Below are 53,704 nucleotides of genomic sequence, written 5' to 3'. Positions count from 1 at the left end.
GAAGAAGCACGGCGAGTTCGTCGAGCGCATGCGCGCCCGCGGCTACACGGAGCGGCAGGTCCGCCGTCTCGTGGAATGGTACATGCGGGTGAAGCAGGCGGGCTGACGCGCCGGCGGTGTCGCGGGTGATGCCGGATGCCGCCCGGTAGGGTAGGATGGGCGTGATCGGAAACGTGGTCTGATGCACATTATCGACCGACGCCTCAATCCGGGCGGCAAGAGCTTGGCGAACCGGCAGCGCTTCCTGCGGCGCGTGCGCGACGTGGCGCAGCGCGCCGTGCGGGAGGCGGCGCGCGACCGGGACATCCGCAACATCGACAAGGAAGCGAGCGTCACCGTCCCGGCGGACGGCGTGCGCGAGCCGAAATTCGTGCGCTCCCCCGGCAGCGGGGTGCAGAACCACATCCTGCCGGGCAACAAGACCTACGTGGAGGGCGACACGATCGAACGCCCGCCGCGCGGTCAGTCGGGCGGCGGCGGCGGCCAGGCCGGGGAGGGCGGCCAGGACAGCGAGGATTCCTTCCAGTTCGTGCTCACCCGGGAGGAGTTCCTCGAACTCTTCCTCGAAGACCTCGAACTGCCGGACCTCGCCAAGCGGCGCCTCGCCGTGGTCGAGACGGAGGCGCTGCGCCGGGCCGGCTACATGGTGTCGGGCTCGCCCGCCAACCTCGCGCTCACGCGCACGCTGCGCAACTCGCTGTCGCGGCGCATCGCCCTCAAGCGGCCGAAGGCCGACGACCTCGCCGCCCTGGAGGCGCAGGTCCGGGAGATCGAGGCCCGCGACCCCGACGCGCCCGAACTCGCCGACCTCCTGGCGGAGCTGGAGCGGGTGCGCACCCGCTCGCAGCGCATCCCCTACATCGACCCGATCGACCTGCGCTACCGGCGCTTCGAGGCCTATCCGCGCCCCGTGGCCCAGGCGGTGATGTTCTGCCTCATGGACGTCTCGGGCTCGATGACCGAGCACATGAAGGACCTCGCCAAGCGGTTCTACATCCTGCTGCACATCTTCCTGGTGCGACGCTACAAGCACGTCGAGATCGTCTTCATCCGCCACACCGACCAAGCCAAGGAGGTGGACGAGGAGACGTTCTTCGGCTCGCGCGAGACCGGCGGCACGCTGGTCTCCTCGGCCCTCGTCGAGATGAAGCGGATCGTCGCCGAGCGCTACAACCCCGAGGACTGGAACATCTACGCCGCCCAGGCCTCGGACGGCGACAACGTGTCGAGCGACTCGACCACCTCGCAGGACCTGCTGCGCTCGGCCATCCTGCCGGCCTGCCAGCATTTCGCCTACCTGGAGGTCGGCGACGAGACCGGGCCGCGGGCGGGCTTCGTCGAGCACCGCACCACCCTGTGGCGGACCTACGAGCCGGTGTCCAAGACCAATCCCGTGCTCGCCATGCGCAAGGTCAACCACCGGCGCGACATCTACCCGGTCTTCCGCGAGCTGTTCGCCCGCAAGGCCGGGCAGGAGACGGCGGCGCCCTGAACACCCCTGACGGGGCGGGCCGGGGAGAGCGGTCCGCCGGAGGATACGAGAGGTCCAGGCTCCGATGAGTTCAGCCCCGAGCGGGACGACCCGGCTCGCCAGCCCCGCCCTGATCCGGACGGGCGAGCCCCTGTTCACCGGAAACGACTGGGACTTCGACACCATCCGGCGCATCCACGACGCCTGCGAGGCGGTGGCCGGGCCGGAACTGGGGCTCTCCTGGTACCCGAACCAGATCGAGATCATCACCGCCGAGCAGATGCTCGACGCCTACGCGTCGATCGGCATGCCGCTCTTCTACAAGCACTGGTCGTTCGGCAAGCACTTCGCCCAGCACGAGGCCGGCTACCGGCGCGGCCTGATGGGGCTGGCCTACGAGATCGTCATCAACTCGAATCCGTGCATCTCCTACATCATGGAGGAGAACACGGCGACGATGCAGACGCTGGTGATCGCGCACGCCGCCTTCGGGCACAACCACTTCTTCAAGAACAACTATCTGTTCCGGCAGTGGACGGATGCCGAGGGCATCCTCGACTATCTCGACTTCGCCAAGCGCTACATCTCGCGCTGCGAGGAGCGCTACGGCCACGGCGCCGTCGAGGCGGTGCTGGACGCCGCCCACGCGCTGATGAACCAGGGCGTCCACCGCTATCCGCGCAAGAAGCGTCCCGACCTCTCCTCCGAGCAGCGCCGCGAGCGCGAGCGCAAGGAGCACCAGGAGAGGATGTACAACGACCTCTGGCGCACGCTTCCCGCCAAGGCCAAGACCGACAAGCCGGACCTGTCGGTGGAGCGCCGCCGGGCGCTGCTCGAACTGCCCCAGGAGAACATCCTCTACTTCCTAGAGAAGGCCGCGCCCCGGCTGCGGCCCTGGCAGCGCGAGATCCTGCGCATCGTCCGCCATGTGGCGCAGTACTTCTACCCGCAGCGCCAGACCAAGGTGATGAACGAGGGCTGCGCCACCTACTCGCACTACCGGATCATGACCCGGCTCTCCGAGACCGGGCGGATCAGCGAGGCGGCCTACCTCGAGTTCCTGCAATCGCACACCAACGTCATCCGCCAGCCGACCTACGAGGACCGGCATTACGGCGGCCACAATCCCTACGCGATCGGCTTCGCCATGATGACGGACATCGCCCGCATCTGCACCGAGCCGACCGAGGAGGACCGGGCGTGGTTCCCGGACATCGCCGGCTCCGGCGACGCGATGGGGGTGCTGCGCGACGTCTGGGAGAACTATCGCGACGAGAGCTTCATCGCGCAGTTCCTCTCGCCCCGCCTGATGCGCCAGCTGCGGCTCTTCCACGTGGTGGACGATCCCGACCAGCCGGAATTGCGGGTCGAGGCGATCCACGACGAGCGCGGCTACCGGCGCCTGCGCCGGGCCTTCGCGCGCCAATACGACGTGGCGTGGCTCGACCCCGACATCGAGGTGATCGACGTCGACCTGGAAGGGGACCGCAAGCTGATCCTGCATCACCGGGTGCTCAACCGCGTCCTGCTGCAGAAGGACGAGGCGCACCGCGTGCTCCAGCACCTCGCCGACCTCTGGGGCTACGACGTGGTGCTCAAGGAAGTCGACCCCGCCACCGGCACCGTGCTGAAGGAGCACACTGCGAGCGCGCGGCCGACCTTCTTCTGAGACCGGCAGTCATTGGACATGACCGCCGGTTCGGTGCTCGATTGGTCGCCAGATCTCTGATTTGACGTCGAACCATCGAGATGCCTCAACGGCCCCCTCGATCCCGGGCTTGCCCGGGATCGGGATCGATGCGTCGGCTTCCCGGGCTTGCCCGGGATCGAGATCGACGCGTCGGCATCCTGGGCCGTTGGTGTGAGACCCTTCAGGCCGCCCTGACCTCCCGGGCCGCTTCGGCGGCGCAGCGCGCGACGAGGCCGGGCAGGTCGCGCACCTCGACGCCGCGGGCGTCGAGATCGGCGCGCAGCCTTGCCACCAGGGCCTCGTCGGTGAGCGGGATCGCCACGGTTTCGACGAGGCGGCGCGTGTACTCCTCGGCCTCCGCCTCGCTCAGCCCGATCCGCCGGGCGATCCAGGTCCCGATCATCCGGTTGCGTCGCACCAGGGCGAGAAACCGCAACTCCTCCTCGTGCGCGAACAGCCTCTCGAAGGCCCGCTCGCGCTCCTCGAACAGCGTCGTCATGGCCAGCTCCGCTCCGGTCCGGATCCAGCCATGCTACGCCGATCCGGCGCACGCGCCAGGGTGCGGGCGCCGGCGGGCCATCACTCGATCGCGAGGCAGAACGGCTCCCCCTCGAAGGCGTCGGCGCCGCGCCCGATCGCCGCGATCGCCGCGACCATCCGGCCGTCGCGGCCCAGAACCTCGTCCGCCACCGCGACGAGGCGGCGGTTCGGGGTGGCGGAGGGCGACAGCCGGCGCAGGCGCTGCGCCAGCTCTGCCTCGTCCCGGTCCGGATGGAGCGCGCAGGCCGCGATGTAGGCCGCCGCCGTCGAGCGGCTGATCCCGGCATAGCAGTGCAGGACCAGCGGCCGCGCCCGGTCCCAGGCGCGCAGGAAGGCCAGGAATTCCTCCACATGCGGCCGCTCGGGAAGGACGTGGTCCAGCGTCGGCGCCGAGATGTCGCTGATCCCGAGGATCAGGTGGTCGTCCGCCCGCACGGTGGCGGGGCGCCGGACCACCGTGCCGCGGGTGACGAGGGTGACGACGTGGCTGGCGCCGACCGCGGCCACGGTCTCGGGCAGGCGCGAGAGGGAGCAGACGTGGAGGGTCGGCACGGCGGTCAGGCCTCTGTGCAGGCGGGCGGGCGCACGGGAGATGCCGCGAGCGCGTGGAAACGGGCAAGGAAGCGGTCCTGCGCCTCGGCGGTGGGCCAGGGGACGAGGAGCGCATCGAGTGCGGCGGGCAGGGGCTCGGGCCGGCCGAACACCTTCAGGGCCTCCGCGCGCGAGAAGCCGGCGAGCCGCGTGGCTTCGAGGAAGGCGGCGAGCCGGTCGGCCCGCTTGATCAGCCGCTGCATCGCGGCGGCCGGCTGGGCGCTGAGACCGAAGCGCAGCCGGATCGCCGCGAGCAGCCGCAGTTCCACCGCCTTGTAGGAGTCGCCGATCGCCGCCTTGAAGGGCGAGATCATGTCGCCGATCACGTATTCGGGCGCGTCGTGCAGCAGGAGGTCGAGCCGCTCGGGCGCGCTCGCCTCCGGGCAGAAGCCCGCGCCGATCGCCTCGACCAGGAGCGCGTGCTGGGCCACCGAGAAGACGTGCGGCCCCAAAGTCTGGCCGTTCCAGCGCGCGACCCGGGCCAGCCCGTGGGCGATGTCGCCGATCTCGACATCGAGCGGGGAGGGGTCGAGGAGGTCGAGGCGGCGGCCCGAGAGCATGCGCTGCCATGCGCGCGGCGGCCGGCTCATGCGGCGGGGCCGGAGCGCGCGGCATGTCCCCTGGGGCCGGGCAGGGCCGCGCAGGGTGCGTGGCGGCAGCAGCCGACGAGGTGGTCGTTGACCATGCCCACCGCCTGCATGAAGGCGTACACGATGGTGGGGCCGCAGAAGCCGAAGCCCTCGGCCTTGAGCGCCTTCGAGAGGCGGCGCGACACCTCGGTCTCGGTGGCGATGTCCGCCCGGTCGCGGGCGGATCCCTGCAGCGGCCGCCCGTCCACGAAGTCCCACAGGAAGGCCGAGAAGCCCGGGCCGCGCTCCTGGATGGCGAGGTAGGCGCGGGCGCTCCGCACCGTACCGACGATCTTGGCGCGGTTGCGGATGATGCCGGAATCGGCCATCAGCGCCTCGACCTCGGCCTCGCCGAACCGGGCGATGATCTCGGGCTCGAAGCCCCGGAAGGCGCGCCGGAATCCGTCGCGGCGGCGCAGGATGGTGATCCAGGACAGGCCGGCCTGGAACCCGTCGAGGATCAGCTTCTCGAACAGGGCCCTGTCGTCGAGCTCCGGCACGCCCCATTCGGTGTCGTGATAGGCGACGTAGAGCGGGTCGAGGCCCGGCCACCAGCAGCGGTCGTGCCCGTCGGGATGGGAGATCAGTCCGGTCGCCATGATGCGCAGGGTGCGGGAGCGGGGCGAACGACGACGGCCGCGGCTCAGGCCACGAACTCGGCCGCGGCGAAGCCCTGGAGGTAGAGAAGGGCCGTGAGGTCCCCGTGCTGCACGCGGGCCTGCGCCGCCGCGGCCACGGCGGGCTTGGCGCGGAAGGCGACGCCGAGCCCGGCCTCCTCCAGCATGGCGAGGTCGTTGGCCCCGTCGCCCACCGCGAGCGTCTCGGCGGGGGCGAGCCCGAGGCGGTCGCGCAGCTCGATCAGGGTGGCGCGCTTGGCATCGCGCCCGACGATCGGCTCCTCGACCCGGCCCGCGAGGCGCCCGTCCGCCACCACGAGGCGGTTCGCCCGGTGCTCGTCGAACCCGATCCGGGCCGCCACCGGCCCGGTGAACAGCGTGAACCCACCCGAGACGAGACACGCATAGGCGCCGTGCGCCCGCATGGTCTGCACCAGCGTGCGGCCGCCCGGCGTCGGCGTGATGCGCTCGGCGATCACCTCGTCGATGGCGCCGACCGGCAGCCCGTCGAGAAGGGCGACCCGCTCGCGCAGGGCCGGCTCGAAGGCGATCTCGCCGCGCATCGCCCGCTCGGTGATCGCCGCGACGTGGTCCTTGAGCCCGACCCTGTCGGCGAGTTCGTCGATGCATTCCTGCTCGATCATGGTGGAGTCCATGTCGGCCAGAAACAGGCGCTTGCGCCGGTGGGCGTCGGCCGGGCGCACGGCCACGTCGATCGGCTCGTCGCCGAGGGCGTGGCGCAGCCGCTCCGCCAGGGCCGGCGCGGATTCGGGCGCGCCCGGGACCAGCACCTCGGCGGCGACCTCGCCGTGCAGGATGCGGGGCTGGTGCTCGGTCGCCAGCACCCGGCGGGTCTCGGCCAGGACCGCGTCGGTGATGGCGGGGCGCGCGGGGTTTGCTATCAGGGTCGCCACAAGGGTCATCACGGCACTCGTCTGGCCCGGCACGGCGTCGGGAGCGACAATGGTGGGGCGTCAGGCGATCCTCATCGCAGGGCCGACCGCCTCGGGCAAGTCGGCGCTGGCGCTGGCGCTCGCCCGCGCGCGGAACGGGGTGGTCATCAACGCCGACTCGATGCAGGTCTACGGCGACCTGCGCCGGCTCACCGCCCGGCCGAGCGAGGCCGAGGAGGCGCAGGCGCCCCACCGCCTCTACGGGCAGGTGGACGGGGCGGTGAACTACTCGGTCGGCCACTACCTCGCGGATGTCGAGGCGGTGCTGGACGAGACCTGGGCGGCGGGGCGCCTGCCGGTGCTGGTCGGCGGCACCGGGCTCTACTTCAAGGCGATGCTGGAGGGCCTGTCCGCGATCCCGCCCGTGCCCGAGGCGGTGCGGGCCGCCGTCCGGGCGCAGGCCGAGGCCCGCGGGACCGCCGCGCTCCACGCGGACCTCGCCCGGCGCGACCCGGATGGGGCGGCGCGGATCGCGCCTGGCGATCGCCTGCGGGTGCTGCGCGGCCTGGAGGTCCTGGCCGCCACCGGCCGCCCGCTCGCGGCCTTCCAGGGCACCCGCCGGCCGGGGCCGCTGGCCGGGTTCGCGTGCGAAAAAATCTTCCTGGTGCCGGACCGCGCGGCCCTGCGCGCGCGCATCGACGCGCGCTTCCTCGCCATGATGGAGGAGGGCGCCCTCGACGAGGTGCGGGCGCTGCGGGAGCGGCGCCTCGACCCGATGCTGCCGGTGATGCGCGCCCACGGGGTGCCGGGGCTGATCGCCTTCCTCGACGGCGCGCTCCCGCGCGAGGAGGCCGTGGCGCGGGGCCAAGCGGATACCCGCCGCTACGCCAAGCGGCAGGTGACGTGGTTCCGGCACCAAGTGGGCGAGGGGTGGCGCTGGCTGGCGCCGGAGGACGCAGCCAGGCTGGCGGGCGGCTGAGACCGCGCCGGCCCGACGGCCGATGGGGCGCGCCCTATTGCCGGCTCATCAGCCCGTCGACCGTTCCGATGCCGGTGACGATCAGCATGCAGACGAACCCGGCGGCGACCACGTAGGTGATGAGCTTGGTGAAGGCCATCGTTGCTCCTGACTGACGTGCGGCGACCAGACTCCTCGAGGACAGAACCCTCAAGGACGACGAACCGGACCTTGCGGAGCGGTCACCGCTCACCTGGGTAACGTGCGCCGCAGCATTCGGTTCGCCGGGGCGCACACTCGCCGACATCAGGGGCAGGGAGCGGGCCGCGTGCTACTTCTCCAGGCGCGCGATCAGGCTCGACGTGTCCCAGCGCCCGCCGCCGAGCGTCTGCACCTCGGCGTAGAACTGGTCGACGAGGGCCGTCACCGGCAGCAGCGCCTTGTTGTGGCGGGCCTCGGCCAGCACGATCGCGAGGTCCTTGCGCATCCAGTCGACCGCGAAGCCGAAGTCGAACCTGTTCTGGTTCATGGTGCGGCCGCGGTTCTCCATCTGCCAGGAGCCGGCCGCGCCCTTGGCGATCACGTCGAGCACGGCCTCGATGTCGAGCCCGGCGCGCTTGCCGAAGTGGATCCCCTCCGCGAGGCCCTGCACCAGCCCGGCGATGCAGATCTGGTTCACCATCTTGGTGAGCTGGCCCGAGCCCGCCGGCCCCATCAGCCGGCACGAGCGGGCGAAGGCCATGATGACCGGCTCGACCCGGGCGTAGATCTCGGGATCGCCGCCGCACATCACCGTGAGCACGCCGTTCTCGGCGCCGGCCTGCCCGCCGGAGACCGGCGCGTCCACGAAATCGAAGCCGCGCTCGGACGAGGCCGCCGCGAGTTCGCGCGCCACGTCCGCGGAGGCGGTGGTGTGGTCCACGAAGACCGCGCCCGCGCGCATGGCCGGGAAGGCGCCGTCCGGACCGAGCGCGACCTGGCGCAGATCGTCGTCGTTGCCCACGCAGGCGAAGACGATCTCCTGGCCGGCGGCGGCCTCGGCGGGGGTGGCGGCGCTGCGGCCGCCATGCGCGGCGACCCAGGCCTGCGCCTTCTCGGCCGTGCGGTTGTAGACCGTGACCTCGTGGCCCTTGGCGGCGAGATGGCGCGCCATCGGCGCCCCCATCACGCCGAGACCGAGAAACGCGACCTTCGCCATGCTGATTCCTCCCTGCCCGCCCGGTACGCCGGGCGGCCCCGTGTAGTGAGGGCATGGCGTGGCCGTCAAACGGCCAAGCCTGCGGCCATCGAACGGCAAAGCCTGCGGCCGTCGAACGGCCGCTCACGCGCGGCCGCGCCGGTCGCGCTACTTCGTGTCGAAGGGCAGGTACTTGGCGCGGATGCGGTCGTAGGTGCCGTCCGCGACGATCGCCGCGAGCGCCCGATCGAAGGCATCGCGCAGGTCGGTGTCGGACTTGCGGAAGGCGGCGCCGATGCCTTCGCCCAGCAGCGGGTCCCCCGGGGGAGCGTCCCCCACGAGCCGGCAACAGGCGGCCCCATCCGGCAGTTCGAGGATGCGCCACAACGCGAGCTTGTCGCCGAACACGAGGTCGAGGCGGCCGAGCCGCAGGTCGTAGCCGGCATCCCGCAGGGTGTCGAAGCTGCGGATGTCCGCCTCGGGCGCGCGCGCCTCCAGGTAGGCGAGCTGGGGCGAATGCGCGGCGGTGCCCACCGCGCGGCCCTTCAGCGAGGCCGGATCGAGCCGGTCCGCCACGGCGTCGCGCCGCGCCATGAAGGCGGAGGGGATGCGGTAATAGGGCCGCGAGAAGGCCACCCGCGCGCGCCGCTTCGGCGTGATCGCGAGCGAGGCCATGATGGCGTCGTACGCACCGGCCTCCAGGCCCTTGATGATGCCGTCCCACTGGTGGAGCACGATGGTGCAGGTGAGCTTGGCCGCGGTGCAGAGCGCCTGCGCAAGCTCGACCTCGAACCCTGCCGGCTTGCCGTCCTCGACGTAGTTGAAGGGCGGCTTGCCCCCTTCCGTGGCGATGCGCACCGGCGAGGGCAGCGGATCGGCGCGGGCCGGGATCGCCGCGGCGGCGAGGACGACGAGGAGGCCGCCGAGCCGGGAGGCGCTCCGCCGGGGCGGCCTGCCGGCCCGGAGGGACCGGACCGCCCCGTCGATCCGCAGGGTGGCGCAGGTTCTGGTCGGCAGACCGTGGGGCACGGCGGGGGACCCTCGCCACTCGGGGCTGGCCGTTCCTTGCCACGCTTGGCCGCACCGGTGCAACACCGCGCGCGGCGCGGCGCCGTCATCCCGGCCGGGCCGGCCGCAGGGTTAAGCCGGCCTTAAGGGGGTGTGGCGCCCAATCGCGCCATGCGCCGGATCGACCGCTCCCGCATTGCCCCGGGCCATCACAGCCCCGCCGACGCCTCCGCGGCGCGCGCCGATCCGGTCCGTGCGGGCCGGGACGCGATCGCGCTGGTGGAAGCGGAGGTCGCGCGGGCCGCCGGCGCGGCGCGACCGGCCGCGGCGGCCGGCGCCGTGGCGGATCTCGCGCGGGCGGCCGACCGCGTCGCCGAGGGCTGCGGCAGCCTGTCGGGCGAGGGCGCGGGCGCCGGCGAGGTGCTGGCGCAGGCCGGACGCCATCTCGGCCTCGCGCGCCTGCACTGCGGCGAGGCCGCCCGGTCCGCCCTGCCGCTCGCGGAGGCGGCGGGCGAGATCGACGCGCTCGCGGCGGCGTTCGCCGGCGTGGCGCGGCGCGCCCATCTGGCGGCCCTCCAGGCCACCGTCGAGGCGGCCCGGCTCGGCGAGGCCGGCGAGGGGATCGTGCAGCTCGCGCAGGCGGTGCGGGCCCTGTCCGCCGAGGGCAGCCGCACGGCCGCCTCCCTGCGCGGCCTCGGCGACCGGGCGGGCTGCGCCGCGGCCGCGATCGAGGCGGCGCGTGCCGCCGAGGCCCTGGTCGGCGGCCTGGGGCCGGTGCTCGACACGCTCAACGCCGCGAGCCGCGGGCAGGCGCAGACCGCCGCCCATCTGGCCGCCGAGGCCGCCGCGATGGCCGGCACCCTCGGCACGCTCGCGGAGGCCGGGGCGACGGGGGAGACGGACGGGCTGGGATCACGGGTCGTGGCCGCCCTGCGCCAAGCCGAGATCGGCGACCGCCGGATCCACGACCGCTACCCCGTGGACCTGCCGGCCCGGGTGGGCACCTTCGGCGTCGGGCGGATCCTCGACCTCGGCCGCGGCGGGCTCCTGCTCGCCCCGCCGGAGGGCCTGCGGCCCGCCGCGGGCACGCCGCTCGCCCTGGCGGTGCGGCCCCTCGGCCCGGTGCGGGTGAGGGTGGCGGGAGCGAGCGCGCGCGGGCTGCACTGCGCCTTCGCGGAGCCGGTCCCCGAGGCGGTGCGGCAGGCGATGGCGCGGATCGAGGCGGAGCATCGGCCGCTGGTCGCGGCGGCGCAGGCCGGTGCCGCGCAGGTCGGTGCGGCGCTGGAGGCCGCCATCGCCGCCGGGCTCCTCGGCCGCGATGCGCTGTTCGACGAGGCCTACCGGCCGCTGCCCGGCACCGACCCGCCACGCTACCTCACGGCGGCGCTGCCGGCCCTGGAGGAGATCCTGCCGCCGGTCCTGGAGCCGCTGCTGATCGGGGACGAGCGCCTCGCCCATTGCTTCGCGGTCGACCGCAACGGCTACGCGCCGGTGCACAACCGCCGCTTCTCGCAGCCGCCGCGCCCGGACGACCCGGCCTGGAACGACCGCCATTCCCGCCACCGCCGCTTCCACGACGATCCCGCGGGCCTCACCGCGGCCCGCTCGAACCGGCCCTTCGTGGTGCAGATGTGCCGCCCCGAGGGCCGCAGCCGCCCTCTGATGCTGCGCGAGATCGCGGCACCGATCCGCGTCCACGGCCGCCACTGGGGAGGCTTGCGGATGGGCTACCGGCTGTAGCCGGGACCAAGACCGGGGCCGGCGCGGCCGGGTCTCAGCGCGGCATCCGGGCCGGGCTCGCGGACATCACCGAGCGGATCAGCGCGTCCCCGTCGAGATCCTGGCCGGTATAGCCGAGCTGGGCGGCGAGCTGCGTGCGGGCGCGCGAGACCCGGCTCTTGATGGTGCCGATCGCCACGCCCATGATCTGCGCCGCCTGCTCGTAGCTCACCTCCTGCACGCCCACGAGGATCAGCACCTCGCGCATGTCGGGGCGCAGCCGCCCCAGTGCCGTCTGCACCTCGGCGAGGCTGATCCCGTGGTCCTGGCGGGGCGCCACGGCGAGCGTCGCCGCGTACTGGCCGTCGTCGTCCTCGACCTCCCGCGACCGCTTGCGGCGCAGGGAGTAGAAGATGTTGCGCATGATCGTGAACAGCCACGCGTCGAGGTTGCTGCCGGGCTGGAAGCGATGCTGGTTCTGCCAGCCGCGCAGCACCGTCTCCTGCACGAGATCGTCCGCCTCGGCGGAGCGGCCCGCGAGGCTGAGCGCGAAGGCGCGCAGGGAAGGCAGCGCCCGCATCAGCCCGGCATGGAAGGCCCGCGCATCCGCGTCGGACTGCTCGGCGAGGGCCTGGGTCAGCCGGCCCAGCAGGGCGGCGAGCGGTGCGGACAGCTCCTCGCTCTGGTGCGCGGCGTAGAGGTCGCGCAGCAGATGGCCGAGGTGATCGCGCACGGGCTCGGCCAGCGACACGGGGGCGGCGGCTTCGTCGAAGGAGCGGAGCAAGGAACCTCCCACCATACTATACAGGAGTACTGATCCCGGCAGGTATGGCGGGCCCGCTTGACGTCAAGGAGGGCGAGTTCCGTCCCCGGCATCGGCAGGGCTGGGCCACCCTGTCGCAGTCCTCGCGGGAGACGGACGGGCGGCGGGGCGGCGGCCGTCGTCGCGGGTGCCGTGCGCGGCCCGGCATGGGAGGAGTTCACGCGGCCCGGGCGGTCTCCAGGAAGCGGTCGATGTCGGCGCGCAGCCGGGCGAGTTGCGTCCCGAGCGTCGCCCGCGCGGCGACCACGCCCTGCGCCGCCGACGCGGCCGAGGCGGTCGAGCCCCGCAGGGTCTCGATGGTGCCCGCCACCTCCTGCGTGTTCGTCGCGGTCCGCTGCACGGTCAGGGCGATGTCCGAGGTGACGGCCGTCTGCTCCTCCACGGCCGCCGCGATGGCGGTCGCGATGGCGCTGACGTCGCCGATCACCCGCACGATCTCCTGGATGTCGGCCGCGCTGCGCAGGGTCGCGTCCTGGATCGCGCCGATGCGCGCGCCGATCTCCGTGGTGGCCTTCGCGGTCTGGCCGGCCAATTCCTTGACCTCGGTGGCGACCACGGCGAAGCCGCGGCCCGCCTCGCCGGCCCGCGCCGCCTCGATCGTCGCGTTGAGGGCGAGGAGGTTGGTCTGCCCGGCGATCTGGTTGATGAGATCGACCACCTGGCCGATCCCGCGCGCCTGCTCGGCCAGCCCGCTCACCGTGCGCTCGGTGCGCTGCGCGCTCTCGACCGCCTGCCGGGCGACCTCGGCGGAGCGGCCGGCCTGCGTGCCGATCTCGCGCACCGAGACGGCGAGTTCCTCGGCGGCGGCGGCGCCCGCCTGCATGTTGGAGGAGGTCTGTCCGGCCGCGCTCGCGACGGTGTCGGCGATGCCGCCGGCCTCGGCGGTGGCGGCGTCCAGCGTCGCGGCACTCCGCGCCAAGTCGTCGCCGGCCGCGCCCGACACCGAGAGGCTGGCCTGCACCGCCTCCGAGAAGGTCGCGATCGCCCCCGACAGCACCTGTCCCTTGCGCTGGCGCTCCTCGACCAGCATGTCCTGGTAGACCGAGATGGCGAAGTCCATGTCGAGCATCACCACCTTGTTGAGGGCCGCGACCTGCCGGGCGAGCCTCCGGCGCCCGCCCAACCCCGCCCGCTCCGACAGGAGCCGCACCAGCTCGTTCAGCACGAAGGCGTAGCCGCCGATGTACCAGCGCGGCTCCAGCCCGATCGTGTGGTGGACGCGGCCGATGCGCCGAATGCCGGCGACGTAGTCGGCGTCGAACCGCCCGCTGAACAGACGCTCCCAATGCGAGGATTGCGCCGTCACGAGCCGGTCCTGCTGCCGGCCGATCATCGCCGCGAGATGCGGCACCGCCGTCATCTTGGTGTAGAACCGGGCCAGCACCTGCGGCAGGGCAGGCCCGATGACGGCCCACAGCTGTGGCAGTTCCGACACCGTGGTTCGATCAATTTCGAGGAACGCCAAACGTTCCGACACTGAATCATCGCTCATTTTCACAGGCCATTGGACGGTATTCGCCTGATAATTACTGCATAAATTGTGTTAATGATGTATTTTAACTTGATAGCTGTGTGCCTATTTCGTGATCGGCCGATCGGACTAAGCCGCCAGAACGAGCCCGCCGCGGCCGCCGCCCCACGGCCGGACCATGCAATCATCCCGACACACTCGGCGGCTAAGCATCATTCGCCGAGGCGGTCATCGATTCGGCGAAAATGGTTCAACATCAAAAGCTTAAGCAGAATTGTCGCGTGCCTTTCCGCTGACGGCCGGGGCCGTGCCGGATTCCGGTCGGTGCCATCGCGCACCGCACGGGCAACGACGCCCGTGCCCCTTTCGCCGCCGACAGGGCGGGCGCATCCAGGCGAGGTCAGAATGAGCACTGTCGTCACCCGGCGCGTCGCGCTGGCGATCCAGGCCCAGGACAGCCTCCGCGAGGTCCCGCTCGGCATCGACGAGGCCGCGGCCGAGGACCTCGCCCGGGCGGCGATCGCCGCGTACGGCGATGCCCTGGCGGAGGCCGGGCTGGCGATCGTGCCGCTCGCCACCGTCAAGGCGTTGCAGGCGCGGGCCGGCCGGAGCCTGGAGCGCACCGGCCACGACGGCGCGGGCCGCGAAGTGGTCCGGGCGCGGCTCAGCCTCTACCGCTCGCTGGGGGGCCGCAAGCCGTGAACGGCCGCGCCACCGCCAACGGCGGCGCGGGCCTCCCGGGCCGGCGCGCCGGCCCGGAGCGCGTTCAGCTGACCAGTGACGACAGAATGACCGCTACCGCACCCCCGGCGGCGGCGAGGCCGAGCAGCACGACGCTGCTGAGCTGATCCACCGTGTCGACGCTGGGGCCCTGCCTGTGCTGGGAATCGTTGCCGGCCATGATCTCTCCTCCCGTGCCGCGCCCCTGCGGGCGCCGCAGAATCAAGGCGACCCGGGCCGATCGGTTGCACGGTGGTGCCATTGACTTTTCGGGCCGCGGAGGTAAACGCCACCGCACCACGGGCGGTGCTGCGCGTCGCCCGACCCCGGCGTTCGGCCCGAAAAGGCCGACGATGGCCGGCCGTTCCGTTCAACCCCGCCAGGCGCCGGCCGGAGCCGGCCGAGACCCGCGAGACCGTAGTCCCATGAAGATCCGCAATTCGCTGAAGTCGCTGCGCGGCCGGCATCGCGACAACCAGATCGTGCGCCGCAAGGGCCGCGTCTACGTCATCAACAAGACGCAGAAGCGCTACAAGGCCCGCCAGGGCTGAGGGCAGGGGGATGCGTCCCCCTTTCGGCCGCGGCAAGCCATCGCGTTGACCGCATCGCGGCTGCATCCGACGATGAGGCCATGCGCCGCCTCACCGTCGCCCTGACCCTCATCGCCGGGCTCGCCTTCGCCGCACCGCCGGCCGGGGCCGCCGGCCCGGAGCAGGGTGCCGCTCCCCAGGGCGCCGCTCCCAAGGAGGCGCCCAAACCGCCTCCCACGCTCGACGACCTCTTCGCCCGGCTCAAGGCCGCGAAGGACGACCCGGAGGCCCGCGGCGTGGCGCAGCTCATCGAGCGCCGCCTCGACCGCTCCGGGAGCGACACGGTCGACCTCCTGGCCAGCCGCGCCGGACAGGCCCTCAAGGACAAGGACACCGCGCTCGCCGTCGAATTGCTCGACCGGGTCGTGACCCTGGAGCCCGGCTGGGCCGAGGGCTGGAGCCGCCGCGCCACCGCCTTCTACCTCCTCGACGATCAGGCGAGCGCGCTCGCCGACCTCAACCGCGCGCTGCGGCTGGAGCCGCGGCACTTCGAGGCCTGGGCCGCGCTGGCCCACATCTACATGGCGAGCGACGACAAGGTCCGGGCGCTCGCCGCCTTCCGCAAGGCGCAGGACCTCTACCCCCGCATGGGCAAGCTGCGCGAGGCGATCGAGCGCCTCGCCCCCGACGTCGACGGCCGCGACCTGTGATCCGGGCCGGGCGTGCCCCGCACGATGCCGGGCGATGAGCGGCGCGGGCTGCGGCGGGCCGCGCGCGTGCTGACGCTCCTGGCGGCCGCCACGCTCGGCCTCGTCGCCACCCTGATCGCGTTGGCCGCCCTCGCCACCTGGATCATCACGCTCCAGGTCGAGGCGCGCTATCCCCCGGCCGGGCGGCGCGTGCCGGTGGTGGGCGGTCACCTCGCGGTGCTGGAGGCCGGCCCCGGCGAGGGGCAGCAGAGCCGCGGCACGGTGGTGCTGCTCCACGGCGCCTCGGCGAACGGCATGGATCCCATGCAGGCCTTCGGCCGCCGGCTCGCCGGCCGGGGCTTCCGGGTGCTCGCCCTCGACCGGCCGGGCTTCGGCTGGAGCGACCGCCTCGCCGGGGCCGAGGCCGCCTCGCCCGCCGTGCAGGCGCGGCTGATCGCCGAGGCGCTGGAGCGGCTCGGCGCCGGGCCGGCCCTGGTGGTCGGCCATTCCTGGGGCGGGGCGCTCGCGGCCAGCCTCGCGCTCGACACGCCGCAGCGGGTCTCGGGCCTCGTGCTCCTCGCCCCCGCCCTCTATCCGTGGCCGGGCGGCACGGTGTCGGGCTATGCGGGCTGGTACCGCTCCCCGGTCGGGCGGGTCCTGATGTGGCTCGCCGCGCGCACGATCGCGGCCCCGCTCGGCCTGCGCTATCTCGACCGTTTCGCCGAGGTGGTGTTTCGCCCGCAGACCCTGCCGCCCGACTATCTCGACGGTGCGCGGGTGCCCCTGGTGCTGCGCCCCGCCACCTTCCTGGCGAACCTGCAGGACCTCGACGGTCTCCACGCCTTCCTGGAGCGGCAGAGCCCGCGCTATCCGGAGATCGCCGTCCCGACCGCGATCGTGGCGGGCGACATCGACCCGATCGTGCGTACCGAGGTTCACGCCGCCGCGATGGCGCGCGCGGTTCCGGGCGCGACGCTGACGGTGCTGCCGGGCATCGGCCACATGCTGCACTACACGGCGACGGACGCGGTGGTGGCGGCGGTGGAGGAGGTGGCGGCGCGCCGGCGGGTGGAGGCCGAGTGAGTCCGATCCCCCGCGAGGCCGGGTCCCGCCCCCTCGCGCTCCGGTCGCCGCCGGCGTAGGCTCGGGCCGTCACGTCGACGCCCAGCAGCCGGAGGATGATCCTATGGCTTACTTCGTGGTGTCCCAGACCATCTTCGAAGAGGGCAGAGCCGCGAAAGCCGCCGGCAGGCCCCATACGGATGATCCCTACCGCGCCGGATCGCAGGACAGCGCCGACTGGCTTGCCGGCTACACCGCCGACGAGGCGGGTGCGGACGGCGAGGAGACCGGCCCGGCCGGGACGGTGACGGGCTCCGGCGCCCGCCGGCACTGACGGCCGGAGGCGCGCGGCACGGATCGGCCCCGGGGCCGGCGCGGGTGCGTCACGCCTTGGCGGCGTGCTCGCGGGTCACCTGGGCGATGCGGATCAGGTTGGTCGCGCCCGGCGTGCCGAAGGGCAGGCCCGCCACCACGATCACCCGGTCGCCGACCTGGGCGAAGCGCTCGCGCACCGCGAACTTGCAGGCGCGGAACGACATGTCGTCGATGTCGCTGGCGTCGTTGGTGACGATCGGGTGGGTGCCCCAGGCCAGCGCGAGGCGCCGCGCCGTCTCGCGCTTGGGCGTCAGCGCAATCACCGAGGCGTTCGGGCGGGCGCGGGCGAGGCGCAAGGCCGTGGAGCCCGAGGCGGTCCAGGCCATGATCGCGTCGAGGTTGAGCGTGTCCACGATCTGGTGGGCGGAGGCCGCGATCGCGTCCGAGGCGGTGGCCTCGGGGGCGGAGCGCTGCGCGGCGATGATCGACCAGTAGATCGCGTCGCGCTCCACCTGCTCGGCGATCCGGTTCATGGTCGCGACCGCCTCCACCGGGAAGGCGCCGGAGGCGCTCTCGGCCGAGAGCATCACGGCGTCGGCCCCCTCGTAGACCGCGGTCGCCACGTCCGAGACCTCGGCCCGGGTCGGGACCGGCGCGGTGATCATCGATTCGAGCATCTGGGTCGCCACCACCACGGGCCTGCCGAGACGGCGCGCTCCGCGGGTGATGCGCTTCTGCACGCCGGGCACCTGTTCGAGCGGCATCTCGACCCCGAGATCGCCGCGCGCGACCATCAGCCCGTCCGACGCCTCCATGATGGCATCGAGCCGGGCGAGCGCCTGCGGCTTCTCGATCTTGGCCATCACCAGGGCGCGGCCTCCAGCGATGGCCTTGACCTCCGCCACGTCCTCCGGGCGCTGCACGAAGGAGACGGCGATCCAGTCGACGTTGGCGGCGAGACCCGCTTCGAGGTCGAGGCGGTCCTTTTCGGTCATGGCGGCGACCGGGATGGTGGTGTCGGGCAGCGACACGCCCTTGCGGTTCGAGATCCGCCCGCCGACGAGGACGCGGGTGACGACGCGGTCGGGCGAGGCCTCGGTCACTGACAGGCGCAGCTTGCCGTCGTCGATCAGCACCGTGTGGCCCGGCTCCAGGGAGGAGAGGATCTCCGGATGGGGCAGGTGGACCCGCGTGGCGTCGCCCGGCGCCGCGTCGCCGTCGAGCACGAAGGTCTGGCCGCTCTCCAGCAGCGCGGCGTCCTGCGCGAAGCGGCCGACCCGCAGCTTCGGCCCCTGCAGGTCGAGCAGGATGGCGATCGGGCGGCGCAGCCGCTGCTCGATCGCCCGGATCACGCCGACGCGCTCGATCAGGCGCTCGCGCGGCAGGTGGCTCATGTTGAGGCGGAAGACGTCGGCCCCGGCCTCGAACAGCTTCTCGATCACCTCCGGATCCTCGGAGGCCGGCCCGAGGGTGGCGACGATCTTGGTGCGGCGGGCGCGCTTCATGGGGGCGATTCCGGCGGCGGGGCTCCGTGCCTAGTTTCGTTCGCGCCCGGTTGCAACGGACGGACGGGGCTGCAGCCCGCGGTTTGGCCTAAAGACCTCTGCACCCGCGCGCCCCGTCCCCGGAATCCGGCACGGGAGGCGCGGGCGGCCGGCGTCACGGCGTCGGCCGCCCCGGATCGGTGAGCTGGATGGTCCAGCTCTTCTGCTCGCCGGTATCGACCTCGAAGAAGCCGTTGCGGTCGTAGCCGCGGGCGAGGCAATCCTCGACGCCGCGGATGGTGAACTCGCGGTCGCGGGTGCACATCAGCGAACGCCCGCTCCACTCGCCGCCGCGGTCGTAATCCACCGCGAAGACGTAGTAGTAGCGCGCCGCGAGCGCGCCCTTGAGCAGGGTCTCGCAGGCCTTGGCGGAGAGGTTCCACCAGCCCTCCGTCACCCAGCCGCCGGGGTCGCGGTAGCCCAGCGCGACGCCGATGCGGCTCCCCGTCATGTTGCACATGCGCAGGTCCGCCCGCGCGGGCGAGGCCGCCAGCACGCCGCCCGCGAGGGCGAGACCGAGGAATGCGGCGCGCCGGCGCTCAGCCGACCAGGATGATCCGGCAATCATTGACGTTGGTGCGGGTGGGGCCGGGCCGGACGAGGTCGCCGATCCGCTCGAAGAAGGGGGTGGAATCGTTCCCGGCCAGGCTCACGCGCGGGTCGAGCCCCGCCGCGGCGGCACGCGCCAGCGTGGTCTCGTCCACCAGTGCGCCGGCCGGGTCGGTGGCCTCGCCGCGCCCGCCATCGGTGCCGTCGGTGTCGGCCGAGAGGCCGGCGATGCCCGCCGCGCCGTCGAGGGCGACGGCGAGGGCCAGGGCGTATTCCTGGTTCGGCCCGCCCTGGCCCTCGCCGCGGATCGTCACCGTGAGTTCGCCCCCCGAGATCAGTGCGACCTTGCGGCCCTCGGCGGCCATCTGGCGGGCGATCGCGGCGTGTTCGGCGGCGACCTCGCGCGCCTCGCCTTCGAGGTCGGCGCCGAGCATCACGGGCTCGTAGCCGGCGGCCGCGGCCGCGGCGGCCGCCGCGTTCAGGGCGTCGACAGGCCGGGCGATGATGCGGAACGCGGTATGGGCGAACAGCGGGTCGCCGGGCTTGGGGCTCTCGTTGGCCGGGTCGTTCAGCAGCGCCTCCGCGGCCGGGGGCAGGGGAATGCCGCGCTTGGCGCAGATGGCGCGGGCATCCGACAGGGTCGTGGGGTCCGGCACGGTCGGCCCGGAGGCGATCACCGCCGGGTCGTCGCGGGGCACGTCCGAGATCGCGAGCGTCAGGAGCCGGCCGGCATTGCGGGCGGCGAGGGCGAGCCGCCCGCCCTTGATGCGCGAGAGGTGCTTGCGCACGCAGTTGATCTCGTCGATCGCCGCGCCCGAGCGGAGCAGCGCCTTGGTGATCCCCTGCTTCTCGGCCAGCGTGAGCGCGCCCGCGGGCGCGATCCAGTTCGCCGAGCCGCCTCCCGAGAGGAGCACCAGCACGAGATCGTCCGGCCCGGCCCCCGCCGCGAGGTCGAGGCTGCGGCGCGTGGCGTCGATGCCGGCTTGGTCCGGCACCGGATGGCCGGCCTCCACCACCTCGATCGCGCCCGCGGGCTCGCCGTAGCCGTGCCGGACCACCGCTTGGCCAAGGAGGCGGTCGGGGGTCAGGCCGTGCGCCTCGCGGTAGTGCCGCTCGGCCACCGCCGCCATGCTGGCGCCCGCCTTGCCGGCGCCCAGGATCACCAGCCGGCCGGCGGGCGGCGGCGGCAGTTCGGGCACGAGGCAGCCGCGCGGATGGGCGGCGGTGACGGCGGCGTCGAGGAGGCGCAGCAGGAGCGCGCGGCGCTCGTCGGCGGCCGGGGAGGGGGTGGCGGTCACGGGCGGATCCTCGCTTGTCGTCCGTCTGGGGGTGTGGTCAGCGGCGGCGCGGGCGGGCGACCGCGATGCCGAGGAAGATCAGGGCGCCGCCGAGCGCCTGGGGCAGGCTCAGCGCCTCGCCGAGCACGAGCCAGCCGAGGGCGGCCGCCGCCACCGCTTCGAGGAAGATCACGAGCGACGAGAAGGCGGCGGGCAGGCGCCCGAGCGCCACCGAGAGCAGCCCCTGGCCGCCTGCGTGGCTGAGCAGCGCCAGCGCCACCAGGCCGGCGAGCCCGGTGGCGGTCTGCGGCAGGACCGACCGCGTCTCGGCGGCGAGCACGATGCCGAGCAGCGCCAGCGCGGTGACGCAGGAGGCCACGAAGGTGACGCGGGCCGCTCCGAGGCCGCGCGCCCGGGCGCGCTCGACGGCCAGGAAGTAGAGGGCGAAGAACACCGCCGTGACGACGCCGTCGCGGTCGCCCGCGAGCCGGGCCGGATCGACCTGGACCGACTGGCCGATCAGCGCCGCCCCGCCCGCGAGGCAGAGGCCGAGGCCCGCGAGCGTGCGCGCGGCGGGACGCCGCCCGAGCCCGACCCAGGCGAACAGCACCACGAAGACCGGCGCCGTGGTGGCGAAGAAGGTGGCGTTGGCGACCGTGGTGCCGAGGATGGCCCGGTGCCAGAAGACGAGGTCCCCCGCGAAGGCGAGGCCCGCCAGGAGGGCGGCGGGCGCGAAGGCGGCGCGCACCAGATGCGGCCGGGCCGCCTCCTCGATCCGCATCCAGGCGTAGAGGGCCGGCAGCGCCAGGACGACGCGCCAGAAGGCGCTGGCGAAGGGGCCGACCTCCGGGCTCACCACGCGCACGAGCACGGGCGAGACGCCCATCGCCACGGCGCCGAGAAACAGGGCCGCGAAGGCGAGGCCCATCCCCTCCGCCGCGGCGGGTCCGGCTCCCTGGGGAGCCGCCCGCGAGCCGGGGGCGGCCAGGTCGGGCAGGGAGGGTCGGGACATGGCGGCGCAGCGATCCTCTCGGCACGGGACAGGAGCGTCCCGGCGAAGCACTAGGGCATGGCGCGCCCGGCGTCACCCGTCCGCCGGGACGCGGCCCGGTGGATGCCGCTCGCCCATTCGGGGTAAGGGACGCGGTCTCCCCTCTCGCCCCGGTCGCCCATGCCCGATTCCGCCCCGTGCCAGCCCGTCGAGCGGATCCCGGGCGATCCGGCCTGCGGGCTGCTGCTCCTGTGCGATCACGCCTCGAACGCCGTGCCGGAGGATCTCGGCACGCTCGGGCTCGATCCGCCGCATTTCGCGCGCCACATCGCCTACGACATCGGCGCGGCGGCGGTGACGCGCTCGCTCAGCCGGCGGCTCGGGGCGCCGGCCCTGCTGACCACCTTCTCGCGGCTGGTGATCGACCCGAACCGCGGCCGCGACGACCCGACGCTGGTGATGCGGCTCTCCGACGGCACGATCGTGCCGGGCAACGCCCGCATCGACGCGGCGGGCATCGCCGAGCGGATCCGGCGCTTCTACGACCCCTACGACCGCGCGATCGAGGCGGCGCTGGCGGAGGCGGCGGCCACGGGCCGCCCGCCCGCGATCGTGGCGATCCACAGCTTCACCCCGGCCTGGCGCGGGGTGCCGCGGCCGTGGCAGGTCGGCATCCTGTGGGACCCGCGCGACGGGCGCCTCGCCGCCCCGCTCATCGACGGCCTGCGGGACGACCCGGCCGGGTTCACGGTGGGCGACAACGAGCCCTATCTCGGCGGCTTGGCCGGCGACACGCTCGACCGCCACGCCACCGCGCGGGGCCTGCCGAACGCGCTCGTCGAGATCCGCCAGGACCTGATCGCCGACGAGGCCGGCGCGGAGGCGTGGGCGGCCCGCTTCGCGGGGCTGCTGGCGCCGCTGATGGCCCTGCAGGACCTCCCGTGACCAGCGATCCGCCTCCCGAACGCCCCGAGCCGAGCGTGGTCGGGATCGAGCGCACGAAACTCTCCGCAACCTTCCTCGACACCGTGGCCGTCGTGATCACCGGAACCGGGCTCGTCGCACCGTTCTTCGCCTTCCTGTACGGCTTGAGCAATCTGAGCGCGGATCAGATCCGATTCTTCGCTCTTGCCGCACCGGGTTGGGTCATCCCGGGCGTGGGCCTACATCTCGTCGCGAGAGCCGTGCTCGGAGGGCTCGGGGAACGACGTGGTTCGAGATCGACGCACGGATCGGGGGACCGCTCTTGATCTTCGCCTTCGGCGGCTGGCTCTGGTACGACGCGCGGCGCGGCCGGGCGGGCGCCGGGTTGCGGTGAGCCGGGCGGCCATCCGCTCTCCGTTGCCGCTCAGCAGGCTTGCCGAGGATCCGTCTTGCCCAGGACCCTTCTTGCCGAGGACCCTTCTTGCCGAGGACCCGTCTCATGGACCGCATCGACGACACCACCCGCACCGAACTCGAAGCCGCCGTCTTCCGGCGGCTGGTGGCGCACCTGCAGGGGCGCACCGACGTGCAGAACATCGACCTGATGAACCTCGCGGGCTTCTGCCGCAACTGCCTGTCGAACTGGCTCAAGGAGGCGGCCGATGCGCGCGGCCTGCCGCTCAGCAAGGACGAGAGCCGCGAGCACGTCTACGGCATGCCCTATGAGACCTGGAAGGCGCAGCACCAGCGCGAGGCGAGCCCGGAACAGGCGGCCGCCTTCGCGGCCCGGGCCGAGTCGCACTGACGCCGGGCGACCTCAGCCGGATGCCGCGCGGTAGGCGTTCCAGACCTCCACCGCCTCCGCCCGCATGAGCTGGCGCGCGGGGATGCGGTGCGCGGAGGCCGGCCGGCACAGGGCCTCGGCCACCCAGGCGGCGTCGAACCCGGCCGCGGCCGCGTCCGCGTTGGTCGAGGCATAGACGATGCGGGCGATGCCGGCCCAGCAGGCGGCGGCGAGGCACATCGCGCAGGGCTCGGCGCTGGTGTAGAGCGTCGCCTCGTCCAGCTTCGGTTTCCCGGCGGCCCGGCAGGCGTTGCGGATCGCCTCCATCTCGGCGTGCCACGTCGGGTCGTTCTCCGCCGCCACGCGGTTCGCGCCCTCGGCCAGGATCCGGCCGTCCTGCACGATGACGCAGCCGAAGGGGCCGCCCGCCCTCTCCACCAGCGCCGTCGTCTCGGACAGCGCGATGGCGCGCGCCATGAACCTGCGGTCGTCCTCGGTCATCCGGTCCTCCGGGCGGGTTGTCCGGGCAGCAGCCCGGAGCGGGTTGGGCGCGGCGTCACCCCGAGGCGGGCGGCAGGGTCGCAGGGCCCGGCAAGGTCTCGGTAAGGTTGAGAGACTATCAACGCCGGGAAGGACGCCCCTGCGAAGGCGCGTCGGCCCGCCCGAGAGGGCTGCCAAGAGGTCACAAGAGGGATTCGAGGATCATGGCTGCATCCCCCGCGCTCGCCGTCGACAACTCGTCGGTTGCCGCCGACCAGCTCAAGAGCATCATCGAGCGCATCGAACGCCTGGAGGAGGAGAAGGCCGGCCTCGCGGGCGACATCAAGGATGTCTACGCCGAGGCCAAGGCCAACGGCTTCGACACCAAGGTCCTGCGCAAGATCATCTCCCTGCGCAAGAAGGACCACGAGGAGCGCCAGGAAGAGGAGGCGATCCTCGAACTCTACATGCAGGCCCTCGGGATGGCGTAGACCCCGCGCCTGTACGTGGAAAGGACCGGGCGCCGGCCCGGTCCTCCCATCTCTCCCGAGAGAGACCCTGCCTCAGCGGCTGGTCGGCACCGTGCCGCTGCTGGTGTTCGAGCCGCCGCTGTGGCCGCTGGTGCTCGGCGCATCCGCCGTCGCGCCGGCGGGCGGGGCCGTGACCGTGCCGGTGGCGGCCGGCATGTCGCGCTGCGGCATGCCCTTCTGGGCATTGCTCTTCACGCTGCCGGGATTGTTCATGTTCTGCTCGGCGCTGCCCGGGGCGGTGGTCTGGGCGAGGGCGGCACCCGTGAGGGCGACGGAGGCCGCGAGGGCGAGAAGCGTGGACCGCATGGTGTCGTCTCCGAGGTTGTGGCGACCAACGCCCAGACGCCACAACGGTTCGCCCGCTGATTCACCCATCCGCCGCGCGGTATCGCCCGCACCGGGGCATGCGCGGCAGAGTTGCTCAGCCTCTCGTTCAGCGGCGCGGCCGCAGGAGCGAACCGCACCGGGCCGCAAGCCGGTGCCTGCACGGTAGCGAAATCGAAACGCCGACGGGTTCAGCCTCTTCCGCATGGCTTGCATCCGCTTGGTGATCTGCGAACGGCGCGATGATGCGCGTCTCGGGCCTCCCCGCACCTGGCCGGGGCTGGCGCTCAAGGTGACGAACCGGACGGGCCTCGCGGGCTACCTGGCAGGCTGCGACTGGCCGGCGGGCGACACGGCGGAGACCTTCCTCGACTGGTGCGCCGCGACGCTGCCGGAGGCCTGGATCCAGATCCGCAAGCCCGCCCCGCCCTCCGCCGCCGAGGCGATCAGCATCACCATGATGGTGGGCATGAGGGGCGCGAAGCCGGATCCGCACGGCGAGATGAAGACCCGGGTGCGGTGGCCCTTCCCGTGCGCGGGCTGGTAGGGTCACGGCGTCGGCGGCCCGGTGCGATCCCGTGCGCGCGGCGGCGTCCCGTCGGCGCACCCGCTCCCACCGATGCCGGAATTCGGCCGGCTTGGGGCGGCGCACCGCCCGGATGGGGTGCCTCAGGGGGGCTCTGTCGCCGGAGAGGCGGGCCCTGAGGAGAGATCACGGCCGGCGTCACGCAGCCCCGGGGAGCACCCGTGCCCGTCAGCGACCACCACCTCCCCGCCACGGCGCCGAGCCTCTGGGCCGTCCTGGGCCTCGCCGCGGTGTTCGCGGGCCTGGGCGGCCTCTTCATCACGGCGCCCGCCCTTGGGGCCGCGATCTTCGGCATCCCGGCGCCCGGCGGCCTCGGGGACGCCTACCTGCGCGCCATCGGCCTGCGGGACGCCGCCCTCGCCCTCTACCTCGCGGGCCTTGCCTGGGCCGCGACGCGCCGCGCGGTCTGCCTCGTGCTCGGCGCGAGCACCGTCATTCCGTTCGGCGACATCGCCCTGGTGCTGGCGGCCGGCACGGCCGCATGGTGGCAGATCGCGCTTCACGGCCTGAGCGCGGCCGTCCTGATCGGGGTGATGGGCTGGGTCGGGTTTGGACAGGACGCCGCCGTGCGGTGGCCCCATCGTCGCCCAAGCCCGTGATGGCGCTGGTGCCGGCGGAGGGGATCGAACCCCCGACCTTCGGTTTACAAAACCGCTGCACTACCGCTGTGCTACACCGGCCAACGCCCTCGAACTCTTGCGATTCTCGGCCGATTCCTGGCGATCCGGGGGCGTTCGGCGCGACTTAAACGATGCCGGGGGGCGCTTCGTCAAGGCACAAAACCGTGCAGCCTCGCGGTCGGGCGCCCACTCACCGGCCGACGATCCGCGGCGCCACCGAGCGGGCCAGCGTCTCGGCGTTGCGCCGCGCGATCGCGCCATCGCTCGCGAGTGAGCGGATGGTCAGCATGTCCCCGTCGCGCAGGATGATGGCGGTCGACCCGGCGGTCTTGCCGATGGCGTAGGTGGTGATCCAGCCGACCGCCGGGGCCACCGGCAGTCCGGACAGGCGGCAATCCGGGCTGCGGGCCTGACAGAGGGCCTCCAGCTGGGCCATCGACGTCCGGCCGGAGCGCACGCGCTCCTCGGTGCCGTCGGTCTGCCGGCCGATCAGCAGGTCGATCATCGGCCCGCCAGCGCAATCGGGACAGGTGAGGGTGAGACGCCCGGGTTCGGCCCTCGACGCGATGCGCCCGCCGAGACTTGCCTCAAGACTTGCGGTCGCCTCGCCGGCGACCGTCCGCAGGTCGCGCTGGGCGAAGCCCTCCGCCTGCGCACCGGCCGCGATGAGGCAGGCGAGAACCGCGATGAGGCTGCGCATGAGGGCTGTCCCGCCGTGTTGCCGTCAGCCCGGGATGGGCGCCGGGCCGCCGACCCTCGCGGATCGTCGCGCCCGGATCAAGGCCGCGCGCAGGGCGGCCCGCCCGCAGCGGGCCTCACCTCGTCCCGGAGCCGCGCGCGACGGGCCGTCCGCGTCAGCGCGAGGGGCGCAGGAGCCAGCCGGCCGCGAAGGCCGCGGCGGCCACGCCGAGCAGGGTCGTGGTCGGGTGCGTCTCGGCGTAGCGCGCCGCATCGCGGCCGTAGGACGCGCCGTGGCGGCGGGCCTCCCGGGCCAGGATCGCGCCCTCCTCGGCGAGGTCCTCGGCCCTGTCGCGGGCGCGGCCGTAGGCGTATTGCGCACCGCCGGCCACTTGGTTGACGCCGCCCCGGATCTGACGGGCGGCGTCGCCCGTGAGGGCGCCGAGGGTGGTCTGCGCACGGCCCTTGAGGTGGCGGGCGCCGCCGTGGACTTGGTCGCGGTTCATGAGTCTGTCCTTTCGGATGGCAAGAGGGGAGCGGGCCGCGGGGCGCGCGGCCCGCCGGCATCAGGCGCGGTGCAGGGCGGGACCCTGCGGGGCGACGGCGCCGAGCCGGCCGCCCAGGAAGGCCGCGAGCGCCCCGAGAACCAGCGCGAGGGCCGCGTAGAAGGCGCCCTGGGTGGCGGCCGACTTCGCCGTGGCGGCAGCGGCCTCCGCCTTCTGCTTGGCGCTGGCCAGCGCCTGCTCGTACTGGCGCTGGTAGTCCTGGATCTGCTGGCGGGCCTGATCCGCCGGGATGTTCTGCGCCTTGGCGAGAGCCTCGGCCGCGCGGGTCTCGGCCTGCTGGCGCTGCGCCGGGTCGCCGGTCAGGTAGGCCCGCATCGCCGCCGCCGCCGCGTCGCGCAGGGCGGCCGGGTCCTGGCCGCTCGCCGCTTCGCGCACGCGCTGCTCGATGCCGTCCAGGGGGTTCGCGACGCGGCCGAGCGCGGGCGCCGCCGTCTGGGCGGCGGTCTGAAGGCCGCCGCCCAACGCCGAACCGGCGCCGCCGACGGCACCCGTCACGGCGTTGAACGCCCCGCCGAGGATGCCGCCCGCCGTCGCTGTCAGCAGGTAGACCACCACCAGCGTCGTCACCGCCCAGGAGACGAGGCCGTGGAAGCCCGAGGTGCTGCCGTCCGGCTTGCCCGAGAGGCGGCCGGCGAGCGCGCCGCCCGTCAGCGAGGCCAGGATCCCCGAGACCACCCACCAGAGTCCGGCCCCGAGCGACAGGGTCGCGGCGCCCGGGTTGCCGGCCCCATCGGTGCCGATGCTGGCGAGGCCGACCCCGACCCCGACGATGTTGAGGACGAGTTGCGTCACCAGCGCCATGACGGCGCCGGCGAGGATCGCGCCCCACGACACTTGGTGCCGCAGGACGGCGCGCATGTCGGCCGCGGCGGCCAGCGCGGGCGGATTGGCGGGAAGGGAATTCACGCGTCGACTCCGAGTCTGGAGAGGGAGAACCGGCGCTCTCAGCGGCGGCCGTGGATGAGGACGGCGAGCCCGTATCCGACCAGCCCGGCGATCAGCAGCGAGGCGAGGGGCGCCTCCTCGACCTGGCGGCTCACGGCGTTGCGGCCCTGGCGCACGGAGTCGCCCGCCTGGGCGTAGACGTTCTCGGCGAGGTCCGCGACCTCGCCGGTCGCGTGACGCACCGCGTCCTTGGCCTGGCCGTAGAGCGCCTCGCCGCGCCCCTGCGCCTCGCGCATGCGGCCTTCCAGGGAATCCCGGTCGGAGCCGACGAAGTCGCCGATGCCGCCCTGCACCTTGCCGCCAAGCTCCCGCGCGGCACCCGTGATGCGATCCGTATCAATCATGTCGATCTCTCCTGTGTGGTCATCCGATCCGGTCGCCGCCGGCCTCGTCATCCAGACGAAGCGAAGCAGTATCGCCCGGGCCGCAGCGTCATCGCGCTCTGCGCCTCACGCGAATGCGGCCCTTTACTTGTTCGGCGCCCGGCTCCGGCCGGTTTCCATTGCGGAAGTCGCGGCCTGCTTGCTGTCAGATGTGACCGCCGACTAGGCCTTCAATAGTACATAAGGACTAATCCGCTGAATTTTTCGCACCAGGCGGCGGGGAGAGGAAACCCTTGTCGCGCCCCCACAGCATCACCTCGGTGCGCTTGTGGATGCCGAGCTTGCGGTAGAGGGCGGCCGTGTGGTTGCGCACGGTGTTGCGCGACAGGCCGAGCCGCTGGGCGATGGCTTGGTCGCTCAGGCCGGCGCAGATCAGGCTGAGGATCTGGCGCTCGCGCAGCGTCAGGCTGAGGGCGACGTCGCCCGCGCCGTTCCGTCCCGGGTGGCGCAGGTTGGCGAGCTTGTCGATCAGGCCGCGGCTGAACCACGAGGTGTCGGCCATCACGGTCTCGATCGCGGCGAACAGCTCGCGCTCCGAGCGCTTGCGCTCGGTGATGTCCTGCAGCACGGCCAGGATGAAGTCCTCGTCGTTGATGACGACGCGCTCGGCCGAGACGATGCTGTCGCGCTCCGCCCCGTCCTCGTGGCGCAGGCAGACCTCCAGGCCGAGCACGTAGCCGGTGCGGCCGAGCGCGGCCTCGAAGGCCTGGCGGGACTCCTCCTTGACCCAGAGCCCGATCTCGCCGGGGCTGCGCCCCACGACCCGGTCCTCCCCGTAGCCGAACACCCGGGTGAAGGCTTCGTTGATGCCCGTGACGACGAAGTCCTCGGCCCGCGCGAGCAGGGTCGGGACCGGGGTGAGCCGGAAGGCCTTGGCGAAGCGCTCCTCGCTCTGGCGCAGGGCCGTCTCGGCCTTCCGGCGCAGTTCGAGATCCGCGAAGGTGAAGAGCATGCAGGGCTCCTCGCCCATCTCGATCGGCTGGCCGGCCACGATGACGAAGCGGGTGCCGCCGTCCGGCAGGTTCAGGCAGGCCTCCATCTGCGGGATGGTGCCCCCCTCGTGCAGCCGGGTGATCGCGAGGTCGCGGTTGCGCGCGCCCGCCAGCACGTCGATCTCGTAGACGCTGCGCCCGATCACGGCGTCGCGGGTGTGGCCAGTCATCTCCAGGAAGCCCGCATTGACCTTGACGTGACGCAGGTCCGAGAGGCGGCAGATCACCGCCGGGGCCGGATTGGCGTTGAAGGTGCGCTCGAAGCGCTCCTCGGCCTCGAACTGCGCCGTCACGTTCTGAAGGATCAGGGCGTGGCAGGTCGGCCGGCCGGCCGCGTCGGTGACGATCAGGCTGCGCAGGGCATGCACGAAGGCGACGTCGGGCTGGTCGGTGCGCGTCACGTCGACGATCACGTCCGCGAAGGCTTCCCCCGCCGCGACCCGTTCGAGCGGATAGGCCTCGGGCGCACGGTTGTTGCGGTAGCGCAGGGAAAAGCGGCCGCGGTAATCCGCAACCGTCTCGCCGAGGTCGGCGAGGCTCGACGTGCCGTGCATGGCGAGCGCCGCCCGGTTCGCCCAGGCGAGGCGCCGGTCGGGCTCGACCAGGATGACGCCCTCGGCGAGGCCGGCGACGATCTGCCGGAGTTCTGACCTGTCGGCGTCGAGGGTCACTGCCGTAATATCCGGAACGCGGTTGACGATGGGTTCGAAAATCCCGTTGCGGCCGGTTTGTTCCGTCGCTGCGCCTCAAGCACTAGTCAATTGATGCCATTGACGTGGTTAAGGCACTCGGGCAGATCACCCCTCCCTGCGGAAGCGCCGTGATCGCCGCCGCGCCCTGTTTCGCTCCGGCCGGAGCGAGCGAGAGTCGTGCCGCCGCTCATTCCCCCGGGTGCGTCGGCACGGCCGAGCGGCCGGACCGGCGCCCGCACGCTGCCGGGCCGGCCGCTGCGCTCCGCCGGCCGCGGCCGCATGCATTTCACTCTCGCCGCTCGCCGGGACTGTGGTACTGCCGGGGCGTACTCCCGCCTGCAGACGGAAGCGGACCGGCCTCGACACACGGATGTACCATCCCGGCACGCACGACACGTTCCTCGTCGCCCTCTCGGTCCTGATCGCGGCGAGTGCCGCCTACACGGCTCTCGACCTCGCCGCGCGCATGCGCGCCGCCTCCGGCTGGCCCCGCGTCGCGTGGCTCGCCACCGCGGCGCTGGCGATGGGGGGCGGGATCTGGGCGATGCACTTCGTCGGCATGCTGGCCTTCAGCCTGCCGGGGGTGAGCGTGCGCTACGACCTCGCGCTGACGCTGGTCTCGCTGGCGCTGCCGGTGGCCGTGACGGCCCTCGGCTTCCTGATCGCCGCCCGGAAGGATCCCGGCCGCCTCGCGCTGGGCGCGGGCGGGGTGGTGATGGGATGCGGCATCGCGGCGATGCACTACACCGGCATGGCCGCCCTGCGCCTGCCGCTCGATCTCTCGCACGAGCCGGCCTGGGTCGCCGTCTCGCTCGCGATCGCCATCGGGGCGGCGACGATCGCGCTCCGGCTCGCGTCCCGGACCGTCGGCTTCGCCCGGCGCCTCGGCGCGGCGCTCGTGATGGGCTTGGCCATCGCCGGGATGCACTACGCGGCGATGCAGGGGGCGGTGTTCACCACCGCCGCGCCGGTGGAGGGCGCCGGGGGCGTCGGGAAGGTCCAGCAGGTCCACCTCGCGCTCTGGGTGGCGGGCACCACCTTCCTGATCCTCGTGCTGGCGCTGATCGCCGCCCTGTTCGACCGGCACGTCGCCGACCGGGCGGAGCGCGAGGCGATGGCCCTGCGCGCGAGCGAGGACCGTTTCCGGCTCCTCCTGCAGAGCGTGACCGACTACGCCATCTTCATGCTCGACGTGGACGGGCGGGTGGCGAACTGGAATGCGGGCGCCGAGCGCATCAAGGGCTACAGCGAGCAGGAGGTGCTGGGCACGCATCTCTCGCACTTCTACACGCCCGAGGACCGTGCGGCGGGCCTGCCGGAACGGGCGCTGCGCACGGCCGCCCAGCAGAACACCTTCGAGCACGAGGGCTGGCGCGTTCGCAAGGACGGGAGCCGGTTCTGGGCCAGCGTGGTGATCGACCCGGTGCGGGACCGCGAGGGCCGGCTCGTCGGCTACGCCAAGGTCACGCGCGACATCACCGAGCGCAAGCAGGCCCAGGAGGCCCTGGAGCAGGCCCGCACGGCCCTGTTCCAGGCCCAGAAGATGGAGGCGATCGGCCAGCTCACCGGCGGGGTCGCGCACGACTTCAACAACCTGCTGATGGCCGTGCTCGGCAGCCTGGAGCTGCTGCGCAAGCGGCTCCCCGACGATCCCCGCCTGCTGCGTCTCCTCGACAACGCGGTCCAGGGCGCGCAGCGCGGCGCCGCGCTGACCCAGCGCATGCTGGCCTTCGCCCGGCGCCAGGACCTCAAGCCCGAGGCCGTGGACCTGTCCGGGCTGGTGAGCGGGATGTCGGACCTGCTGCAGCGCTCGATCGGGCCGACGGTGCGGATCGAGACGCGCTTCCCGGCCGGGCTGCCGGCCGCGCAGGTGGATGCCAACCAGCTCGAACTCGCCCTCCTCAACCTCGCGGTCAACGCCCGCGACGCGATGCCGGAGGGGGGCACCATCACCATCGCGGCCCGGGAGGGCGGGGCGCCGGCCGACCTGCCGGAGGGCCGCTACGTCTGCCTGTCGGTCGCCGATACCGGCCTCGGCATGGACGCCGAGACCCTGGCGCGGGCGCAGGAGCCGTTCTTCACCACCAAGGGCGTCGGCAAGGGCACGGGCCTCGGTCTCTCGATGGTGCACGGCCTCGCCGAGCAGTCGCACGGCCGCCTGATGCTCCGCAGCCGCCCGGGCGCGGGCACGCAGGCGGAGATCTGGCTGCCGGTCGCCACGGCCGAGACCGGAGAGCCGCGGCCGGGCGCGGCCGCAATCGTGCCGCAGACGGTGCCCCGCCGGCTGACGGTGCTGGTGGTGGACGACGACCCGCTGGTGCTGGAGAACACCGCCGCGATGCTGGAGGATCTCGGCCACCGGGTGATCGAGGCGCGCTCGGGCCAGGAGGCCCTCGCCCTCCTCGGCCGGGCCGGCGCCCTCGACCTCGTCATCACGGACCAGGCCATGCCGGCGATGACGGGCACGCAGCTCCTGCGCGCCATCGCCGCCGCGCGGCCGGAGCTGCGGGCGATCCTGGCCTCCGGCTACGCGGAGATCCCCGCCGAGGAGGGCCCGGCCGTGCCGCGCCTGAACAAGCCGTTCGACCAGGACGGGCTGGCGCGCGCCATCGAGGCGGCCCTGCGCGGCGCGGCCGGTCCGGAGAGCACGGCGCTGCGGCGCCCGCGCAGCAGCAGCCTCAGCAGCTGAGGCCGCTCCCCGCCCGGATCATTCGGCGCCGCGCCGGATCGCCACCCCGACCAGCAGGGTGGCGAGGGCGGCCGCGCCCGCCCCGTCCTGCAGCGCCCGCGCCGGCTCGTCCGGCATCACGAGCAGCCACACCGCGAGGGTGGCGGCGGCGCAGAGGATGAGCGCGCCGAGCAATCCGTTCCGTGTCACGTCAGCAGCCTTGTCCGATCCCGGGCCACATGCCCCGCTGCGGTCCCTGGTCCGGCGGCGGCGAGGTTGCAAGAGCAAACCTGCCCGGCAGATCTGCCCTGCGCCCCGCGGCCGATGGTGCCGCGTCGTCCGCGCCGAACCGGCCCCTTCGCCGGATCCTGCTCTAGCAGCCGCGGCAGATGCTCTTGTCGATCGCATCGTCGCGCTTCTCCATCCCGGTGCGCTCGTCGATGCGCCGCTCCATCTCGCGGTCGGCGCGGCCGGAGGGCACCGTCTGCCCGCTGGAGCGCGTGTGGGGCGCCGTGATGGTGGAATCCGGGCCGCCGCCGGTCCCGGTCCGGTCCGCCTGGGCGAGGACCGGGGCCGCCGCCAGGACGGCGGCGCCGGTCATCAGGGTCGCGACGATGGCTCGCATGCCGGTCTCTCCTCTCGACCGTGTCCCGCCGGCCCACTCTGCCGCCGGAACCGGCCTCGCCGCAAGCGGGACCGGAGCGGGAGGAGGGGGCTCAGGCGGGGTAGCCGGCCTCGCGCGCCCGGATGAGCGCGACCACGGTCTCGTTGACGGGGGTCGGCACGCCACAGGTCCGGCCGAGGCGCGGAATCGACCCGTTGATGGCCTCGACCTCGCCGCGGCGGCCGGCCAAGTGGTCGAGCAGCATCGAGGGCCGCGCCTCCGGGATCTTGCCGCCGAGCCGCCGGATATGCGCGACCGGGTCGCCGACCTCCATCCGCACTCCGGTCGCCTCGGCCACCGCGATCGCCTCCCGGGCGCAGCCGAGCGCCACGCTCCAGGCGTCGGGATCGGCCATCACGCCGCCGATCGTGAGCCCGGTGAGGCAGCTCGTGCCCGAGAAGGTCACGTTCATGATCAGCTTCTCCCAGACCATGCGCCGCACGTCGTCGAAGAGGCTGACCGTGAAGCCGGCGGATTCCCAGATCGCCGCCGCGGCCCGCAGGCGCTCCGCCGGCAGGCCCGCATGGGCGCCGAAGCGGATCATCTCCAGGCCGTTGTGGTGGGCGTGGCCGGGGCCGCGCATCGAGGCGCCGAAGCCGCCCACCACCCCGACCGCGATCGCGTCCGGATCCAGCACGGTGGCGGCGACCTCGGGCGAGCCGAGGCCGTTCTGGATGGTCTGGACCACGGTCTGCGGCCCGATCAGCGGCCGGCTCGCCCGCGCCGCCGCCTCCACGTCGAACGCCTTGGTGGCGATGATGACGAGATCGCAGATCCCGATCCCCTCGGGCGTCGTGCCGGCGCTGGCGAGCCGCACCGTGCGGTCCCCGCTCGCGCCCTCCACCCGCAGGCCGTGCTCGCGCATCGCCGCCGCGTGGTCCGGCCAGAGCGTGACCGCATGCACCGCGTGGCCGGCCGAGGCCATCAGCGCGGCATAGACCGAGCCCATCGCACCACAGCCGACGATCGCGACCTTCGCCATCCCGCTTCTCCTTCCTCACGCCGCCAGCGCCGGCGCCGCCAGCGCGGCCCGGATCGCCCGGGTGACCTCCTCGGTGCCGGCCGTGCCGCCGAGGTCGCGGGTCCGGGGACCGGCGGCGAGCACCGCCCCGGTCGCCGCGCGGATCGCCGCCGCCGCCGCGTCGCAGCGCTCATCGCCGTGCTGCTGGCCGAGCCAGTCGAGCAGCATCGCCGCCGACAGGATCGCCGCCACCGGGTTGGCGATGCCGCGGCCCGCGATGTCGGGGGCGGTGCCGTGGCTCGGCTGGAACAGGCCGCGGCTCTCGCTCACGTCGCCGGAGGGCGCGACGCCCAGCCCGCCCACCACCCCGGCGGCGATCTCCGAGGCGATGTCGCCGAACATGTTCTCGGTGACGACGACGTCGAAGCGCTCGGGGTCGGTCACCAGCATCATCGCGCCCGCGTCGATGTAGAGGCGCTCGCTGGCGATGTCGGGATGGCGCGCGGCCGCCTCGTCGAACAGGCGGCGCAGGAAGGCGTTGCTGCGCAGCACGTTGGCCTTGTCGAGGAGGGTGACGCGGCCGGGTGCGCCCTGCCGGCGCCGCAGCCGCGCCTGCGCGAAGGCGAGGTCGAAGAGCTTCTCGCTGGTCGCGCGCGTGATGGTGAGGCGGTCGCTCGCGCGCTCGTCGCTCGGCTCCGCCGGGTCGTGGCGACCGGCGAACAGGCCCTCGGTGAGTTCGCGCACGATCAGCATGTCGACGCGCTCGGCCCTCACGCGGCTCGGCACGCCGGGAAAGAGGCGGCAGGGGCGCAGGCTGGCAAACAGGCCGAACTGCTCGCGCAGGTCGATCTGGGGCGCGATCTCGGTGCCGTCCGGGTAGCGCACCGCCGGCAGGCCCATCGCGCCGAGCAGGATGGCGTCGGCCTCGCCGACCGCCCGCACGGTCTCGGCGGAGATCGCCTCGCCGGTCTGCCGGTAGGTGCCCGCACCGGCCTCGTAGGGCGTGAAGGCGAGCGCGAGCCCGTGGCGCGCCGCGGCATCGGCCAGGATGGCGGCGGCGGCCTGCGTCACCTCCGGTCCGATCCCGTCGCCGGGCAGGAGCGCGATCGCGTAGCTGTCCTTTGTCATCGCTTCCTCCCGGATGGGGTCGGAACCGTAACGCCCTCGCTGGATGCATGCAACGCTAGCACGCATCGTCCCGCAACCCCGGGCCGAGGCGCGGGCGGCCCGCCAGGGTGTCGAGGATCGGCAGCAGCACCGCCATGCCGCGGCGGCGGTGCGCCTCCAGGGCGGCCTTGGCGGCGGGCGGGTCGCGGCGGGTGATCGCCGCCAGGATCTCCCGGTGGTCGCGGTTGGAGGAATCCGGCGGCGGCCGCAGGCGCAGGGTCAGGAGCCGGGCGCGGTGCGAGCGCTCCATCACGGTCCGGGCGAGGCCCGCCAGGATCGGGTTGCCGCAGCTCTCCACGAGGAGCGCGTGGAAGCGGTCGTCCCCTTCCGCCCAGCCGGCGAGGTCGCCCCGCGCCAGGGCCGCTTCGGCGGCCTCGGCCGCCGCCCGGATCGCCGCCTCGCCCGGATCGCCCGCGGGCCGCGCGGCGAGGCGCTCCACCGCCATCCCCTCCAGGCCCATCAGCACCTCGTAGACGTCGCGCATCTCCGGCGCGGTCAGGGTGGCGATGACGAGGCCGCGCTTCGGCTGCAGCCGCAGCCAGCCCTCGTTCTCCAGGCGCACCACCGCCTCGTGGACCGGGGTGCGGCTGACCTCCAGTTCCGCGGCGATCTGCTGCTCGGTGATCTGCGAGCCCGGGGGCAGGTCGCCCCGGATGACCGCGCGCTTGATCCTGAGATAGACCGTGTCGGCCAGCGGCGCCTCGGCGGCGGCGCGTGGCTCCGCGGCGGAGCGTGGCTCCGCGGCGGAGCGGGGCTCCGCGGCGGAGCGTGGCTCCGCGGGGCGTGCCCTGCCGGTTCCGGGCGGAGCGGGGGCCAGCGGCATGGGACTCAACCGTGCGGGCCGGGCGCGCCGCGCGCCGGCATCCGGAGAGTGGCGGGCGGCGCCCTTGCATGCGCAGGATGCACGCAGGCGCCGGCCCGTCAACGATCCCGGCCGGCACCGCCCCCAGGAGGATACCCCGCTCATGGCCCATCCCGTCTCCGCCCCGGCCGCGCCGCCGGCCCGCAGCAACCTGCCGCTCGATCCAGGGCTCGTGCGGCGGATGCGGGTGGATCTCGCCGCCTGCTTCCGCATGGCCGCCCGCCACGGGATGCACGAGGGGATCTGCAACCACTTCTCCGCGGTGCTGCCGGACCGCCCCGACCTGTTTCTCGTGAACCCCTACGGCCTCGCCTTCGCGGAGGTCACCGCGTCGAGCCTGCTCCTGTGCGACCTCGACGGCAACGTGGTCGAGGGGGAGGGAAGCCCGGAGGCCACCGCCTTCCACATCCACGCCCGCCTGCACCGGGCCAAGCCCCGCGCCCGGGTCGCCTTCCACACCCACATGCCCTACGCCACGGCGCTCGCCATGCTGGAGGGACCGCCGCTCCTGTTCGCCGGCCAGACGGCCCTGCGCTTCCACGGCCGCATCGCGGTCGACGAGGCCTATAACGGGCTCGCCCTCGACGCGCGCGAGGGCGACCGGATCGCCGCGAGCGCGGGCGAGGCCGACATCGTGTTCATGAAGAACCACGGCGTGATGGTGCTGGCCGAGACCATCGCGGAGGCCTGGGACGACCTCTACTATCTTGAGCGCGCCGCCCAGGCGCAGGTGCTGGCCCTCGCCACGGGCCGCCCCCTGAAGATCGTGCCGGAGGAGATCTGCCGGCGCGTGGCGGCGCAGGAGGCGGCCGGGCGGGCCGAGAGCGCGCGGCTGCACCTGGAGAGCGCCCAGCGCATCCTGGCCCGCGAGGAGCCGGCCTACCTGGCCTGAGGCGCGCCGCTACGGCCCGGCCGGCCGGTGCGCCTGGACCCGGCGCGCGACCTCCGGCCAGTCGTGCAGCCGGCTCAGCGGGATCCGCACCTCGATCAGCAGGTCGTCGTCGAGGAGGCCCGGCGCCACATCGAGCCTCGCCTCCGGGATGGCGTCGAGGATCGCCGCCACCGCGGCGTCGATCCGCGCCTCGCGGTCGGGACCGTACTCGACCAGCACATGCGTCAGGAGGCGGATCATCGGCGCGTGGTGGCATGGCCGGGCCGGGCGGGCCAGTGCAGCCGGAACACGGTCCGGGCGGTGAGGGAGGTTCGGCGCCTCAGCCCGCCGCGTCCGGCGCGTCCGCCCAGGCGACGGGATCGCTCGTGAGCCTCAGGCGGTGGACGTCGCGGTCGGGCGCCACCTCCTCGACGCGGATCTCCACCACCAGCCGGTCGGGGAGCCGGCGGCGCCAGAAGCCGCCCGGGCGCGGCGTGACGAAGAAGTACACGCGCCCCTCGCCGGGATGGTCGGTGCCGCCGACGCCGGGCTCGTAGATCTTGCGGTCGGTGATCTCGTGGTTGAGCGAGAGCACGCGCTTGAAGCTGAGGTGCCGGTAGCCGCCCCGGCCCGACGCATCGAGGGGCCGGAACTCCACCGCCGAGGCGCCGGCGCCCGCGGGCTGGCGCACCGTGAGGCTGCCGATCCGGAACCGGTTCCGCTTCGGATCGGCCAGCCGGAGGTAGAACAGCCTGCCGCGGGCATCCGGCGCGGCGTTCGTGCCGGCGTGCAGCGACCACATGCTCTGTGTCGCCTTGCGGGCGGCCCGCCGCAGGTGCCGCAGCGTCCGCCAGGCGATCACGGCGCTCGCGGTCGCCATCAGGAGGGAGGCGACGAGGAGCAGTATAACCGCAGTGTCGGAGGGCATGTGGGCGCTTCCGTATGGGCATTCGCGCCCCGGATCCTAGCGCCTGCTGCTGTCCGATGCAGCATTCTCGGCCGGCCTGACGGCGATCTCTGCCGCACTGTGCCTTTCAGGACTGATTCACCCTCAAGGCAGCAGCGGGTTGACGACCGGCGCCAGGACGAGGCCGAGGGCGAAGGCCGCGGCGATCAGGCGGCGGATCTGGAGGGGGCTGACCATCGGGGATCTCTCTTGCGTGTCTGGGGATCCCTGTGCCGGAGCGCGCGGCCGGCCGGTGTGCGCCGCCGCACGTGGAGGACGCCCCGGCTCACGCTTGCTCACACTTGCTCATGGGCGAAGAGCAGCGACACCACCGCCAGCGCGACCAGGGCGACGATGAAGGTGACGTCGGCGATCCATTCCAGGCGCTCGCTGCGCCGGGCGGCGGCGGTGGCGCGGATCGAGCCGTACGAGCACAGGGCGCTCACGACGAACAGCACCGTGATGTAGCCGAGCATCTCGTCGGCCCGCCGCGTCATGGCGTCCGTCTCGCCGAGCTTCACGAGGCCGATCAGCGTGGAGCACAGGCCCGCCATCGTGGCGGCGTTCGGCAGGATGTGATGCGACAGCCCGCGGCCGAGGCGGGAAGCGGGGTTGTCCGGACCGGGCGGGCCGCGTCGCATCGCGCCACGGTAGGCGGCGCACGCCTCGTCGGCAACGCACGGCGCGCATTCGCCAGTCGTCCGGCGCTCGAGTGTCGGTTCGGCGCCCATCGACGTGGCAGAATGACAACACAGAATTGGGTTCGACTGCGCCGGAGCGGATCCGGACCGCACGGGACGCTCCCCTCGTCGCCACGAAATGTTGACGCAACACGCCGCGGCTAGGCCGGCGCCGGTCGAAAGCGGGGCCGGGCTGCGGAAGCGGGCCGAGGCTCCGCGCGAGAACGCGGAGTGTGGGGGATGAGAAGCGGTGTTCGGAACCTGACGCGCGGCCTGCGCCGCCTCGGCCTCGCGGCCCTGGCCGGCTTCGGGCTGTCGGTCGCCCTGGTGAGCGGAACGGACGCGGCGACGGGCGAGCGCCGGGTCGCCCTGGTGATCGGCAACGGCGCCTACCGGAACGTGCCCGCCCTCGACAACCCGCTCTCCGATTCCAAGGCGGTGGCGGCGGCCCTCAAGCGCATCGGGTTCGAGGTGGTCGAGGGCTACGACCTCACGCTCGACGCGATGCGCGGCCTCGTCGGCGACTACGCCGCCAAGCTCGACGGCGCGAAGGTCGCGGCCGTGTACTATGCCGGCCACGGCGTGGCGGTGGCGGGCGAGAACTACCTCCTGCCCACCGACACGGTGCTCAAGAGCGAGGCCGACCTCGACTTCCGCACCATGAACATCAATCTCGTGATGCGGCAGATGCAGCGCGAGGACCGGGTCAACCTCGTGATCCTCGACGCCTGCCGGGACAATCCCTTCGCCAAGGAACTCGCGCGCTCGATCAAGTCGCGCTCGGTCGCGGTCCGGAGCGGGCTGAGCGAGATCGCGGTCAATTCCGCGGCCGGCACGCTGATCGCCTTCGCCACCGACCCGGAGAAGACCGCCCTCGACGGCACGGGCGGCCGCAACAGCCCGTTCACCGCGGCCCTCCTCAAGCACCTGGAGACGCCCGGCGTCTCGATCAGCACGGTCATGGACCGGGTGCGCGAGGAGGTGTGGCGCTCCACCGGCGAGAAGCAGCGCCCCTGGGTCAACACCTCGATCATCGGCGAGTTCTACCTCAACCCGGTCGCCGCGCCGGTCCAGGTGGCGGCCGCCACGCCCGAGGGGCTCGGCAGCGCGCTGCCGGCGGCTCCCGCGGCGCTGGCCGCCCCGCAGGCCTTCGCCGCCCCGCAGGCGCTGGAGATCAAGCTGTGGGAGGCCGCCGAGCGGTCGAACACCACCGAGGATTACAAGGCCTACCTGGAGGCGCATCCGAACGGCTACTTCGCCCAGATCGCCCGGAACCGAATCGCGCGGGCGGGGGGCGCCGGCCGGCAGGCGGTTGCGGAGACCGACCTCAAGGAGCCCGGCACGGCGAAGAGCGAGGGCGACCTGAAGCTCTCGCCCAGGGAGCGCACCGAGACGCAGATGCGGCTGCGCGCCCTCGGCTTCGATCCGGGCGGCGCCTCGGGGACTTTCGGCCCGGGCACCCGCCGCGCCCTCACCAACTGGCAGAAGACCCGCCAGCTGCCCGAGTCCGGCTACCTGACGAAGGCGCAGCAGACCGCCCTGTGGGAGCAGAGCGAGGCCGACTACCAGAAGCTCCTCGCCGCCCGTCCGCCGGTGGAGCGCACCGCCAAGCCCGCCGCTCCGCGGCCCGCCCGCCCGGCGCCCAGCGCCGAGGCGGCCGCCGCCCCCGCTGCGCCCCCCGCGGCGAGGCCCGCGCCGCAACAGCAGCAGGGCGGGGGCGCCTCGCTCGGGGAGGTCGGCAACTTCCTCGGCGGGGTCGGCAATCTCGTGGGCGGCATCGGCAGCCTGCGCCGCTGAGCGGCGGACCACCCGGCGGCGCGACCATCGGCACAACTGGACCCGTGGCCTGCGCCATGACAGTATTGGTTGTGACGCCTGAACCGGCCGGTTGTCCCGGATGTCTCAGCGAGACCTGCGCAGCCCACCGGCCCGGTCACCTCTCGCAGGACGAGGCGTTCAACACTCAGTCGAGCCGAGACGAGCCGGGGCCGCCCCGCCGCGGGGAACCTCCCGATCTCCTGGTCCAGAGACGGAAGGATCTCGATGAAGCGCCGTCCAGCCGCCATCCTCGTCGCGGACGTGGTCGGGTATACGCGCCTCAGCGAGCTGGCGGAGGAGGACACCCACCGCCGGTTGATGGCGTTGCGCGCGGGCGTGATCGATCCGGCGGTGGTCCAGGCCGCGGGCCAGGTGGTCAAGAACACGGGCGACGGCTTCATCGCGACCTTCGCGGACGCCGCCCCGGCGGCCCGGTGCGCCGTGGCGCTGCAGCGCGCGCTCGCCGAGGCGACCGCCGCCGAGCCGGAGGCGCTGCGCCTCTCCTTCCGGATGAGCGTCCACTTCGCGGACGTCATCGAGGATCACGGCGACATCTTCGGCGACGGGGTGAACGTGGCGGCCCGGCTCCAGGCCTACGCGGAGGCCGGCGACGTGGTCGTGTCGGAGGCCGTCTTCGCCACGCTCGATCCGGCCGAGAGGGAGCGCGCGACCGATCTCGGCGAGTTGCACCTGCGCAACCACACGCGGCCGGTGCGGGTCTTCGCGCTGCGGGCCGACCCGGCCGCGGGGCCGGCCCGCCGGGTCGGCGAGAGCCTCGCCGCGCTCGAAGCGCGGGCCTCCATCGCGGTGCTGCCCTTTCGCCTCACCAGCGACCGGCCTGGCCAAAGCTACGTGGCGGACGGGCTCGTCGACTGGATGGTCCGCTCCCTGTCGGGCTTCAAGGACCTGTTCGTGATCTCGCGCGGCTCGACGCTGGCCTATCGCCGCGGGCGCACCGACCCGATCTCGTTCGGCCGCAAGCTGGGCGTGCGCTACGTCATGGACGGCAGCGTGTGGCAGCATGCCGGACGGCTGCGGGTCGGGTCCGAGCTGATCGACAGCGAGACCGGCGCGGTGGTCATCGCCGACCATTACGAGGGCGCCCTCGACGAGATGTTCGAGCTGCAGGACCGCATCGCCCTCAAGCTCATCCGGACCATCGCCCCCCACGTGCGCGAGCGCGAGCTGCGGCGCGCCCTGCGCAAGCACCCGGAGAGCCTGACGGGCTACGACCTGCTGCTGCAGGCCGTCGACCTCCTCTACAAGATGGATGCGGACAGCTTCGCCCGCGCCCGGACCCTGCTGCAGCAGGCGATGGCGCTCGACCCGACCTACGCGCCCCCCTTCGCCTACGCGGCGTGGTGGCACGTCCTGCGGGTCGGCGAACTCGGCTCGCCCGACCCGGCCTCGGATGCGCGGGCGGCGGAGGACCGCGCCCGCACGGCGGTGGAACTCGACGGCAACGACCCGCTCGGGCTGGCGATCTACGGCCACGTCCAGGCCTACCTGCTGCGCGACCCGGAGACCGCCCGCCGCTTCCTCGACCGGGCGATCGCCGCCGGCCCGAGCGTCGCCACCGCCTGGTCCATGAGCAGCGCCGCGTACGGCTTCGCCGGCTCCGCGCGCCTCGCGGTGCAGCACGGCGAGACCGGGCAGCGGCTGGCGCCCGCCGACCCCTACACCTTCTGGCACGAGGGGATCCTGGCCCAGGCGCATTACCTCGACGACAGCTACGACCAGGCGGTGGCCTGGGCGCGCAGCGCGGTCGCCCACAACCCGTCCATCCGCTTCAACCTGCGCACGCTCGCGGCGAGCCTCGCGGCGGCGGGCTATGGGCGCGAGGCCGCGGCCGCGGCGGCCCACCTGCTGCGGGTCCAGCCGACCTTCCGGCTGAACGTCTACGCCCCCCGATGCCCCTTTCCCCCGCCGTTCCTGGAGCGCTGGCTCGGGCATCTGCGGTCGGCCGGACTTCCAGAATGAGTCTGCCGAATGGGCCCGCCCCATGAACTCATCGAGCGAGCCCGCCACCTGATCCCGAGGGCCGCGGGCATGACCCTCGGTCCGGTTCTTGAGCTTTCGCCGAACCGCCGGTTCGGCGTCGAACGATCGGGAGGCGGCCCGGCGAGGCGTCGGCCGCCCGGACAGGCGATGAAGGCGAGGGGGCGGCGATGACCGGCAACACGGGCAATACCGGGAACACGGGCAACACGGGCAACACGGGGAATACCGGCAATGCCGGGATCAGCGGCGATTCCGGCGGCGGCTGGATCCTCGCCGACCGGGCCGATTTCCCCTTCTCGCTCGAAGTCACCGGCGCCGGGGCGCAGATCGGCACGCTGCGCCGCGCGGTCCACATCCGCGACGAGACCCCCGGCGGATCCGCCCGAAAGGTGGTGGCGTTCCGCAACGCCGACGCGGCCGGCGCCGCCTCCGTCAGGTTCGACGACCGCAACTGGGCCGGCCGCTGGTACGCGTTCCGGGTGCTCAAGCAGTTCGCCGGCCAGACCTGGAACACCCCGGCGCTGCACAACCAGCTCGCCGACATCCTGCTCGCCCTCGCGACCCCCAGCGGCGGGACGACCGGGCAGGCCGTCGAACTCGATACGCTGGTCGCGCTGGCCCGCGACGAGCGCGCCGCGGCGATGGGCGAGATCCTGAACCAGGACGTCGAGTTCATCACCGCGTTCATGGAGGCCCTGGCGATGACCCCGGGCTCGCATCCGCGCACCTTCCGGCTGATCCACATCGCGAGCCTGATCGGCTCCTACGCGGCCCTGGTGTTCAAGGACGTCTTCGAGCGGCCGCGGCCGTCCTGGGAATGCCCGGCGCTCCTGCCGCCGGTGCCGGTGCCGGGGCACTCCGCCTTCCCGAGCGGCCACGCCACCCAGGCCCACCTGATGGCCGCCTGCCTGTCCTACGCCTTCGAACTGGCGGGCCTGCCGGCCGCCGATCGGACGGCGCTCGGCGAGACGCTCAAGGCCCTGGCCCGGCGGGTGGCGCGCAACCGCGAGATCGCCGGCCTGCACTATCCGAGCGACTCGCAGGCGGGCGAGGTGCTGGCGACCGCCGTCTTCGCGGTGCTCAGCGCCCATACCGGCACGCCGCTGGATCCCGCCTCCTACACGCTGCGCGCCTTCGGCGACGCCGCCATCAAGGCGGCACGGGAATTCAACGGCCAGCTGGTCCTTCCCTAGAAGGTCCTTCGCCCTAGAAGGTCCTTCGCCCTGGCAGGTCCTCCGCCCCGAGGATCCTGCCCGATGAGGAGCGCGCGATGATCGACCATGTGGGCGCCGGGCCGGAGACCGGCTCCGAGGAGCCGGCGGTCTACCACCATCCCCTGCCGCCGGCCGGCTTCGACCCGTCCAAGGCCCGGGACGTGGAGCTGCAGCGCTACGGCCTTCCGGCCGGGCCGGGCTTCGCCGCCGGGGCGGCGGCGGCCTTCCGCCGCGGCTTCCTGGCGCCGCCCCCGGACCGCCCGCTGCGCTTCGTGCCGGCGCAGAGGCCGGTCCTGGCGCTCGCCGCCGCCAGCGCGCCGGCGCGCACGAACCGGATCGCCGCCGGCCGGCTGCCCGTGCACAAGAGCGCGAACTGGTCGGGCGCCTCCCTGGCGCCGCGCGGCGGGCGGGACTTCGTGTCCGTGATGGGCCGCTGGACCGTCCCGGTCGTCACCGGGCCGGCGGGCGGGGAGGAGCGGCGCAGCTCGACCTGGATCGGGCTCGACGGACAGGGCTTCTACCAGGATTCCAGCCTGCCGCAGATCGGAACCCTGCAGATCTGGCACCCGGGGCCGCCGCCGCAGGCGGCCTACGAGACGTGGTATCAATGGTGGGCGCGCGGGCAGACGAACGCGCCCGAGCCGCTGCCGCTGCCGGTGACGGGGGGCGACGTGGTCAGCGCGATCCTCACCGTGCTCGATCCGACGACCGTGCGCTTCAACCTGAAGAACGAGACCCAGGGACTGATGCTGCAGGCCTTCGACGCCACCGCCCCCGGCCCCTGCCGGATCTCCGGGGCGACGGCCGAGTGGATCCTGGAGCGGCCGAGCCCGCTCGGATCCGACGGCTGGCACCCCTACGGCCTGACCGCCTACGCGCCGTTCTCGTTCACGGAGTGCGTGGCGCAATCGGCGGGAGCGGCGGGGGGCGCCCTGCAGGACCACGACCTCGCGCGGGCGCGCCTGATCCGGATGGCGGAGATCACCGCGGCGGCGCGCGTGCGCACGATCTCGCGGCCGAGCCTCGTGCCCGGCCGGCCGCAGGAGGTCCACCTGACCTATGTCGGCCCGTGAGGCGCGGTCCGCTCAGGCCGGTTCGAGGGCCGGCGCCGAGCAAGGCTCCGGCAGCGGCAGCGGCTCCGGCTCCGGGGAAGGATCGGCCGCGCACAGGGCCGCCCGCGCCCGGGCCTCCGCGGTGAGACGGCGGGCGAAGCCCAGCACGCTGCGCGCCGCCGCCCGCGCGTTCGCCGCGCGCGTCTCGGCATGAGGCATGCCGTCCCGCAGGGCGACGAAGGCCAGCGCCCGTAGATGCCGCGCCTCCGCGATGGCCTTGACCCGTATGGCGGCGATCTCGGTCGTCGTTCTCACGACCGTGAACTGATCTCCATCGAGCGGGCGCATCTGTTTCATCCTGGGACGACCCACGGGAACTAGCCGATTTCAGGACACATTCCCACCACATATGTGGCAAGAGCGACCGGCGTGCCGCTTCGGGGCGCCCGCCCGGAGCCGGTCGGCCCGGCCCCGCGAATCCGCCGCTTTGGCTTAACGAAATCCTTTCCCATCGCCCTACACGTTGAAGACGTACTACGGTCTTTTGCATGCAGGAGTTGCGTCGCATGCGTCACCGTCGCGGGGCCTCGCGCCCGCCATCCGCCGCGCGCCTCGGCGCGGCCGCGCTCCGGCTGGCGGCGCAGGTCGAGACGATCAGCGAACCCGCCGCGGTCGCGACGGCGTTCGCCGCCTTCCTGTCCGTCCTCGCCCTCGACCGCTACCTCGTCCTCGACGTCGCTCACCGGACGCCTCTGTCCCCGGACACGCTCGCGGTCCGGGTCCTCGCGTTCGACTGGCCGGAGGCCGACCTGCGCTGGACCGACGAGCGCAGGCTGGTGACGGCCGCGGACCTGATCCGGCGCGGCCTGAAAGCCGAACGCGTCTTCGGCATCGACGACCTGCTGCCCGGCCTCGGCGCCGCCATCCCCGGCCGCCCGGCCGGGGCGGGGGAGAGCCGCGGCCTGTGCGTGCCGGTGCACGGCCCGCAGGGCCTGTGGGGCTGCGTGTGCGTGGCCGGATCGGGCTCGTGCGGGCCCGAGATGCGGGCGGCCCTCGACCTGACGGCGCGCGCGGCGTTCGCCCGCCTGCGGGCGCTGGCCGGGCCGGATCCCGGCTGCGAGTCCCGGCCGGCGCCGAGCCCGCGCGAGCGCGACGTCCTCGTCTGGACCGCGCAGGGCAAGACGGCCTGGGAGATCGCCCGCATCCTCGGGCTCGCGCGCAGCACCGTCGAGGAGCACGCCCGGAAGGCCGGGCACAAGCTCGGCGCCCAGAACAAGGCCCACGCGGTGGCCCTGGCGCTGCGGGCAGGGATAATATCCTAGGAGTTGTAAACCCACAGAAATACGGTGGTGCAAACTACGTAGGCGTGTGCGATGAACGCCCGTCCGCTCGCGGTCGCGAGCCGGATCTCTCCTCGACCACCGTTGCCGCGCCATCGTCCCGGGCGCCGCCGGCGCGCGCCGGCGGACCGCCCCCGCGGACGGGCGTGCCCGGCACGCATCGCCCTGCCGCTCGAAGCCCCATGCGCGTCCTCAAGTTCCTCGTCGGGTTCCTGCTCCTCGGCGCCGGCCTCTACATCCTCGTGGGCGAGCACTTCGCCGGAACCTCCTCGGACGCCACCGTCAACGCCCGGATGGCGGTGGTGCGCGCCCCGGTCGAGGGGGAGGTCTCGCTCGCGCTGCGCAGCATCGGCGCCCGGATCGGCGCCGGCGAGGTGGTGGCCAACATCCTGGACGACCGCTTCGACACCGCGCGGCTGATCGACCTCGAACGCGGGCTCGACCTGCAGACCCTCGACCTCAAGCGGGTGCGCGCCCAGCGCGCCGCGCTCCAGACCGCCCGCAAGGCCTACGAGACCCAGGTCGCCGACTACCAGCAGGGGCGGGTGCGGCAGATCGAGGCGCGCATCGCCGAATCCCTGGCGGCCCAGGAGGCGGCCAATGCCCGGCTGAAGGAGGCCGACGCCTCGTGGAAGCGCGCCAACGAGCTGAGCGAGCGCGGCGTCCAGACCGCCGCCAACCTCGACCGCGCCCGCTCGGCCTCCGAGGTCGCCAAACAGGATCTGGAGAGCGCCCGCCAGCGCGCCAACTACCAGCGCGCCGAACTCGCCGCCGCCCGCAACGGCGTCTTCATCGGCGATTCCTACAACGACGCGCCCTTCTCCTCGCAGCGCATCCGCGAACTCGACCTGCGGCTCGGCGAACTCGGCGCCGAGGAGGACCAGATCGCCGCGCGCATCGCCCAGACCCAGACGCAGATCGCCGCCGAGCGGGTGCGGGTCAACAAGCTCACCTCCGCGGTGCTGAAGGCCCGCGCGCCCGGCGTCGTCTGGGACTTCCTCGTCGACGACGGCGAGTACGTGCGGCGGGGCCAGGACCTGCTGCGCCTCGTCGATTGTTCGAGCCTGATGGTGACCGCGAGCGTGACGGAGGCGCTCTACGACAGCCTGCGCCTCGGGGCCCAGGCCCAGTTCCGGTTCTACGGCGACGACCGGATCTTCAGCGCGACCATCACCCGGCTCGGCGGATCGGGGGCGGCGGGCCTCTACGCCAACCTCGCGGTCGGCCCGAGCGCCGAGCACCTGAAGCGCTTTGACGTCACGCTGAGCGTGCCGGACCTCATCGACCAGGCGGAGGCCGGCTGCACGGTCGGGCGCACCGGGCGGGTGATCTTCAGCCAGGGGCCGCTCGGGGCCTTCCGCGCCTTCGCGACCCGCTACGGGTTCTAGGGGCCGTGCTCAGCGTCTCGCCCCTGCTCTCCGCCTTCGCGGCCTCGGCGATCCTCCTGGGGCTCGGGTTTCTCGTCCTGCCCGCCCTCGACCGCACCCGGACGCTCTGGCGGGTGCTCCTCCTCGGCACCGCGGCCGCGCTGGCGTGGCGCTACATGGCATGGCGCCTGACCGCGACGGTCCCGCCCTTCGCCCTCGCGCCCGAACCGCTGCTCGCCTGGAGCTTCGCGCTCCTGGAGGGCCTGACGGTGATCTCCTCGACGCTCGCCTTCCTGATCCTCACCCGGCTGCGCGAGCGGGGCGGGGAGGCGAGCCGGCACGCCGGATGGTGGCGGCCCGGCCCGCCCCCGCGCGTCGACGTCTACATCGCGACCTACAACGAGGAGCTGGAGGTCCTGGAGCGCACCATCGTGGGCGCGAAGGGCCTCGACCACCCGGCGACGCGGGTCTTCGTCCTCGACGACGGGCGCCGGGACTGGCTGCGCGCGGTCTGCGCGCGCCACGGCATCGGCTACCTCGTGCGGCCGGACAACGCCCACGCCAAGGCCGGCAACATCAACCACGCCCTGCGGCGGCGCATGGCCGAGCCGGACGCCCCCGACTTCGTGGCCGTGCTCGACGCGGATTTCGTGCCGCACCGGAACTTCGTCAGCCGGGCCCTGGCGCTGTTCCACGCGCCCACGGTCGGCCTCGTCCAGACGCCGCAGCACTTCTTCAACGCGGACCCGATCCAGCACAACCTCGGCATCAGCGGCGCCTATCCGGACGAGCAGCGCCACTTCTTCGACAACGTCGAACCCTCCCGCGACGCCTGGGGCATCGCGGTCTGCTGCGGCACCTCCTCGATGGTGCGCACCCGCGCGGTGACGGCGATCGGCGGCCTGCCGACCGAGAGCGTCACCGAGGATTTCCTGCTCTCGCTGCGCCTCGCCGAGGCCGGCTGGGAGACGGTCTACCTCAACGAGCCGCTCACCGAGGGCCTCGCTCCGGAGGGCCTGCAGGAATACATCGTCCAGCGGGGCCGCTGGTGCCTCGGGATGATGCAGATCATCCGCAACGTCTACAATCCGTTCGGGCACCACGGCCTGCCGCTCCGGCACCGGTTGAGCGTCCTCGACTCGCTCCTCTACTGGTCCACCACCTTCCCGTTCCGGCTGGCGAGTCTCCTCTGCCCGCTCTTCTACTGGTACTTCGGGGTGACCGTGGTGAACGCCTCGGTGGTGGAGATCGTCGCCTACTATCTTCCCTATTACATTGCCGTGATGATGACCCTGAACTGGCTGTCGAACGGCCTGTTCGTCCCGATGCTGAACGACGTCTCGCAGCTCCTGGCGGCATGGCCGATCACCCGGGCGGTGGCCGCCGGGCTGCTGACGCCCGGGCCGCACAAGTTCCGGGTCACCGCGAAGGGCGGCGACCGCACCCGGGTGGTGGTGCAATGGCCGCTGATGCGGCCGTTCCTCGTACTGCTCGTTCTGACGCTCGGCGGGCTCGTGGTCTCGCTGACCTCGGACTTCGCCTTCAACTTCAGTCACGTGGCGGGCGACGGGCGGGTCATCATCCTGTTCTGGACGCTCTACAACCTCGCGGTGCTGGCCCTCGCCATCGCGGCCTGCATCGAGCGGCCGCGGGCGGACCGGCCGCTGCGCCAGCAGGTGGAGCGCGTGGAGCTGGAGATCGGCTCCCGGCGGCTCGGAGCGTGGCTCGTCACGCTCGGCGCCGGCGAGGCGCGCCTCTCGGGTCCGGCCGGACTCGCGCCCGGCCAGGAGGGACACCTCGTCCTGCCGGAGATCGGGCCGGTCGCGGCCCGGGTGCTGGCCGAGACGCCGGACGGGTGCCGGCTCGCGCTCGCGCCCGACCGCGCGCAGCAGGCGGCCCTGATCGCGCGGCTCCACACCGCCGAGGGCGCGCCCGGCACCGGGCGGGGCGACCTCGCGCTCATGCTGCGCGACCTCGCCCGCAGCCTCAGCCGATAGCTTTCGGGTCAAGGAGGGACGGACGCGATGGCACGCGCATCATGGATCAGCCTGAAAGGCGTGGTGTTCTTCGGCGGCGCGGCCCTGATGCTGGCGCCGGCCTTCGTGGCGGGGTCGATCTACGCCGGCGGGCTGCAGCAGCACACCGAGGTGCTGCTGGCCGAGAAGCTGCGCGCCCGGGGCGAGGTCGGGGCCGACCAGCTCGCGCGGCGCCTGCACCAGCTCTGGCAGGACGTCGACGGCCTCTCGCGCAGCATCGACCTCGCGCGGCTCGACGGGGCGCGCCACGACATCTCGCTGCTGGCCCGGCTCGACAAGCGCTACTCGTGGATCGGGGTGGCCAGCATCGAGGGGCAGGTGCTGGCCGCGAGCGGCGGCATCCTGGAGGGCGAGAGCGTCGCGCAGCGGCCCTGGTTCCGCCTCGGCCTCGAACGCCCCGCCGCAGGCGACGTCCACGAGGCGCAGCTCCTCGCCAAGCGCCTGGGCAACGGCCGCGATCCCTTGCGCTTCATCGACCTGTCGGCGCCCCTGCGCCGGGCGGACGGCAGCGTGGCCGGCGTGATCGGCGCCCATGTCGACTGGCGCTGGGTCACAGAGACGCTGGGGAGCCTCGGCGCCCCGGGCACCGAGGTGATCCTGCTCTCGCGCGACCAGCGGGTCCTGTACGGACCGCCCGACCTCGTGGAGAAGCCGCTCACCGTGGGGGCCGCGGCCGCGGCGGTGCGCGGGACCGGCACCGCCGTGACCCGCGAGGCGTGGCCCGACGGCAAGGACTACCTCGCGGTGAGCGTCCCGGCGGTGGGGCATGCGGACCTGCCGAGCTTCGGCTGGAGCCTCCTCGTGCGCGAGAGCGTGGACAGCGCGCTCGCGCCGACGCGGGACCTCGTGCGCTCGTTCTGGACGCTGCTCGGGACCGGCGCCTTGTTCGCCCTCGCCCTGCTGTTCCTGATCGCCGATTGGGTGGCGGTGCCGCTGCGCCGGCTCGTGGCCGCCGCCAGCGAGATGGAGACGCGCGCCCCGACGCACCCGCCCCACCCGGAATCCCGCTACGAGGAGGTCCGGCGCCTCAGCATCTCCCTGGTGCGCCTGCAGACGCGGCTGCGGGATTAATCGGCGGGACGGCCCCGGGGCCGACGCAACCCCGGCCCGGTGCCGGGCGGCGGCCCGGTGCCGGGCGGCCGCCCGGGCTCAGCCCTGGCGGCGGCGCGCGTGGTCGGCGAGGCGCGTCACCTGGGGCAGGGATTCGAGCAGCACGTCGCCGGTGAGCGGGGCCGGGCGGGGCGTGCCGAACAGCGAGCCCTGCGCGAAGTCGCAGCCGGCGCGCTGCAGGACGTCCCACTGCTCCTTCGTCTCGACGCCCTCCGCCACGATGACGCGGCCGAGCTGGTGGAGAAGGCGGATCATCGCCTCGACCACGCCGCGCTGCTCGCGGTGGACGAGCAGGCTGCCGATCACCGACACGTCGAGCTTGACCGCGTCGAAGGGGATGTCGCGCGGCAGCTGGAGCGAGGACAGCCCCTTGCCGAAATCGTCGAGGGCCACGCGGATGCCGCGGCGGCGCAGGGCCTCCAGGCGTTGCGCGATGCGGTGCCGGTCGTCGATCAGGATCGTCTCGGTGACGTCGAGCTGCAGGCGCTGCGGCGGAAGGCCGGTCTCGGCCAGCGTGGCATCGACGAGCGCCACGATCTCGTCGGTCCGCAGCTGCACGCCCGAGACGTTGACGCAGACGAGCGGCGCCCCCTCCCAGGTCACGGCGGCGCGGCAGGCCTCGCGCAGGACGAAGCGGCCGAGATCCACGATGGCCCCGCTCGCCTCGGCCAGGGGAATGAAGCGGCTCGGCGGGATCTCGCCGAGGATCGGGTGGTGCCAGCGCAGCAGCGCCTCGTGGCCGACCACCCGCCGGGTGGCGAAGGAGACGACCGGCAGGTAGACGACGCTGAACGCATCGGCGCGCAACCCCTCCGCGAGGTCGGCCTGCAGGGCGCGGCGGGCCTCGATGGCGCCGACGAGCGAGTCGTCGAAGCGGCAATGGCGGCTCCCGCCGTCGAGCTTGGCCCGGTCGAGGGCGAGGCCGGAGCGGCGCAGCAGCATCTCGGCCCCCGACCCGTCCTCGGGCCAGAGCGCGATCCCGACGCTGACGCTCACCGGCACCTGCCGGTCGGCCACCACCACGGGCGCGGACAGGTGCTCCACGATCTGGAGCGCCACCGCCTCGGGCGGCCGCTGCGGGCCGGTGCCGACCTGGATCACCGCGAACTCGTCGTCGCCGAGCCGGAAGACCCGATCGAGCGTGCCCGGCTCGACCCCCTGCACGAGGCGCTTGGCCAGGGTGGCGAGCACTTGGTCGGCGGCGGCGTGGCCGATCACCACGTTGATGTCCTTGAAGCGGTCGAGATCGATCCGATGCAGCGCGAAGGCCGCGTTGCTGCGCACGCAGGCGGTGATCTGCGCCCGAAGGGCCGCGTCGAAGGCGACGCGGTTGGGCAGGCCGGTCGCGAGGTCGCGCACCGCGATCCGTCTCAGGCGCCGATCCGCCTCGCGCTGCTCGCGCAGGCTGTTGACCGCGAGCACGGAGGTGCCGTCGCGCCAGGGCTTGGCCCGCACCTCCACCGGCACGGCGTCGCCCTCGGCCCGACGCAGGAGGGTCTCGAGGGAATCCGGCTCCTCGCCCATCCCGCAGGCCGCACGCAGCGGCGGGCTGCCCGGCTCCGTCAGTCCGTCGAGGCTCCCGCCGCGCAGCGCGTCGGCGGTGCGCCCGACCAGCCGGCAGAAGCTCGGATTGACGTCCAGGATGACGCCGTCGCGGCAGATCGCGATGCCTTCGAACGCCGCCTCCGTCAGGGCGCGCAGGCGATCGAGGGCGACCTCCAGGGCGGCCGCCCGGGCATCCGCCACGAGGCTGTGCGCGGCCAGGTGCAGGAGGAGCGCGCAGGCCGCCGCGACGCACCACGCCGCCGCCTCGCGCGGGACCATCAGGGCGGGAACGGTGATCGCGGCGTCCGGGACCACGGTGGCCGCCGCGAGGGCGAGGACGTGCATGCCGCAGATGCCGAGCGTCAGGAGCGCGCTCGCCGCGAGGCGGGCCGGCAGGCCGGGGCGGCCCAGGCCGAGCGTCATGGCGAGCGCCGAGAGCCCGGCGCCGGCCGCGACGGCGGCGCCCGCAAGCGGCAGATCCCAGACGATGCGCCCCGGGACGACGGTCCCTTCGAGGCCCAGCAGGTGCAGGCCCGCGAAGCCGAGCGCCAGGAGGACGGCCGCGAGGGCGGGTGCACCGGCCCGCGGCGACCGGGCGATCGCGAGCGTGGCGCAGACGAGGAGGATGCCGAGCCCGAACGCCGCGGCCATGCTCCCGGCCTCGAAGCCGAGGCTGAGGCCGGCGGGATCGTAGGCCAGCATGCCGAGCACGTGCGTGCTCCACATCCCGCCCCCGGCCGCCACGCCGACGACGAGATGGCGCGCGAGCAGATGCGGCGCGACAGGCCAGGAGGCCTGCCGGCGCCGGGCGACCGCCATGAGCGAGAACAGGGTGTAGGCCGTCGCGAACCCGATCAGCCCGTTGAGGGCCAGGAGGCCGGGGATGTGCTCATCCGTGATGCAGGTGAGCAGCCGGTACATCGCTCACGCTCTCAGCCGCCGCAACTCCCCCCTCTATGTCCGGCAAGGCTTGCTGGATCGTTAACGGGATCGCAATACGATCGTATTCACTCAGAAAAACAATTCTCCTTTATCAATTGTTTGCCTGGCATCTAGCCAGATTGCGCTATTCATGACGCAAAACACGACACCGGGCGGCAGCTTTTGTGCTGGAACCAAGGCCGCCATTGGTGGGGGCCGGCGGCGCCGGACGAAGCAGGAGCGTCCGACAGGCGTGCCGCAGGCGCCACGGGGAGCGTCCGACCGCGCCGCGCAACGGGCACGCAATGCTGCTGCAACACGGATCGGGCACGACGGCGTGGCCCGGTCGCGACGCGCCGGAGCAGGATTCTCAAGCGCCGTTCTCCCGCGCCTCCTCGCACCGGACCGGTCCCCACCTCGGCGGCTGAGCGCGCTCACCGCCGCGGACCCGGCCGCGGTGCGGCGAGGATCGCACAGCCCGCAGGCAGGTGACCGATGGCTGGCAACGACATCCCGACACTGGGCGACCTGTTCAAGGTCAACGCGGTGACGGATCATCATCTGAGTGCGGCCGTCGCGGCCTATCTCGCCGACCCGAGCCCGGGGCTGCGGGAGATCGCGAGCGGCATCCGGCTGGACATCGCGGCCGCCGTGGAGGCGCACGAATGGGCACGGCGCGTCGTGGCCGACGAGTCGATCATCGCCCAGGCCCG

Annotated in this window: 58 protein-coding genes and 1 tRNA gene (1 of these 59 cut by a window edge); 27 read left to right on the top strand and 32 right to left on the bottom strand. The window is 73.4% G+C overall.

What is annotated here, in order from left to right:
- The 3 genes from MFF61_RS03775 to MFF61_RS03765 all read left to right on the top strand — a co-directional run.
- Positions 1–106: the 3' portion of a PrkA family serine protein kinase gene (locus tag MFF61_RS03775; RefSeq protein ID WP_373324558.1), read on the top strand. The gene continues 1,847 nt to the left of window position 1, outside the view; only the last 106 of its 1,953 coding nucleotides appear in the window; its start codon lies off the left edge, out of view; it ends in the stop codon at positions 104–106.
- Between the two features lie 75 nt (positions 107–181).
- On the top strand, positions 182–1,492 hold the full coding sequence (locus MFF61_RS03770) for a YeaH/YhbH family protein (protein WP_238233782.1): 1,311 nt from the start codon (positions 182–184) through the stop codon (positions 1,490–1,492).
- Between the two features lie 64 nt (positions 1,493–1,556).
- Positions 1,557–3,140, top strand: a complete 1,584-nt coding sequence (locus MFF61_RS03765) for a SpoVR family protein (protein ID WP_238233781.1) — start codon at positions 1,557–1,559, stop codon at positions 3,138–3,140.
- Positions 3,141–3,342: 202 nt separating this feature from the next.
- On the opposite strand, the gene MFF61_RS03760 is transcribed toward MFF61_RS03765, so the two are convergent.
- From MFF61_RS03760 to serB, 5 genes are all read right to left on the bottom strand, one after another.
- Positions 3,343–3,660 (bottom strand): DUF1476 domain-containing protein, encoded by a 318-nt coding sequence (locus MFF61_RS03760; protein WP_238233780.1) that lies wholly within the window; start codon positions 3,658–3,660, stop codon positions 3,343–3,345.
- 80 nt (positions 3,661–3,740) lie between these two features.
- Positions 3,741–4,253: a tyrosine phosphatase family protein gene (locus tag MFF61_RS03755; RefSeq protein WP_238233779.1), complete on the bottom strand. Its 513-nt coding sequence runs from the start codon at positions 4,251–4,253 to the stop codon at positions 3,741–3,743.
- A gap of 5 nt (positions 4,254–4,258) precedes the next feature.
- Entirely contained in the window at positions 4,259–4,882 is a 624-nt protein-coding gene (locus MFF61_RS03750) for a YfbR-like 5'-deoxynucleotidase (RefSeq protein WP_238233777.1), read from the bottom strand.
- Positions 4,879–5,520 carry a DNA-3-methyladenine glycosylase I gene (locus MFF61_RS03745; RefSeq protein WP_238233776.1) on the bottom strand — a complete coding sequence of 214 codons (642 nt, stop codon included), beginning with the start codon at positions 5,518–5,520 and terminating at the stop codon, positions 4,879–4,881. The genes MFF61_RS03750 and MFF61_RS03745 overlap by 4 nt, the downstream gene beginning before the upstream one ends.
- Before the next feature lie 44 nt (positions 5,521–5,564).
- Positions 5,565–6,461 (bottom strand): phosphoserine phosphatase SerB, encoded by an 897-nt coding sequence (gene serB / locus MFF61_RS03740; protein ID WP_238233775.1) that lies wholly within the window; start codon positions 6,459–6,461, stop codon positions 5,565–5,567.
- Between the two features lie 40 nt (positions 6,462–6,501).
- Here serB and miaA point away from each other — a divergent pair, with 40 nt between their 5' ends.
- A complete protein-coding gene (gene miaA / locus MFF61_RS03735) occupies positions 6,502–7,410 on the top strand; it encodes a tRNA (adenosine(37)-N6)-dimethylallyltransferase MiaA (RefSeq protein ID WP_238233773.1) in 909 nt (302 codons plus the stop codon).
- 310 nt (positions 7,411–7,720) lie between these two features.
- Here the strand turns inward: miaA and MFF61_RS03730 are convergent, their stop codons facing one another.
- Together MFF61_RS03730 and MFF61_RS03725 are read right to left on the bottom strand one after the other, a co-directional pair.
- Positions 7,721–8,587 (bottom strand): NAD(P)-dependent oxidoreductase, encoded by an 867-nt coding sequence (locus MFF61_RS03730; protein WP_238233772.1) that lies wholly within the window; start codon positions 8,585–8,587, stop codon positions 7,721–7,723.
- A 147-nt stretch (positions 8,588–8,734) separates the two neighbouring features.
- A complete protein-coding gene (locus MFF61_RS03725) occupies positions 8,735–9,595 on the bottom strand; it encodes an ABC transporter substrate-binding protein (RefSeq protein ID WP_238233771.1) in 861 nt (286 codons plus the stop codon).
- A gap of 150 nt (positions 9,596–9,745) precedes the next feature.
- Between MFF61_RS03725 and MFF61_RS03720 the strand changes: the two genes are divergently transcribed.
- On the top strand, positions 9,746–11,314 hold the full coding sequence (locus tag MFF61_RS03720) for a methyl-accepting chemotaxis protein (protein WP_238233770.1): 1,569 nt from the start codon (positions 9,746–9,748) through the stop codon (positions 11,312–11,314).
- Between the two features lie 34 nt (positions 11,315–11,348).
- Here the strand turns inward: MFF61_RS03720 and MFF61_RS03715 are convergent, their stop codons facing one another.
- Both MFF61_RS03715 and MFF61_RS03710 read right to left on the bottom strand, forming a co-directional pair.
- Positions 11,349–12,077: a sigma-70 family RNA polymerase sigma factor gene (locus MFF61_RS03715; protein ID WP_238233769.1), complete on the bottom strand. Its 729-nt coding sequence runs from the start codon at positions 12,075–12,077 to the stop codon at positions 11,349–11,351.
- 196 nt (positions 12,078–12,273) lie between these two features.
- On the bottom strand, positions 12,274–13,608 hold the full coding sequence (locus tag MFF61_RS03710; RefSeq protein WP_283205963.1) for a globin-coupled sensor protein: 1,335 nt from the start codon (positions 13,606–13,608) through the stop codon (positions 12,274–12,276).
- A gap of 384 nt (positions 13,609–13,992) precedes the next feature.
- Here MFF61_RS03710 and MFF61_RS03705 point away from each other — a divergent pair, with 384 nt between their 5' ends.
- On the top strand, positions 13,993–14,289 hold the full coding sequence (locus MFF61_RS03705; protein ID WP_238233767.1) for a hypothetical protein: 297 nt from the start codon (positions 13,993–13,995) through the stop codon (positions 14,287–14,289).
- Positions 14,290–14,353: 64 nt separating this feature from the next.
- Here the strand turns inward: MFF61_RS03705 and MFF61_RS33825 are convergent, their stop codons facing one another.
- Complete coding sequence (locus MFF61_RS33825) at positions 14,354–14,488, bottom strand: hypothetical protein (RefSeq protein ID WP_283205962.1); 135 nt, start codon at positions 14,486–14,488, stop codon at positions 14,354–14,356.
- 244 nt (positions 14,489–14,732) lie between these two features.
- On the opposite strand from MFF61_RS33825, the gene ykgO reads away from it, so the two are divergent.
- The 4 genes from ykgO to MFF61_RS03685 all read left to right on the top strand — a co-directional run bounded on the left by ykgO (position 14,733) and on the right by MFF61_RS03685 (position 16,922).
- On the top strand, positions 14,733–14,858 hold the full coding sequence (gene ykgO / locus MFF61_RS03700; protein WP_015932380.1) for a type B 50S ribosomal protein L36: 126 nt from the start codon (positions 14,733–14,735) through the stop codon (positions 14,856–14,858).
- Between the two features lie 80 nt (positions 14,859–14,938).
- Complete coding sequence (locus MFF61_RS03695) at positions 14,939–15,547, top strand: hypothetical protein (RefSeq protein ID WP_238233766.1); 609 nt, start codon at positions 14,939–14,941, stop codon at positions 15,545–15,547.
- A gap of 24 nt (positions 15,548–15,571) precedes the next feature.
- A complete protein-coding gene (locus tag MFF61_RS03690) occupies positions 15,572–16,609 on the top strand; it encodes an alpha/beta fold hydrolase (RefSeq protein ID WP_238233835.1) in 1,038 nt (345 codons plus the stop codon).
- 103 nt (positions 16,610–16,712) lie between these two features.
- Positions 16,713–16,922 (top strand): hypothetical protein, encoded by a 210-nt coding sequence (locus MFF61_RS03685; protein ID WP_238233765.1) that lies wholly within the window; start codon positions 16,713–16,715, stop codon positions 16,920–16,922.
- 49 nt (positions 16,923–16,971) lie between these two features.
- Here the strand turns inward: MFF61_RS03685 and pyk are convergent, their stop codons facing one another.
- The 4 genes from pyk to MFF61_RS03665 all read right to left on the bottom strand — a co-directional run bounded on the left by pyk (position 16,972) and on the right by MFF61_RS03665 (position 21,285).
- Positions 16,972–18,408 (bottom strand): pyruvate kinase, encoded by a 1,437-nt coding sequence (gene pyk / locus MFF61_RS03680; protein WP_238233764.1) that lies wholly within the window; start codon positions 18,406–18,408, stop codon positions 16,972–16,974.
- Between the two features lie 154 nt (positions 18,409–18,562).
- The gene (locus MFF61_RS03675; RefSeq protein ID WP_238233763.1) at positions 18,563–19,015 is read right to left on the bottom strand and encodes a DUF1036 domain-containing protein; all 453 of its coding nucleotides are present in this window, start codon (positions 19,013–19,015) and stop codon (positions 18,563–18,565) included.
- A complete protein-coding gene (locus MFF61_RS03670; protein ID WP_238233762.1) occupies positions 18,987–20,294 on the bottom strand; it encodes a glycerate kinase type-2 family protein in 1,308 nt (435 codons plus the stop codon). The genes MFF61_RS03675 and MFF61_RS03670 overlap by 29 nt, the downstream gene beginning before the upstream one ends.
- 37 nt (positions 20,295–20,331) lie before the next feature.
- Positions 20,332–21,285, bottom strand: coding sequence for a DMT family transporter (locus MFF61_RS03665; RefSeq protein ID WP_238233761.1), 954 nt, complete (start codon positions 21,283–21,285; stop codon positions 20,332–20,334).
- A gap of 159 nt (positions 21,286–21,444) precedes the next feature.
- On the opposite strand from MFF61_RS03665, the gene MFF61_RS03660 reads away from it, so the two are divergent.
- From MFF61_RS03660 to MFF61_RS03650, 3 genes are all read left to right on the top strand, one after another.
- Complete coding sequence (locus MFF61_RS03660; RefSeq protein WP_238233760.1) at positions 21,445–22,209, top strand: N-formylglutamate amidohydrolase; 765 nt, start codon at positions 21,445–21,447, stop codon at positions 22,207–22,209.
- Positions 22,206–22,514, top strand: coding sequence for a hypothetical protein (locus tag MFF61_RS03655; RefSeq protein ID WP_238233759.1), 309 nt, complete (start codon positions 22,206–22,208; stop codon positions 22,512–22,514). Before MFF61_RS03660 ends, MFF61_RS03655 begins: the two co-directional genes overlap by 4 nt.
- A gap of 173 nt (positions 22,515–22,687) precedes the next feature.
- Positions 22,688–22,993, top strand: coding sequence for a DUF1244 domain-containing protein (locus tag MFF61_RS03650; RefSeq protein ID WP_238233758.1), 306 nt, complete (start codon positions 22,688–22,690; stop codon positions 22,991–22,993).
- Positions 22,994–23,005: 12 nt separating this feature from the next.
- Here the strand turns inward: MFF61_RS03650 and MFF61_RS03645 are convergent, their stop codons facing one another.
- Positions 23,006–23,473, bottom strand: a complete 468-nt coding sequence (locus MFF61_RS03645) for a nucleoside deaminase (RefSeq protein ID WP_238233757.1) — start codon at positions 23,471–23,473, stop codon at positions 23,006–23,008.
- 203 nt (positions 23,474–23,676) lie between these two features.
- Between MFF61_RS03645 and MFF61_RS03640 the strand changes: the two genes are divergently transcribed.
- Positions 23,677–23,943 carry a DUF2312 domain-containing protein gene (locus MFF61_RS03640; RefSeq protein WP_238233756.1) on the top strand — a complete coding sequence of 89 codons (267 nt, stop codon included), beginning with the start codon at positions 23,677–23,679 and terminating at the stop codon, positions 23,941–23,943.
- A 72-nt stretch (positions 23,944–24,015) separates the two neighbouring features.
- On the opposite strand, the gene MFF61_RS03635 is transcribed toward MFF61_RS03640, so the two are convergent.
- Positions 24,016–24,288 carry a hypothetical protein gene (locus MFF61_RS03635; RefSeq protein ID WP_238233755.1) on the bottom strand — a complete coding sequence of 91 codons (273 nt, stop codon included), beginning with the start codon at positions 24,286–24,288 and terminating at the stop codon, positions 24,016–24,018.
- 223 nt (positions 24,289–24,511) lie between these two features.
- Here MFF61_RS03635 and MFF61_RS03630 point away from each other — a divergent pair, with 223 nt between their 5' ends.
- Both MFF61_RS03630 and MFF61_RS03625 read left to right on the top strand, forming a co-directional pair.
- Entirely contained in the window at positions 24,512–24,853 is a 342-nt protein-coding gene (locus MFF61_RS03630) for a hypothetical protein (protein ID WP_238233754.1), read from the top strand.
- Positions 24,854–25,053: 200 nt separating this feature from the next.
- Positions 25,054–25,491: a DUF4267 domain-containing protein gene (locus MFF61_RS03625; RefSeq protein WP_238233753.1), complete on the top strand. Its 438-nt coding sequence runs from the start codon at positions 25,054–25,056 to the stop codon at positions 25,489–25,491.
- Between the two features lie 6 nt (positions 25,492–25,497).
- On the opposite strand, the gene MFF61_RS03620 is transcribed toward MFF61_RS03625, so the two are convergent.
- The 6 genes from MFF61_RS03620 to MFF61_RS03595 all read right to left on the bottom strand — a co-directional run bounded on the left by MFF61_RS03620 (position 25,498) and on the right by MFF61_RS03595 (position 29,747).
- Positions 25,498–25,572: transfer RNA gene (locus MFF61_RS03620), tRNA-Thr, on the bottom strand.
- 130 nt (positions 25,573–25,702) lie between these two features.
- Complete coding sequence (locus tag MFF61_RS03615) at positions 25,703–26,212, bottom strand: hypothetical protein (protein WP_238233752.1); 510 nt, start codon at positions 26,210–26,212, stop codon at positions 25,703–25,705.
- A gap of 154 nt (positions 26,213–26,366) precedes the next feature.
- The gene (locus MFF61_RS03610) at positions 26,367–26,696 is read right to left on the bottom strand and encodes a CsbD family protein (RefSeq protein ID WP_238233751.1); all 330 of its coding nucleotides are present in this window, start codon (positions 26,694–26,696) and stop codon (positions 26,367–26,369) included.
- 60 nt (positions 26,697–26,756) lie between these two features.
- Positions 26,757–27,614 carry a PhnA-like protein gene (locus MFF61_RS03605; protein ID WP_238233834.1) on the bottom strand — a complete coding sequence of 286 codons (858 nt, stop codon included), beginning with the start codon at positions 27,612–27,614 and terminating at the stop codon, positions 26,757–26,759.
- A gap of 86 nt (positions 27,615–27,700) precedes the next feature.
- Positions 27,701–28,045 carry a CsbD family protein gene (locus MFF61_RS03600; RefSeq protein WP_238233750.1) on the bottom strand — a complete coding sequence of 115 codons (345 nt, stop codon included), beginning with the start codon at positions 28,043–28,045 and terminating at the stop codon, positions 27,701–27,703.
- 226 nt (positions 28,046–28,271) lie between these two features.
- Positions 28,272–29,747: a PAS domain S-box protein gene (locus tag MFF61_RS03595; protein WP_238233749.1), complete on the bottom strand. Its 1,476-nt coding sequence runs from the start codon at positions 29,745–29,747 to the stop codon at positions 28,272–28,274.
- Between the two features lie 391 nt (positions 29,748–30,138).
- On the opposite strand from MFF61_RS03595, the gene MFF61_RS03590 reads away from it, so the two are divergent.
- Positions 30,139–32,457, top strand: coding sequence for an MHYT domain-containing protein (locus tag MFF61_RS03590; RefSeq protein WP_238233748.1), 2,319 nt, complete (start codon positions 30,139–30,141; stop codon positions 32,455–32,457).
- An 18-nt stretch (positions 32,458–32,475) separates the two neighbouring features.
- Here the strand turns inward: MFF61_RS03590 and MFF61_RS03585 are convergent, their stop codons facing one another.
- The 5 genes from MFF61_RS03585 to MFF61_RS03565 all read right to left on the bottom strand — a co-directional run bounded on the left by MFF61_RS03585 (position 32,476) and on the right by MFF61_RS03565 (position 36,051).
- Positions 32,476–32,646 (bottom strand): hypothetical protein, encoded by a 171-nt coding sequence (locus tag MFF61_RS03585; protein ID WP_238233747.1) that lies wholly within the window; start codon positions 32,644–32,646, stop codon positions 32,476–32,478.
- A 163-nt stretch (positions 32,647–32,809) separates the two neighbouring features.
- On the bottom strand, positions 32,810–33,061 hold the full coding sequence (locus tag MFF61_RS03580; RefSeq protein WP_238233746.1) for a hypothetical protein: 252 nt from the start codon (positions 33,059–33,061) through the stop codon (positions 32,810–32,812).
- A gap of 91 nt (positions 33,062–33,152) precedes the next feature.
- Entirely contained in the window at positions 33,153–34,082 is a 930-nt protein-coding gene (locus tag MFF61_RS03575) for a ketopantoate reductase family protein (RefSeq protein WP_238233745.1), read from the bottom strand.
- Between the two features lie 15 nt (positions 34,083–34,097).
- Positions 34,098–35,189, bottom strand: a complete 1,092-nt coding sequence (locus tag MFF61_RS03570; RefSeq protein WP_238233744.1) for an isocitrate/isopropylmalate dehydrogenase family protein — start codon at positions 35,187–35,189, stop codon at positions 34,098–34,100.
- A gap of 55 nt (positions 35,190–35,244) precedes the next feature.
- Positions 35,245–36,051 carry a GntR family transcriptional regulator gene (locus MFF61_RS03565; RefSeq protein ID WP_238233743.1) on the bottom strand — a complete coding sequence of 269 codons (807 nt, stop codon included), beginning with the start codon at positions 36,049–36,051 and terminating at the stop codon, positions 35,245–35,247.
- A gap of 142 nt (positions 36,052–36,193) precedes the next feature.
- On the opposite strand from MFF61_RS03565, the gene MFF61_RS03560 reads away from it, so the two are divergent.
- A complete protein-coding gene (locus tag MFF61_RS03560; protein ID WP_238233742.1) occupies positions 36,194–36,982 on the top strand; it encodes an aldolase in 789 nt (262 codons plus the stop codon).
- Between the two features lie 9 nt (positions 36,983–36,991).
- Here the strand turns inward: MFF61_RS03560 and MFF61_RS03555 are convergent, their stop codons facing one another.
- The 3 genes from MFF61_RS03555 to MFF61_RS03545 all read right to left on the bottom strand — a co-directional run bounded on the left by MFF61_RS03555 (position 36,992) and on the right by MFF61_RS03545 (position 38,548).
- Positions 36,992–37,222, bottom strand: coding sequence for a hypothetical protein (locus tag MFF61_RS03555; protein ID WP_238233741.1), 231 nt, complete (start codon positions 37,220–37,222; stop codon positions 36,992–36,994).
- Positions 37,223–37,301: 79 nt separating this feature from the next.
- On the bottom strand, positions 37,302–37,889 hold the full coding sequence (locus tag MFF61_RS03550; protein ID WP_238233740.1) for a hypothetical protein: 588 nt from the start codon (positions 37,887–37,889) through the stop codon (positions 37,302–37,304).
- Positions 37,890–38,203: 314 nt separating this feature from the next.
- Entirely contained in the window at positions 38,204–38,548 is a 345-nt protein-coding gene (locus tag MFF61_RS03545) for a hypothetical protein (protein ID WP_238233739.1), read from the bottom strand.
- Positions 38,549–38,827: 279 nt separating this feature from the next.
- Between MFF61_RS03545 and MFF61_RS03540 the strand changes: the two genes are divergently transcribed.
- The 4 genes from MFF61_RS03540 to MFF61_RS03525 all read left to right on the top strand — a co-directional run bounded on the left by MFF61_RS03540 (position 38,828) and on the right by MFF61_RS03525 (position 44,693).
- On the top strand, positions 38,828–40,384 hold the full coding sequence (locus tag MFF61_RS03540) for a caspase family protein (protein ID WP_238233738.1): 1,557 nt from the start codon (positions 38,828–38,830) through the stop codon (positions 40,382–40,384).
- Between the two features lie 246 nt (positions 40,385–40,630).
- On the top strand, positions 40,631–42,385 hold the full coding sequence (locus MFF61_RS03535) for an adenylate/guanylate cyclase domain-containing protein (protein ID WP_238233737.1): 1,755 nt from the start codon (positions 40,631–40,633) through the stop codon (positions 42,383–42,385).
- A gap of 188 nt (positions 42,386–42,573) precedes the next feature.
- Complete coding sequence (locus tag MFF61_RS03530; protein WP_238233736.1) at positions 42,574–43,599, top strand: phosphatase PAP2 family protein; 1,026 nt, start codon at positions 42,574–42,576, stop codon at positions 43,597–43,599.
- Between the two features lie 77 nt (positions 43,600–43,676).
- Positions 43,677–44,693: a G1 family glutamic endopeptidase gene (locus MFF61_RS03525; protein WP_238233735.1), complete on the top strand. Its 1,017-nt coding sequence runs from the start codon at positions 43,677–43,679 to the stop codon at positions 44,691–44,693.
- A gap of 12 nt (positions 44,694–44,705) precedes the next feature.
- Here the strand turns inward: MFF61_RS03525 and MFF61_RS03520 are convergent, their stop codons facing one another.
- On the bottom strand, positions 44,706–45,020 hold the full coding sequence (locus tag MFF61_RS03520) for a hypothetical protein (protein ID WP_238233734.1): 315 nt from the start codon (positions 45,018–45,020) through the stop codon (positions 44,706–44,708).
- A gap of 218 nt (positions 45,021–45,238) precedes the next feature.
- On the opposite strand from MFF61_RS03520, the gene MFF61_RS03515 reads away from it, so the two are divergent.
- The 4 genes from MFF61_RS03515 to MFF61_RS03500 all read left to right on the top strand — a co-directional run bounded on the left by MFF61_RS03515 (position 45,239) and on the right by MFF61_RS03500 (position 50,486).
- Positions 45,239–45,994 (top strand): helix-turn-helix transcriptional regulator, encoded by a 756-nt coding sequence (locus MFF61_RS03515; RefSeq protein WP_238233733.1) that lies wholly within the window; start codon positions 45,239–45,241, stop codon positions 45,992–45,994.
- 200 nt (positions 45,995–46,194) lie between these two features.
- The gene (locus MFF61_RS03510; RefSeq protein WP_238233732.1) at positions 46,195–47,400 is read left to right on the top strand and encodes an HlyD family secretion protein; all 1,206 of its coding nucleotides are present in this window, start codon (positions 46,195–46,197) and stop codon (positions 47,398–47,400) included.
- Between the two features lie 5 nt (positions 47,401–47,405).
- Positions 47,406–49,376 (top strand): glycosyltransferase family 2 protein, encoded by a 1,971-nt coding sequence (locus MFF61_RS03505; protein ID WP_238233731.1) that lies wholly within the window; start codon positions 47,406–47,408, stop codon positions 49,374–49,376.
- Between the two features lie 27 nt (positions 49,377–49,403).
- Positions 49,404–50,486, top strand: coding sequence for a cache domain-containing protein (locus tag MFF61_RS03500; RefSeq protein WP_238233730.1), 1,083 nt, complete (start codon positions 49,404–49,406; stop codon positions 50,484–50,486).
- 78 nt (positions 50,487–50,564) lie between these two features.
- Here MFF61_RS03500 and MFF61_RS03495 read toward each other — a convergent pair whose 3' ends face one another.
- Positions 50,565–52,991 (bottom strand): putative bifunctional diguanylate cyclase/phosphodiesterase, encoded by a 2,427-nt coding sequence (locus MFF61_RS03495; RefSeq protein WP_238233729.1) that lies wholly within the window; start codon positions 52,989–52,991, stop codon positions 50,565–50,567.
- A 495-nt stretch (positions 52,992–53,486) separates the two neighbouring features.
- Between MFF61_RS03495 and MFF61_RS03490 the strand changes: the two genes are divergently transcribed.
- Positions 53,487–53,704 (top strand): hypothetical protein (locus MFF61_RS03490; RefSeq protein WP_238233728.1); only part of this gene is annotated, 218 nt, incomplete at its 3' end.

It is taken from the genome of Methylobacterium isbiliense (assembly GCF_022179325.1).
Lineage (GTDB): Bacteria > Pseudomonadota > Alphaproteobacteria > Rhizobiales > Beijerinckiaceae > Methylobacterium > Methylobacterium isbiliense.
Note: the sequence above shows the minus strand (reverse complement) of the source record. Positions and strands in the feature narration are given on the sequence as shown.

What these genes read in the sequence shown, in the direction of transcription:
- MFF61_RS03770 (WP_238233782.1), top strand. Translation starts at nt 182, where the DNA reads ATGCACATTATCGACCGACGCCTCAATCCGGGCGGCAAGAGCTTGGCG.
- MFF61_RS03765 (WP_238233781.1), top strand. Translation starts at nt 1,557, where the DNA reads ATGAGTTCAGCCCCGAGCGGGACGACCCGGCTCGCCAGCCCCGCCCTG.
- MFF61_RS03760 (WP_238233780.1), bottom strand. Translation starts at nt 3,660, where the DNA reads ATGACGACGCTGTTCGAGGAGCGCGAGCGGGCCTTCGAGAGGCTGTTC.
- MFF61_RS03750 (WP_238233777.1), bottom strand. Translation starts at nt 4,882, where the DNA reads ATGAGCCGGCCGCCGCGCGCATGGCAGCGCATGCTCTCGGGCCGCCGC.
- MFF61_RS03745 (WP_238233776.1), bottom strand. Translation starts at nt 5,520, where the DNA reads ATGGCGACCGGACTGATCTCCCATCCCGACGGGCACGACCGCTGCTGG.
- serB (WP_238233775.1), bottom strand. Translation starts at nt 6,461, where the DNA reads ATGACCCTTGTGGCGACCCTGATAGCAAACCCCGCGCGCCCCGCCATC.
- miaA (WP_238233773.1), top strand. Translation starts at nt 6,502, where the DNA reads ATGGTGGGGCGTCAGGCGATCCTCATCGCAGGGCCGACCGCCTCGGGC.
- MFF61_RS03730 (WP_238233772.1), bottom strand. Translation starts at nt 8,587, where the DNA reads ATGGCGAAGGTCGCGTTTCTCGGTCTCGGCGTGATGGGGGCGCCGATG.
- MFF61_RS03720 (WP_238233770.1), top strand. Translation starts at nt 9,746, where the DNA reads ATGCGCCGGATCGACCGCTCCCGCATTGCCCCGGGCCATCACAGCCCC.
- MFF61_RS03710 (WP_283205963.1), bottom strand. Translation starts at nt 13,608, where the DNA reads ATGAGCGATGATTCAGTGTCGGAACGTTTGGCGTTCCTCGAAATTGAT.
- MFF61_RS03705 (WP_238233767.1), top strand. Translation starts at nt 13,993, where the DNA reads ATGAGCACTGTCGTCACCCGGCGCGTCGCGCTGGCGATCCAGGCCCAG.
- MFF61_RS33825 (WP_283205962.1), bottom strand. Translation starts at nt 14,488, where the DNA reads ATGGCCGGCAACGATTCCCAGCACAGGCAGGGCCCCAGCGTCGACACG.
- ykgO (WP_015932380.1), top strand. Translation starts at nt 14,733, where the DNA reads ATGAAGATCCGCAATTCGCTGAAGTCGCTGCGCGGCCGGCATCGCGAC.
- MFF61_RS03695 (WP_238233766.1), top strand. Translation starts at nt 14,939, where the DNA reads ATGCGCCGCCTCACCGTCGCCCTGACCCTCATCGCCGGGCTCGCCTTC.
- MFF61_RS03690 (WP_238233835.1), top strand. Translation starts at nt 15,572, where the DNA reads ATGCCGGGCGATGAGCGGCGCGGGCTGCGGCGGGCCGCGCGCGTGCTG.
- MFF61_RS03685 (WP_238233765.1), top strand. Translation starts at nt 16,713, where the DNA reads ATGGCTTACTTCGTGGTGTCCCAGACCATCTTCGAAGAGGGCAGAGCC.
- pyk (WP_238233764.1), bottom strand. Translation starts at nt 18,408, where the DNA reads ATGAAGCGCGCCCGCCGCACCAAGATCGTCGCCACCCTCGGGCCGGCC.
- MFF61_RS03675 (WP_238233763.1), bottom strand. Translation starts at nt 19,015, where the DNA reads ATGATTGCCGGATCATCCTGGTCGGCTGAGCGCCGGCGCGCCGCATTC.
- MFF61_RS03665 (WP_238233761.1), bottom strand. Translation starts at nt 21,285, where the DNA reads ATGTCCCGACCCTCCCTGCCCGACCTGGCCGCCCCCGGCTCGCGGGCG.
- MFF61_RS03660 (WP_238233760.1), top strand. Translation starts at nt 21,445, where the DNA reads ATGCCCGATTCCGCCCCGTGCCAGCCCGTCGAGCGGATCCCGGGCGAT.
- MFF61_RS03650 (WP_238233758.1), top strand. Translation starts at nt 22,688, where the DNA reads ATGGACCGCATCGACGACACCACCCGCACCGAACTCGAAGCCGCCGTC.
- MFF61_RS03645 (WP_238233757.1), bottom strand. Translation starts at nt 23,473, where the DNA reads ATGACCGAGGACGACCGCAGGTTCATGGCGCGCGCCATCGCGCTGTCC.
- MFF61_RS03640 (WP_238233756.1), top strand. Translation starts at nt 23,677, where the DNA reads ATGGCTGCATCCCCCGCGCTCGCCGTCGACAACTCGTCGGTTGCCGCC.
- MFF61_RS03635 (WP_238233755.1), bottom strand. Translation starts at nt 24,288, where the DNA reads ATGCGGTCCACGCTTCTCGCCCTCGCGGCCTCCGTCGCCCTCACGGGT.
- MFF61_RS03630 (WP_238233754.1), top strand. Translation starts at nt 24,512, where the DNA reads ATGGCTTGCATCCGCTTGGTGATCTGCGAACGGCGCGATGATGCGCGT.
- MFF61_RS03615 (WP_238233752.1), bottom strand. Translation starts at nt 26,212, where the DNA reads ATGCGCAGCCTCATCGCGGTTCTCGCCTGCCTCATCGCGGCCGGTGCG.
- MFF61_RS03610 (WP_238233751.1), bottom strand. Translation starts at nt 26,696, where the DNA reads ATGAACCGCGACCAAGTCCACGGCGGCGCCCGCCACCTCAAGGGCCGT.
- MFF61_RS03605 (WP_238233834.1), bottom strand. Translation starts at nt 27,614, where the DNA reads ATGCGCGCCGTCCTGCGGCACCAAGTGTCGTGGGGCGCGATCCTCGCC.
- MFF61_RS03600 (WP_238233750.1), bottom strand. Translation starts at nt 28,045, where the DNA reads ATGATTGATACGGATCGCATCACGGGTGCCGCGCGGGAGCTTGGCGGC.
- MFF61_RS03590 (WP_238233748.1), top strand. Translation starts at nt 30,139, where the DNA reads ATGTACCATCCCGGCACGCACGACACGTTCCTCGTCGCCCTCTCGGTC.
- MFF61_RS03580 (WP_238233746.1), bottom strand. Translation starts at nt 33,061, where the DNA reads ATGCGAGCCATCGTCGCGACCCTGATGACCGGCGCCGCCGTCCTGGCG.
- MFF61_RS03575 (WP_238233745.1), bottom strand. Translation starts at nt 34,082, where the DNA reads ATGGCGAAGGTCGCGATCGTCGGCTGTGGTGCGATGGGCTCGGTCTAT.
- MFF61_RS03570 (WP_238233744.1), bottom strand. Translation starts at nt 35,189, where the DNA reads ATGACAAAGGACAGCTACGCGATCGCGCTCCTGCCCGGCGACGGGATC.
- MFF61_RS03565 (WP_238233743.1), bottom strand. Translation starts at nt 36,051, where the DNA reads ATGCCGCTGGCCCCCGCTCCGCCCGGAACCGGCAGGGCACGCCCCGCG.
- MFF61_RS03560 (WP_238233742.1), top strand. Translation starts at nt 36,194, where the DNA reads ATGGCCCATCCCGTCTCCGCCCCGGCCGCGCCGCCGGCCCGCAGCAAC.
- MFF61_RS03555 (WP_238233741.1), bottom strand. Translation starts at nt 37,222, where the DNA reads ATGATCCGCCTCCTGACGCATGTGCTGGTCGAGTACGGTCCCGACCGC.
- MFF61_RS03550 (WP_238233740.1), bottom strand. Translation starts at nt 37,889, where the DNA reads ATGCCCTCCGACACTGCGGTTATACTGCTCCTCGTCGCCTCCCTCCTG.
- MFF61_RS03545 (WP_238233739.1), bottom strand. Translation starts at nt 38,548, where the DNA reads ATGCGACGCGGCCCGCCCGGTCCGGACAACCCCGCTTCCCGCCTCGGC.
- MFF61_RS03540 (WP_238233738.1), top strand. Translation starts at nt 38,828, where the DNA reads ATGAGAAGCGGTGTTCGGAACCTGACGCGCGGCCTGCGCCGCCTCGGC.
- MFF61_RS03535 (WP_238233737.1), top strand. Translation starts at nt 40,631, where the DNA reads ATGAAGCGCCGTCCAGCCGCCATCCTCGTCGCGGACGTGGTCGGGTAT.
- MFF61_RS03530 (WP_238233736.1), top strand. Translation starts at nt 42,574, where the DNA reads ATGACCGGCAACACGGGCAATACCGGGAACACGGGCAACACGGGCAAC.
- MFF61_RS03525 (WP_238233735.1), top strand. Translation starts at nt 43,677, where the DNA reads ATGATCGACCATGTGGGCGCCGGGCCGGAGACCGGCTCCGAGGAGCCG.
- MFF61_RS03520 (WP_238233734.1), bottom strand. Translation starts at nt 45,020, where the DNA reads ATGCGCCCGCTCGATGGAGATCAGTTCACGGTCGTGAGAACGACGACC.
- MFF61_RS03515 (WP_238233733.1), top strand. Translation starts at nt 45,239, where the DNA reads ATGCGTCACCGTCGCGGGGCCTCGCGCCCGCCATCCGCCGCGCGCCTC.
- MFF61_RS03510 (WP_238233732.1), top strand. Translation starts at nt 46,195, where the DNA reads ATGCGCGTCCTCAAGTTCCTCGTCGGGTTCCTGCTCCTCGGCGCCGGC.
- MFF61_RS03500 (WP_238233730.1), top strand. Translation starts at nt 49,404, where the DNA reads ATGGCACGCGCATCATGGATCAGCCTGAAAGGCGTGGTGTTCTTCGGC.
- MFF61_RS03495 (WP_238233729.1), bottom strand. Translation starts at nt 52,991, where the DNA reads ATGTACCGGCTGCTCACCTGCATCACGGATGAGCACATCCCCGGCCTC.